At 38.7% G+C, this 48970-nt stretch carries 61 protein-coding genes, 3 pseudogenes and 2 riboswitches; of the genes and pseudogenes, 3 read left to right on the top strand and 61 right to left on the bottom strand.

Annotated features, from left to right (window positions below; genetic code table 11):
• Positions 1-215: 215 nt before the first annotated feature.
• The 3 genes from BMY57_RS09460 to radC all read right to left on the bottom strand — a co-directional run bounded on the left by BMY57_RS09460 (position 216) and on the right by radC (position 2587).
• Entirely contained in the window at positions 216-1130 is a 915-nt protein-coding gene (locus BMY57_RS09460) for a class I SAM-dependent methyltransferase (RefSeq protein ID WP_091773776.1), read from the bottom strand.
• A gap of 193 nt (positions 1131-1323) precedes the next feature.
• On the bottom strand, positions 1324-1995 hold the full coding sequence (locus tag BMY57_RS09455; RefSeq protein ID WP_091773775.1) for an N-6 DNA methylase: 672 nt from the start codon (positions 1993-1995) through the stop codon (positions 1324-1326).
• Between the two features lie 148 nt (positions 1996-2143).
• On the bottom strand, positions 2144-2587 hold the full coding sequence (gene radC / locus BMY57_RS09450; protein WP_143063815.1) for a RadC family protein: 444 nt from the start codon (positions 2585-2587) through the stop codon (positions 2144-2146).
• A gap of 1367 nt (positions 2588-3954) precedes the next feature.
• Between radC and BMY57_RS09435 the strand changes: the two genes are divergently transcribed.
• Positions 3955-4572: a recombinase family protein gene (locus tag BMY57_RS09435; protein WP_091773772.1), complete on the top strand. Its 618-nt coding sequence runs from the start codon at positions 3955-3957 to the stop codon at positions 4570-4572.
• Between the two features lie 116 nt (positions 4573-4688).
• Here the strand turns inward: BMY57_RS09435 and BMY57_RS09430 are convergent.
• The 8 genes and pseudogenes from BMY57_RS09430 to opp4C all read right to left on the bottom strand — a co-directional run bounded on the left by BMY57_RS09430 (position 4689) and on the right by opp4C (position 14075).
• Positions 4689-5788: pseudogene (locus tag BMY57_RS09430) on the bottom strand (M24 family metallopeptidase).
• Positions 5789-5814: 26 nt separating this feature from the next.
• On the bottom strand, positions 5815-7158 hold the full coding sequence (locus BMY57_RS09425) for a purine-cytosine permease family protein (protein WP_091773771.1): 1344 nt from the start codon (positions 7156-7158) through the stop codon (positions 5815-5817).
• A 91-nt stretch (positions 7159-7249) separates the two neighbouring features.
• Positions 7250-7567 carry a cupin domain-containing protein gene (locus tag BMY57_RS09420; RefSeq protein ID WP_091773770.1) on the bottom strand — a complete coding sequence of 106 codons (318 nt, stop codon included), beginning with the start codon at positions 7565-7567 and terminating at the stop codon, positions 7250-7252.
• An 11-nt stretch (positions 7568-7578) separates the two neighbouring features.
• Positions 7579-9315, bottom strand: a complete 1737-nt coding sequence (locus BMY57_RS09415; RefSeq protein WP_091773769.1) for a hydantoinase B/oxoprolinase family protein — start codon at positions 9313-9315, stop codon at positions 7579-7581.
• Positions 9316-11361 (bottom strand): hydantoinase/oxoprolinase family protein, encoded by a 2046-nt coding sequence (locus tag BMY57_RS09410; RefSeq protein WP_091773768.1) that lies wholly within the window; start codon positions 11359-11361, stop codon positions 9316-9318.
• Between the two features lie 51 nt (positions 11362-11412).
• The gene (locus BMY57_RS09405) at positions 11413-11955 is read right to left on the bottom strand and encodes a helix-turn-helix domain-containing protein (RefSeq protein ID WP_091773767.1); all 543 of its coding nucleotides are present in this window, start codon (positions 11953-11955) and stop codon (positions 11413-11415) included.
• A 490-nt stretch (positions 11956-12445) separates the two neighbouring features.
• Positions 12446-12916, bottom strand: coding sequence for a peptide-methionine (S)-S-oxide reductase (locus BMY57_RS09400; protein ID WP_091773766.1), 471 nt, complete (start codon positions 12914-12916; stop codon positions 12446-12448).
• Positions 12917-13170: 254 nt separating this feature from the next.
• Positions 13171-14075, bottom strand: a pseudogene (gene opp4C, locus BMY57_RS09395) (oligopeptide ABC transporter permease).
• Positions 14076-14504: 429 nt separating this feature from the next.
• Between opp4C and BMY57_RS16100 the strand changes: the two are divergent.
• A complete protein-coding gene (locus tag BMY57_RS16100; RefSeq protein ID WP_218143544.1) occupies positions 14505-14753 on the top strand; it encodes a tyrosine-type recombinase/integrase in 249 nt (82 codons plus the stop codon).
• 108 nt (positions 14754-14861) lie between these two features.
• Here the strand turns inward: BMY57_RS16100 and rpsI are convergent, their stop codons facing one another.
• From rpsI to rpsJ, 50 genes are all read right to left on the bottom strand, one after another.
• Entirely contained in the window at positions 14862-15254 is a 393-nt protein-coding gene (gene rpsI, locus BMY57_RS09385; RefSeq protein WP_091773764.1) for a 30S ribosomal protein S9, read from the bottom strand.
• 20 nt (positions 15255-15274) lie between these two features.
• Entirely contained in the window at positions 15275-15712 is a 438-nt protein-coding gene (gene rplM, locus BMY57_RS09380) for a 50S ribosomal protein L13 (protein WP_091773763.1), read from the bottom strand.
• A gap of 300 nt (positions 15713-16012) precedes the next feature.
• On the bottom strand, positions 16013-16858 hold the full coding sequence (locus tag BMY57_RS09375) for a bifunctional 5,10-methylenetetrahydrofolate dehydrogenase/5,10-methenyltetrahydrofolate cyclohydrolase (RefSeq protein WP_091773762.1): 846 nt from the start codon (positions 16856-16858) through the stop codon (positions 16013-16015).
• A gap of 31 nt (positions 16859-16889) precedes the next feature.
• A riboswitch (ZMP/ZTP riboswitch) is annotated at positions 16890-16972 on the bottom strand.
• Between the two features lies 1 nt (position 16973).
• Positions 16974-18242: a phosphoribosylamine--glycine ligase gene (purD, locus tag BMY57_RS09370; RefSeq protein ID WP_091773761.1), complete on the bottom strand. Its 1269-nt coding sequence runs from the start codon at positions 18240-18242 to the stop codon at positions 16974-16976.
• A gap of 18 nt (positions 18243-18260) precedes the next feature.
• Positions 18261-19790 (bottom strand): bifunctional phosphoribosylaminoimidazolecarboxamide formyltransferase/IMP cyclohydrolase, encoded by a 1530-nt coding sequence (gene purH, locus BMY57_RS09365; protein ID WP_091773760.1) that lies wholly within the window; start codon positions 19788-19790, stop codon positions 18261-18263.
• A complete protein-coding gene (gene purN, locus BMY57_RS09360) occupies positions 19783-20361 on the bottom strand; it encodes a phosphoribosylglycinamide formyltransferase (protein WP_091773759.1) in 579 nt (192 codons plus the stop codon). Before purN ends, purH begins: the two co-directional genes overlap by 8 nt.
• 3 nt (positions 20362-20364) lie before the next feature.
• Complete coding sequence (purM, locus tag BMY57_RS09355; protein WP_091773758.1) at positions 20365-21384, bottom strand: phosphoribosylformylglycinamidine cyclo-ligase; 1020 nt, start codon at positions 21382-21384, stop codon at positions 20365-20367.
• Positions 21384-22817, bottom strand: a complete 1434-nt coding sequence (gene purF, locus BMY57_RS09350) for an amidophosphoribosyltransferase (RefSeq protein ID WP_091773757.1) — start codon at positions 22815-22817, stop codon at positions 21384-21386. The genes purM and purF overlap by 1 nt, the downstream gene beginning before the upstream one ends.
• Entirely contained in the window at positions 22793-25003 is a 2211-nt protein-coding gene (gene purL / locus BMY57_RS09345; RefSeq protein WP_091773756.1) for a phosphoribosylformylglycinamidine synthase subunit PurL, read from the bottom strand. Before purL ends, purF begins: the two co-directional genes overlap by 25 nt.
• Entirely contained in the window at positions 24987-25670 is a 684-nt protein-coding gene (gene purQ, locus BMY57_RS09340) for a phosphoribosylformylglycinamidine synthase subunit PurQ (protein ID WP_091773755.1), read from the bottom strand. The genes purL and purQ overlap by 17 nt, the downstream gene beginning before the upstream one ends.
• On the bottom strand, positions 25667-25918 hold the full coding sequence (purS, locus tag BMY57_RS09335; RefSeq protein WP_091773754.1) for a phosphoribosylformylglycinamidine synthase subunit PurS: 252 nt from the start codon (positions 25916-25918) through the stop codon (positions 25667-25669). The genes purQ and purS overlap by 4 nt, the downstream gene beginning before the upstream one ends.
• Positions 25911-26633, bottom strand: coding sequence for a phosphoribosylaminoimidazolesuccinocarboxamide synthase (purC, locus tag BMY57_RS09330; protein ID WP_091773753.1), 723 nt, complete (start codon positions 26631-26633; stop codon positions 25911-25913). The genes purS and purC overlap by 8 nt, the downstream gene beginning before the upstream one ends.
• 13 nt (positions 26634-26646) lie before the next feature.
• Positions 26647-27942 (bottom strand): adenylosuccinate lyase, encoded by a 1296-nt coding sequence (gene purB / locus BMY57_RS09325; protein ID WP_091773752.1) that lies wholly within the window; start codon positions 27940-27942, stop codon positions 26647-26649.
• Between the two features lie 3 nt (positions 27943-27945).
• On the bottom strand, positions 27946-29070 hold the full coding sequence (gene purK / locus BMY57_RS09320; protein WP_091773751.1) for a 5-(carboxyamino)imidazole ribonucleotide synthase: 1125 nt from the start codon (positions 29068-29070) through the stop codon (positions 27946-27948).
• Positions 29064-29558 (bottom strand): 5-(carboxyamino)imidazole ribonucleotide mutase, encoded by a 495-nt coding sequence (gene purE / locus BMY57_RS09315; RefSeq protein WP_091773750.1) that lies wholly within the window; start codon positions 29556-29558, stop codon positions 29064-29066. Before purE ends, purK begins: the two co-directional genes overlap by 7 nt.
• 88 nt (positions 29559-29646) lie before the next feature.
• A riboswitch (purine riboswitch) is annotated at positions 29647-29748 on the bottom strand.
• Positions 29749-29847: 99 nt separating this feature from the next.
• A complete protein-coding gene (gene truA / locus BMY57_RS09310) occupies positions 29848-30588 on the bottom strand; it encodes a tRNA pseudouridine(38-40) synthase TruA (protein ID WP_091773749.1) in 741 nt (246 codons plus the stop codon).
• Positions 30589-30600: 12 nt separating this feature from the next.
• Positions 30601-31395: an energy-coupling factor transporter transmembrane component T family protein gene (locus BMY57_RS09305; protein WP_091773748.1), complete on the bottom strand. Its 795-nt coding sequence runs from the start codon at positions 31393-31395 to the stop codon at positions 30601-30603.
• The gene (locus BMY57_RS09300) at positions 31392-32252 is read right to left on the bottom strand and encodes an energy-coupling factor transporter ATPase (protein ID WP_091773747.1); all 861 of its coding nucleotides are present in this window, start codon (positions 32250-32252) and stop codon (positions 31392-31394) included. The genes BMY57_RS09305 and BMY57_RS09300 overlap by 4 nt, the downstream gene beginning before the upstream one ends.
• A complete protein-coding gene (locus tag BMY57_RS09295; RefSeq protein WP_091773746.1) occupies positions 32228-33055 on the bottom strand; it encodes an energy-coupling factor transporter ATPase in 828 nt (275 codons plus the stop codon). The genes BMY57_RS09300 and BMY57_RS09295 overlap by 25 nt, the downstream gene beginning before the upstream one ends.
• A gap of 267 nt (positions 33056-33322) precedes the next feature.
• Positions 33323-33685 carry a 50S ribosomal protein L17 gene (gene rplQ, locus BMY57_RS09290; RefSeq protein ID WP_091773745.1) on the bottom strand — a complete coding sequence of 121 codons (363 nt, stop codon included), beginning with the start codon at positions 33683-33685 and terminating at the stop codon, positions 33323-33325.
• A gap of 44 nt (positions 33686-33729) precedes the next feature.
• Positions 33730-34674, bottom strand: a complete 945-nt coding sequence (locus BMY57_RS09285) for a DNA-directed RNA polymerase subunit alpha (protein ID WP_091773744.1) — start codon at positions 34672-34674, stop codon at positions 33730-33732.
• Positions 34675-34850: 176 nt separating this feature from the next.
• The gene (rpsK, locus tag BMY57_RS09280; RefSeq protein ID WP_091773743.1) at positions 34851-35252 is read right to left on the bottom strand and encodes a 30S ribosomal protein S11; all 402 of its coding nucleotides are present in this window, start codon (positions 35250-35252) and stop codon (positions 34851-34853) included.
• A gap of 24 nt (positions 35253-35276) precedes the next feature.
• Positions 35277-35642 (bottom strand): 30S ribosomal protein S13, encoded by a 366-nt coding sequence (gene rpsM / locus BMY57_RS09275; RefSeq protein WP_091773742.1) that lies wholly within the window; start codon positions 35640-35642, stop codon positions 35277-35279.
• Positions 35643-35665: 23 nt separating this feature from the next.
• Positions 35666-35779 carry a 50S ribosomal protein L36 gene (rpmJ, locus tag BMY57_RS09270; protein ID WP_039312872.1) on the bottom strand — a complete coding sequence of 38 codons (114 nt, stop codon included), beginning with the start codon at positions 35777-35779 and terminating at the stop codon, positions 35666-35668.
• A gap of 28 nt (positions 35780-35807) precedes the next feature.
• Complete coding sequence (gene infA / locus BMY57_RS09265; RefSeq protein WP_017185218.1) at positions 35808-36026, bottom strand: translation initiation factor IF-1; 219 nt, start codon at positions 36024-36026, stop codon at positions 35808-35810.
• On the bottom strand, positions 36013-36342 hold the full coding sequence (locus BMY57_RS09260; RefSeq protein WP_091773741.1) for a KOW domain-containing RNA-binding protein: 330 nt from the start codon (positions 36340-36342) through the stop codon (positions 36013-36015). Before BMY57_RS09260 ends, infA begins: the two co-directional genes overlap by 14 nt.
• Positions 36343-36358: 16 nt before the next feature.
• Positions 36359-37105, bottom strand: a complete 747-nt coding sequence (gene map / locus BMY57_RS09255) for a type I methionyl aminopeptidase (protein ID WP_091773740.1) — start codon at positions 37103-37105, stop codon at positions 36359-36361.
• Positions 37105-37755 carry an adenylate kinase gene (locus BMY57_RS09250; protein WP_091773739.1) on the bottom strand — a complete coding sequence of 217 codons (651 nt, stop codon included), beginning with the start codon at positions 37753-37755 and terminating at the stop codon, positions 37105-37107. The genes map and BMY57_RS09250 overlap by 1 nt, the downstream gene beginning before the upstream one ends.
• Positions 37756-37794: 39 nt before the next feature.
• Positions 37795-39087: a preprotein translocase subunit SecY gene (secY, locus tag BMY57_RS09245; protein WP_091773738.1), complete on the bottom strand. Its 1293-nt coding sequence runs from the start codon at positions 39085-39087 to the stop codon at positions 37795-37797.
• Positions 39087-39518 (bottom strand): 50S ribosomal protein L15, encoded by a 432-nt coding sequence (gene rplO, locus BMY57_RS09240; protein ID WP_091773737.1) that lies wholly within the window; start codon positions 39516-39518, stop codon positions 39087-39089. The genes secY and rplO overlap by 1 nt, the downstream gene beginning before the upstream one ends.
• Before the next feature lie 31 nt (positions 39519-39549).
• On the bottom strand, positions 39550-39732 hold the full coding sequence (gene rpmD, locus BMY57_RS09235) for a 50S ribosomal protein L30 (protein WP_091773736.1): 183 nt from the start codon (positions 39730-39732) through the stop codon (positions 39550-39552).
• Positions 39733-39745: 13 nt separating this feature from the next.
• A complete protein-coding gene (gene rpsE / locus BMY57_RS09230; RefSeq protein ID WP_091773735.1) occupies positions 39746-40249 on the bottom strand; it encodes a 30S ribosomal protein S5 in 504 nt (167 codons plus the stop codon).
• A gap of 24 nt (positions 40250-40273) precedes the next feature.
• Positions 40274-40636: a 50S ribosomal protein L18 gene (gene rplR, locus BMY57_RS09225; RefSeq protein WP_091773734.1), complete on the bottom strand. Its 363-nt coding sequence runs from the start codon at positions 40634-40636 to the stop codon at positions 40274-40276.
• A gap of 32 nt (positions 40637-40668) precedes the next feature.
• Complete coding sequence (rplF, locus tag BMY57_RS09220) at positions 40669-41205, bottom strand: 50S ribosomal protein L6 (RefSeq protein WP_091773733.1); 537 nt, start codon at positions 41203-41205, stop codon at positions 40669-40671.
• Positions 41206-41231: 26 nt separating this feature from the next.
• Entirely contained in the window at positions 41232-41627 is a 396-nt protein-coding gene (rpsH, locus tag BMY57_RS09215) for a 30S ribosomal protein S8 (RefSeq protein ID WP_091773732.1), read from the bottom strand.
• A gap of 31 nt (positions 41628-41658) precedes the next feature.
• Positions 41659-41844 carry a type Z 30S ribosomal protein S14 gene (locus BMY57_RS09210; RefSeq protein WP_091773731.1) on the bottom strand — a complete coding sequence of 62 codons (186 nt, stop codon included), beginning with the start codon at positions 41842-41844 and terminating at the stop codon, positions 41659-41661.
• A 25-nt stretch (positions 41845-41869) separates the two neighbouring features.
• On the bottom strand, positions 41870-42409 hold the full coding sequence (rplE, locus tag BMY57_RS09205; protein WP_091773730.1) for a 50S ribosomal protein L5: 540 nt from the start codon (positions 42407-42409) through the stop codon (positions 41870-41872).
• Between the two features lie 26 nt (positions 42410-42435).
• Complete coding sequence (gene rplX, locus BMY57_RS09200; RefSeq protein WP_091773729.1) at positions 42436-42747, bottom strand: 50S ribosomal protein L24; 312 nt, start codon at positions 42745-42747, stop codon at positions 42436-42438.
• An 88-nt stretch (positions 42748-42835) separates the two neighbouring features.
• Positions 42836-43204 carry a 50S ribosomal protein L14 gene (rplN, locus tag BMY57_RS09195; RefSeq protein ID WP_091773728.1) on the bottom strand — a complete coding sequence of 123 codons (369 nt, stop codon included), beginning with the start codon at positions 43202-43204 and terminating at the stop codon, positions 42836-42838.
• Positions 43205-43242: 38 nt separating this feature from the next.
• Positions 43243-43506, bottom strand: a complete 264-nt coding sequence (rpsQ, locus tag BMY57_RS09190) for a 30S ribosomal protein S17 (RefSeq protein WP_091773727.1) — start codon at positions 43504-43506, stop codon at positions 43243-43245.
• A 20-nt stretch (positions 43507-43526) separates the two neighbouring features.
• Entirely contained in the window at positions 43527-43730 is a 204-nt protein-coding gene (gene rpmC, locus BMY57_RS09185) for a 50S ribosomal protein L29 (protein WP_091773726.1), read from the bottom strand.
• A complete protein-coding gene (gene rplP, locus BMY57_RS09180) occupies positions 43720-44154 on the bottom strand; it encodes a 50S ribosomal protein L16 (protein WP_091773725.1) in 435 nt (144 codons plus the stop codon). Before rplP ends, rpmC begins: the two co-directional genes overlap by 11 nt.
• Before the next feature lie 18 nt (positions 44155-44172).
• Positions 44173-44817, bottom strand: a complete 645-nt coding sequence (rpsC, locus tag BMY57_RS09175) for a 30S ribosomal protein S3 (RefSeq protein ID WP_091773724.1) — start codon at positions 44815-44817, stop codon at positions 44173-44175.
• A 3-nt stretch (positions 44818-44820) separates the two neighbouring features.
• Positions 44821-45165 carry a 50S ribosomal protein L22 gene (gene rplV / locus BMY57_RS09170; protein WP_091773723.1) on the bottom strand — a complete coding sequence of 115 codons (345 nt, stop codon included), beginning with the start codon at positions 45163-45165 and terminating at the stop codon, positions 44821-44823.
• Between the two features lie 19 nt (positions 45166-45184).
• Positions 45185-45463, bottom strand: a complete 279-nt coding sequence (gene rpsS / locus BMY57_RS09165; protein ID WP_091773722.1) for a 30S ribosomal protein S19 — start codon at positions 45461-45463, stop codon at positions 45185-45187.
• A 57-nt stretch (positions 45464-45520) separates the two neighbouring features.
• Positions 45521-46354, bottom strand: coding sequence for a 50S ribosomal protein L2 (rplB, locus tag BMY57_RS09160; RefSeq protein WP_091773721.1), 834 nt, complete (start codon positions 46352-46354; stop codon positions 45521-45523).
• Positions 46355-46394: 40 nt separating this feature from the next.
• The gene (rplW, locus tag BMY57_RS09155; protein ID WP_091773720.1) at positions 46395-46685 is read right to left on the bottom strand and encodes a 50S ribosomal protein L23; all 291 of its coding nucleotides are present in this window, start codon (positions 46683-46685) and stop codon (positions 46395-46397) included.
• Complete coding sequence (rplD, locus tag BMY57_RS09150) at positions 46685-47308, bottom strand: 50S ribosomal protein L4 (protein ID WP_091773719.1); 624 nt, start codon at positions 47306-47308, stop codon at positions 46685-46687. Before rplD ends, rplW begins: the two co-directional genes overlap by 1 nt.
• A 25-nt stretch (positions 47309-47333) precedes the next feature.
• Positions 47334-47963, bottom strand: coding sequence for a 50S ribosomal protein L3 (gene rplC, locus BMY57_RS09145; protein WP_091773718.1), 630 nt, complete (start codon positions 47961-47963; stop codon positions 47334-47336).
• A gap of 25 nt (positions 47964-47988) precedes the next feature.
• The gene (gene rpsJ, locus BMY57_RS09140) at positions 47989-48297 is read right to left on the bottom strand and encodes a 30S ribosomal protein S10 (protein ID WP_054753888.1); all 309 of its coding nucleotides are present in this window, start codon (positions 48295-48297) and stop codon (positions 47989-47991) included.
• A 512-nt stretch (positions 48298-48809) separates the two neighbouring features.
• Between rpsJ and BMY57_RS15880 the strand changes: the two are divergent.
• A pseudogene (locus BMY57_RS15880) lies at positions 48810-48970 on the top strand (IS5/IS1182 family transposase); the annotation flags it as partial.

Here is a 48970-nt window from a genome sequence, read left to right as displayed (position 1 = left end):
TTCTGTGAATTTTGTCGGCTAACTTAATTCTACAAAAAGGGTCTTCCTTTTTCTATGTTCTAAAAATCATTTACACAAAATATTTTATACTCTCACCAAAACAATAGTTATTAGTAGAAACAATTATTCTTTTGTTTCAACTTCACCTTATCCGTAATAACATATTAATTAGAGGTGCTAATAAAAATGTTTTAGCACCTCTTCTTTTATTGAAATTATTTTTTAACAGCGTGTATAAAATGAATTGTCTCGAAGGCTGATAAATAATCGTTCCTATTTCTAAAAAAAATCTCATTTATCGAATTTGGTGGTAAATGTTCATAAATTAGCAAACCTGATCTTTCTAACATACTTTCTATTTCATTATAAGTAAAACTTGATTTCATTGGTTCCCCACTTGCTAAAGCCATTTTTACCATATTTTCAACTCTATTAGACATTCCATTTTCTTCAAAGAGTTTTTCGTCAGCAAAATCAAAAACAATAGAACTACCTGAAGGAATGCTAGTAAATAAATCTTTAATCAAGCTTTCGTTTTCCTCTTTAGTTAAATAATATGAAACACCTAAAAGGCTAAAGAAAGTTTTTTTGTTATTGAACCCTTTATCTATTAAGTCTTGCTTAGAAAACTTATTAGTAAAATCCATAGAAACAAAACGAAGATTTTTCGGGATATTTAGTTTAGCATCCTTTAACTTTTTCTTTTTTAATTCTTGTGTAGCTGGATGATCAATTTCAAATATCTTTAATCTGTTGTTCAACTCTGGATATCGGAAGCCAAAAGTATCTAGTCCAGCTCCGAGTATGACATATTGTTCAACTCCCAAATTAACTTCATTTAGTAATACTTTTTCACAGTAGGCAGAGCGTGCTAATGGTGTTGGGGAAAGTTGAACTTGTGTAATCCATTTTAAAATTTCTTTAGGGTTATCTTTAAACTTATGCCCAATATCTTTGTTAAAAAACTGTATTCCATCAATCATATTCTTGCTGATAGCTGAAAATTCTTCTTCAGAAATTAAATCCTTTGCAATAAAATCATCAAAAATTTTGGGTGTGTCATATTTACTGTGAAATGCTCGACCAAAAGCGGATACTAAGGAAGTTAAGCTGGACTCATTTTGTTTCATACCAATTTCCTCCCATTTAAAAATAAGATTCTCCTGGCCAGGAGAACCTTATTATACACAACAAAAATTTAAATGTAAATTATAGCACAAAATATATTTTTTGTCAAATATTTTGTTCACATTATTAAAAACACACCTAAACGCAATATCACCGATTTTAGAAAGCTTCGTAATTACGTTTTACGTTATAAATTTAACTTGCATTTATGTTTTCAGATTCATCTTCCAAAAAGTCAAACAAATCTAGTTGTACTGGTTCCTTTATGAAATTATTAATTGCTCGACCATTTTCTTTTTTTACACTTCCATATATTTCATCCAACGTATACTCTGTTCTTTGTATTTTAATATTCGATGTTTTCCTCATATTAATAGGTTGCCATTCACTAAACACTAAAGGGCTTCCATCTACCGATTTTCTCGTTAAAAAATTACCATTACAAATATTTAGTGAAATAATTTTCTTTGCACTATCTAATACCTTTTGCTTTAATTCACCGTTATGATGTTCAACTTGTTCTTTGTATTTATCATAATATTGTTGAAACATGTTCATTCCACATGTTTGAGCATTATCTTCTAATAAATCAATTCCGTAAAGTGTTGTTAGAGCGAGCAAAGAATAATTTTCATATTGTGTTAAATCTTTATTATACTTCTCAGATACCATGTTTAACTTTCGCTCAAGTATTGCAACTAAAAAAGCACCTTCCCCTGCAGCCGGCTCTAAAAAAGTTGCTGTTAAATTTTCACAAGCATCTTTTACCTCTGGAATATCTAGCATTTTATTAACTATTCTTTTAGGGGTAAATACTTCTCCATGTTTTTGAGCACGAAGCTTAGACTTAATAATTTCCTCTTTCAAATATAGTACCCTCCTTTGGTGTCAGTACTTTCGGTTATCTATTTCATTTCTATCTAGTTCTATTCTATCATAAAGTACTTTACTAAATTCATTTGATGCAATTGTACTTAATAAACCTTGAAGAAAAAAAGGGAGTTGTTTCTCCCTTTTAAATATAGCCTCTTTCTTTCAGGCTAGTAAAGCTGTTATCACTGTTTACTACTAAGTGATCTAGCACTTCGATGCCTAATAGCTTTCCAGCTTCGACTAATCTCTTTGTAACGTTAATGTCTTCCATCGATGGTGTTATATCACCACTTGGATGTTGATGCGCAACAATGACACTTGCTGCGTTATTAAGTATTGCTGATTTAAACACCTCGCGTGGATGTACGAGTGAGGCATTCAATGAACCAACATGACAACGATGAACTGCGACAACATTGTTTTTCGTATTTAAACACATAACAAAAAACACTTCTCGATCATCACGACCAATAAAGCGAGATGCTATTTTTGCTCCATCTTCTGGACTGCGAATTATGTAATTAACACCTTCTTCTGCCTCTCGAATTACTTGTTCAATGCGTACAATCTCTAAAATGGTTTCCATCTAGATCAACCTCTCTATTATTTTTTGACCTTTTTGGTCACCACAGAGAGAATCTTCGCATCGATAAATGTCAAGTGGCGTAAGTAGCAGAGCTATCAAGTGATTCGTATATGTTTTGAGGAAGCCCAATGAATTAGGGTGCGTTAAAAGCGTTGATTGCTTTGTTACGCACCCTTATCCTACTTGGCTGACTCATAACATCCGAAGAACGCAGACCCTTTACATAATCGATAATTCGTCTCTGCTTTACAGACGAATTAGGAGATTATAATTAGGAGAGGTGAAAAGGAAAAGACACTCTTAGTACACTAGAACCTAACCATTGATATTTAATTACTCTTTTTTTAATATTAAACCTGTCTTTTCACTATTTTATTAAAAAAAAAATTCTGTTTTTTCCCTTTGATCTTTGTGATGTATAGCTACAATATTTCCAACACTATCATACTCGGGAATGCCATAAAAATTATCTTCCATTTTAAAAGCTTCTTCTTCAACCTTTTGATATCAATAAAATCTTTTATTATTTCATTTTTGTTTAAATAGTTCTTTCCATTTATTGGATTGCCATCAAATGATAAAGTAAAATGATCCTCTATGATTTCATCTATCAATTGATCCATTCTACTTTTAATTGCTTGAATAAACCCATCGTTGTTTCTTTCGTCCATTTTTTCTTTATACTTCTTCGATACCCTTCTACTAGGTAATCCATCTATTCCATTTCCACCATATAAATCTATAGTCTCTTTTAAATAGGCATTCTTTAGTTTTTTGTACTATTGGAGTTTTAATCAGTTTTTCAATATCACTTCTAAACCATACTTTTTTGTATTGATCAACTTTCTGACTTTTTATTGGTCTTGTATGTGTTTTATTGTATATGCCAACCCAGTTATGAAATACATGTCGTGTAATAACATCATCTCTATCTTTAGTAATTTTACCAGTATTATCCAACCCACATAATAACCGACCGCTTCATTAAACATATCAAGTATTTAATTCCATGACTGCTTGTGCCGTTGTTCCTGAGCCTGAGAAAACTTAAATTTCCAATATGAAATCAGTAGCATTTAAACCGAATTATTAGAAATTGCCTGCCAATTAAAAGACGATAAAATATATACAAAAGAACAAGCATTGATAGATATTAATAAAGTGATAAAAAAAGTAAGTGAACTAAATTACTAAAACTATTAGTGGAAAAAATTAAATACAAAGACAAACTGTCTAAAAGTTTCAACTTTTGGACAGGGAATTTTTTTAATAAATTAAAGGAAATTCACCACTTTATTTTGTCTATAAGTTAGTCTATAATAATCTGTACAAAACATTGCAATATTTTAGATAAAGTAGGTGGTAATTTGAAAATCGGTTATGCACGTGTTTCGACAATAAACCAAGAACTAGAAACACAAAAAGAATTATTACACCAAGAAGGTTGCGACAAAATATATATTGAAAAAGTGACAGGGACGAGTACTAAACCACGCGAAGAACTAAAATCTATGATGGACCATGTTCGAAAGGGTGATGAAGTTATTGTCACCAAAATTGATCGTTTAGCCAGATCTATCATTGATTTAAATAAAATCGTTCAAGAATTAAATAGTAAAGGAGTTAGTGTTTGTTTTATTAAAGACAATATGGAGTTTAGATCAGATGAAGAACAGAACAGTATGCAGACCTTATTATTTAATGTTTTGGGGAGCTTTGCACAGTTTGAAGCTGACTTGATAAGAGAGCGTACGACGGAAGGACGAGAACGCGCCAAAAAACAAGGTAAGCATCTTGGAAGAAAAGGAAAAGACCCAAAGGATATCCAAAAAGCTATTAAATTATATGGTGAACGAAACCAGAATAAATTGAGCGTATCAGATATCTCTAAAATGACTGGTGTTCCGCGTTCTACTATTTATCACGAATTGAAAAAGCAAAAAAATTTAAAATTAATACGGGCTAATTTAGGTAAAAAACATTAAGGCACAGTTAAAATAACACTAGAAACCAAAACTTAGGCAAAATTCGATTGAACTTTACCCTTATAAAGTTCTGAGTACTAGGTTTGATTTGTTTACGGTGTTGCTCGTACCACTCATCACTTTATTATCTGTAATTCTTTTGGATAACTTGTTAATACCTCCACACCATCTTGAGTAATTACGATATCATCCTCAATACGTACACCACCAATATCAGGGATATAGATTCCCGGTTCAATTGTAAAGGCCATGCCTTCAACCAGTATTTGATCATTAGTGTGGTTCAACGAAGGATATTCATGAACATCTATACCAAGACCGTGACCTAATCGGTGGATAAAATATGGACCGTATCCTTTATCTGCAATGAGGTTACGGGAAATAGTATCAAGTTCCCCAACCTTGTTGCCCACCTCACAGTGATTTATCGCAGCTAACTCTGCATTCAAAACGGTTTGATAAATCTCTTCCTGCTCCTGTGTTGCTTCCCCATATATGAATGTTCTAGTAATATCTGAGCAGTAGCCATGATAATGTGCACCAATATCAAACGGGATAAAATCGCCTTTATTTAGTTTATGATTTCCAGGTACTCCATGCGGATCAGCAGACTTTCGACCAAAAAGTACAATCGGATCGAATGAAAATTTACGAACTCCATTTTTCTTCATTTCAGATTCAATACTAGAGAGCACCTCAAGTTCTGTGACACCCTCATCCAGAGCTTTTACGCCAGCTTCAATACCGAGATCAGCTAGTCTAGCCGCTTCTCTCATAATTTTTAATTCAGACTCATCTTTACTCAGCCTCATTTGTTGTAGTTCAGGTTCAATATTTTCAAATTGTTCACCTTGGAATAATCCTTCCAAACGATAATAACGAGAAAGAATCAAATGATTCTCCTCAACAGCTATTTTATTGAAAGTAATATTTAATGAATCTAACTTATTTTGTATTATGTCCCAAGTATTATCTGTATCGAAATAATCAATAATTTCATATTTCCAACCTGAATTTATTGCAGTATTGTTTCCATCTTTGGACAGACAAGAATTGGATCATTATTTGGGAATACTAGAAGGCCCAATAATCGCTCATGTGGTTCACAATAAAAGCCAGTCAAATAGAATACATTTGATGTGGATGTCACAAGTGCCAATGAAATTTTATGTTCTTGTAAGTAATGAGACAAACGATCAATACGTTTATTTTTCAACACTATTCACCTCTATGAAAAGTTTACTAAGCAATGGTAGAAGGTATTTCAACATTTACCTCTTCCTCATCAACATTTGTAAATTGGTCTGGTGCTACACTTGCCTTTATTTTCATAGCTAGAACATATACAACACCAGATACTATTAAGGATTGCACTGCAGGTAAACCAAATGTTGTAACATATTGAGTTAAGTAACCAAGTAGCGTACCTGCAACAAGAGCAATTGTTGCCATCCAGTTCCAGCCTTGATTATCTTTCCAGGTCCGTTTCCGGATAAAGAAAAAGTCAGCCATCATAACACCAGCAATTGCCGGATAAACAAGCGCTGTCATATATAAGAAATCTGTAAAGTAATCCAGAATACCTGCTAATGAAATAATAATGGCTAAAATTGTTCCACCAAGTGTTAAAAGTGCTCTTCCTTTATCTGAGTTTACATTTAGCATGTTGGCTAGTGCCAGACCCATACTATAGTTATTTACTAATTGGCTTGTCCAGGTTGCAAACCATAGAATCAAAAAGCCCCACACAGGAAATCCAAGGTTCAGCATGACATTTACAATATCCGCATCTCCAACACCAACTGACATGATGGCACCAACTAAAAATAAAGGAAATCCAATAACTGCAATCCCTGCAGGAATCAAAGCATTATCTTTAATTCTTGGTTTCGCATATCGAGTATAATCAGCAGCGATTACCCATTGAGATACGTTAACACCGATAACCAAACTAATGGCAGCTAATATTCCCATAGTCGGTTCAGGACTCCAACTAGATATCGTCTCCCACCCTGTATTTCTGAAAGCTAAATAAATTGCAAGAACAACTAACAATAGACCGGCGGGTACGGCAATATAGTCCGTCCATTTCATCGAACCATAACCAATAATAGATGGTAAAGCAAAGAGAAGACCAGCAATAACGGTGATAATTGCCCATAAACCCCACTGGGAAATGTAGTCAATCCCAAACATCGCAGAAATCGAGTTACCAGCAACAGATGTTTGGAGTGCCCACCATCCGAGTGATACGACGAATATAGTTAATCCTACTATAAATCTAGCTTGTGCCGCTCCAAAACTAGTTCTTGCAATCACAGAAGAAGAACGACCTGTTTTTGCACCGATAAAACCCATTACTGCATTCCCAATCCATTGGAATCCAAATAACGCAATGATTAACACCCAAAAAATTGTACCAAGTCCAAAACTACCTGCTAAGGTAGCACCTACCATAAGCACTGGAATAGTAAATTCTAATCCTCCAAAAATCATTGCTGGTGTCATCCAGTGTTGACGTTTACTCTCTGGAATTGCCGCCAGTGCCTCGTCTTTTCCGACAGATTTAACTTTTTTATCTCCCATTTTTCACACTCCTTTTTTTTAAATATTTAAAATATTAAATTGAAAAAATTTAGTAGTAGAAAAGAAGGGTCTTTTCTACTACATTAAACATTTACTTTTCCTTCACTAGTGCCCAAACAATTTTACAAGGTTCATCACTAGTATTTTCAGCCCAGTGTTCCTCACCTGCGGGAATAAATGTGGCTTCAGATTCATTCACCTTATATTCTTTGCCTCCACTTTCCCCTTGTAACTGTCCTTTAATGATAAAAGAATACTCATTTTCCTCATGTAGAGAAAGCCCTTCTTCTGGCACACGTCCCCCTGGTGGAATTGTTACGGTACCAAACTTCACTTCTGATTTATCTGTTTGATCCTCAAATAAAGTCAGTAACCCATTTTTGTTAAATCCTTGTCTATTAAATTCCATATTTTTCTCCTTTATGCATTTAATCTTACATCAAGCTCTTTATAGTCAAATGTGTCTGGATTTACTTCTACACCAAATAGTTTTTTAGCTTCTTCAACTGTGTAGTACTCGTTTTTGACATCCTTTGCTACTTGTTCAGCTGGACGTTTATATGGATTTCCATACCCTCCACCAGTTGCCGTTCTCAGTTTAATCACGTCATTCTTTTGTAGTTGATAACGTGGATAAACCCCATATGGACCATCAATTTCTCCGTTTGATTTTTCAACATAGAATTCATTTGGTGAACCTTCATACCCACCTTTTGTTCCCCAAGGATAGAACTTGTGTCTACCAAATGTTACGGTGGCAGCTTGTCCATCGGTTAGTGCACGATATGATCGGATAACACCTTTACCACCGATGTACTCACCGGCACCAGCTCCATCAATTCGCAAACTATATTCATCAACTAATACTCCATATCGTGTTTCTGCTACTTCAACTGGAACGTTGTACGTCTCACCATCGGCTACACAGAATTGTCCACTGGCACCATCTTGACCGTCGGCACCACCCCATCCACCTACAGATGGTTCAACAATTAAAAATGGTTCATCGGTATCTTGGTGTTGTCCTGACAGTGTTATTGAACTAATAGATAATAGATGACCGGCTGATAGTCTTTCTGGTAGGTAAGGTGCTAAGGCTTTCCAAACTAAATCTAAACTCCCTACTAGTGTTTCGAAGTAATTAGATACTGGTGCTGGTCGTTCTGCTGACATAATCGACTTTGGATCAACAATAACTTTTAACGGTCGAAAAACCCCATCGTTCACGTCTTGAGTTGGGTTCGTTACTGCCAAGAAAATCGTTCTAACGGCCGATACAAGACCTGTATAAGAACAGTTTACCGGTCCTGGCACTTGTGGGCTACTACCACGGAAGTCACAGATAAATTCGTCTTCCGTTATGGTTACTTCACATTGGATTGGAAAAGGACCATTCCCTATTCCATCCGTATCTACGAAATCCTCTGCCTTAAACGTTCCTTTTGGTAGTTTTGCAATCTCTTGTCTAGAGATTCTTTCACCATGCTCTAAATGATAATTAATTGAGGATTGAATTGTATCTCGTCCGTATTTTTCACAAAGTTCCTTGACACGTTTTTCTCCGGTCTTTAGTGCAGCAACTTGTGCCCACATATCCCCAAGAGATAAATCTGGAAAACGCACGTTGGATCGAATAATTTCAACAAGTCCTTCATTCAAATCACCTTGATCGAATAACTTTATGCACGGAAATTGTAATCCTTCTTGGAAAATGTCCGTAGAATCATTCGTAAAAGAACCAGGATCCTTACCACCCACTTCTGTCCAATGCGCTTTATTGGCAGAAAAAGCAATTAGTTCCCCTTCATGGAAGATCGGCATTACTAAACCAACGTCTGACAGGTGTGAACCTCCCCCGCCATATGGATCATTGATAATAATTATATCCCCTGGATGAAGGTCACCTTGATTCCCGTATTTTTCAAGAGTTTCCTTTACCATAAAGGAAAGCATACCGATAAAACCTGTTACACCGTTCCCTTGAGTGAGTAATTGGCCTTTGGCATCTGTTAACCCACTAGCATAATCGAGCACTTCATAAATAATTGGGCTCATCGACGTTTTTGCAAGCGCAATAAACATTTCATCCCCAGTTGCTAGAAGGGAATCTTTAACGATTTCTAATGTAAATGGATCCATTTTTGTTGCTTGTACCATTTATTTCGCCCCCGTTTCGATAATTAGGTTTCCATACTCGTCTACGTGAAGAGATTGGCCTTTGTAAATCACAGTAACTGCTGCTTTCTCCTCAATGATTGCTGGCCCATCTACAAGTTGTCCTGTAGGCAACAGTTCACGTTGATAGACATCTGTAGTAACCCAACCATTTGGATTTTCAAAATACACACTTCTTGTTTCTATTTTTGCATCTTCAAGTGTACCTTCTCTATGAATTTTATTAACCACAGGTTTTGGAACTTTACCAAAAGCCGTAACATGCAAGTTAACAATTTCGATTTGTGTATCTTCTAATTTAAAGGTATAGTTTTGTTCGTGTAAATCATGGAATTTTTCAACAATTTCATTTATTTCAACCGCTGTCCATGCACCGTTCGGAACTGGCACCTTAACCGTATGCTCTTGCCCTACATAACGCATATCCGCAAATCGATTGAAAGCTACATCCTCTTTGTCTACTCCTTCATTTTCAAACTGATGAATTGCTCCATTTTCAATTTCATTCCAGTAGTTGTTTATTTCATTTAAGTCTAAATCTTCCACACGCCTAATAAAGGTATTAATATAGTCATGACGAAGATCACTCATTAACATTCCCCATGCAGAAAATACAGGAGAGGCCAAAGGAATCACTACTTTTTTCACACCCATTTCTCGTGCCAGAGCTGGTGCGTGCATGGATCCTCCACCGCCAAAGGCAACTAAAGTAAATTCTTGTGGATTGTGGCCCTTGCGAATTGAAATCAATTTAAGTGCATTTAACATATTTGAATTAGCAATACGTATAATACCAAGGGCTGCTTCCTCAGTGCTCATATCAAATTGCTTTGCTATTTTCGTTTCGATTGCATCTTTAACTCGGTTCAGATTAACATCATAATCAAAATTCTTTGCTGAAAGACGTCCGGTTAATAGGTTCGCATCGGTGGTAGTTGGTTCAGTTCCACCTTGTCCATATGCAACAGGACCAGGCATAGCACCAGCTGACTGTGGTCCAACCTTTAAGGAACCAGCGTCATCAATCCAAGCAATCGAACCACCACCGTTACCGATTTCTACAATATCAACTACTGGTGTCTTTATTGGGTAACCAGCATTTCTATCTGTACGCTCAATATAGTAGTCCGTTGATACTTTTACTTCCCCTTTTTCGATTAGGGAGCATTTAGCTGTCGTACCGCCAATATCAAATGCAATAATATTTTCTTCACCAATCATTTTTCCAAGAACTGCGGACCCATAAATCCCTGCAACAGGCCCCGATTCTACCATATTAATTGGGGTTTCTTTCGCATTACCGAATGTAGTCGTACCACCATTTGATTGCATAATAAAGTTCTTACTAGTTGTGTTTTGTTCAGCAAGCTTATTGTAAAGTTTGTTTACATAAGTAGCTGCTGCTGGCTGTACGTACGCATTTAAAGCTGCCGTATTGGTACGCTCATATTCACGCCATTCTTTCGTTACCTCGTAAGAAGCTGTTACGGCAACTTCTGGCCAAAGTTCTTTAATAAGCTTGATTGTTTCCTTTTCGTGTTCGGGATTCACATAAGAATGAAGATAAGCCACAGCAATAGCTTCAACCTTTTCTTTTTTAAAATATTCTATAATCTCTTTCACTTGTTCCTTATTAAGAGGGGTAAGTACTTCACCTTTATAATTCAATCGTTCATTTACTTCTTTTCTTAGAAAGCGATCAATAAATGGTGAGGGCTTCTTATAACGAATGTTAAAGAGATCAGGTCGGTTACCACGAGCAATTTCTAATATATCTCTAAATCCTTTTGTCGTAATTAAACCTGTTTTTGCTCCCTTCCTTTCTGTTAATGCGTTAATAATGACGGTAGTTCCGTGAATAAATGTGGAAATGGCCGTTTGGTCTATACCGCTTTTTTCTAAAACGTCAATTACACCTTGTTCAAAGTTTGGCGGTGTTGTATGACTCTTGGCAACTTCAATCCCACCATTCTCATCAACGTAGACTAGGTCTGTAAATGTTCCTCCAATGTCTGTCGCTACTCTCATTTAATTTACACCTTCCCCTTTATCAGAATTTAATTTATATATTTCACCCATTTAAAAAATTACGGGTGTTAAAACACATAATAATGTTGTCTCTTGCGAAGTGGGATTTTCCCATTGATGAACTTTTTCAGATGGGAAATGTATAGAATCTCCCTCGTTCAACACATATTCTTTGTCTTCAATTCTGAAAATTACTGTGCCCTTCAACACATAATACAGTTCCTCACCTGGATGACTAAATTGTTGTTCATCTTTTTGTTTAGGAACTAAAGTAACTTTTATTGGCTCCAATCGACGCTCAGGAAATTTTCCCGCCAAGCGTATATGTGTAGTTTCAGCTCCTTCAACTTTAAATGGCTTTTGATCTTCCTTTTTTACTGCATAATTGTAGTTTTCTGTGTCTTCAAAGAAGTATGTCATGGATACATTAAAAGCATCTGCTATCTTTTTAAAGGATGTAATGGCAAGAGAAGAAGATCCCCTTTCCACTTGTGATAAAAAACTTACAGATAAATCCGTTTTTTCACTTAAATCTTTTAAAGTCATACCTTTTTCTAATCTTATATTTTTGATCTTCTTATAAATATGATCCAAATTTTTCATTCCCTTACGTTATTTATAAAATCAATTGTAGTATTTTCATATTTTTTACACATATACTGTATTTATTTTGATGATAGCATAATATTTTTCGAATTGAAAGAAAATTTTTAATAGATGTACTTATTAAAGTTTAATTACTTCAATAATTTTGAAATTTTATATGCAACTTTATAAAAACAAGTGAATCAAATATTATGATTTGCCTTCGTGTCCTTCGTGTCCGTTCCAAACTCCTACTATTCATACAATAATCAGTCTAGTTGGATATTAGTTTTAGAACCCTTTTGGTAGACATCCTTCCATTCGCCGCCTATTGTGTAATTTACAATATGAAAAACAAAAAAAGGCCTGCCCTCCACCGGAGGAACAGCCCCACTGACTTGTATAATTCCCAGAATTTATCCATATTAAAGAAAAAAGTGGTGATTACATGTCTTCTGATAGTAACCACTAAACCTATATGTTACCGAAAATGTACTCCCTACTTATATCGATTTAAAATTTCTTCTGGAATATGACAATAATCATCCGGACATTTATCCAGCCTATCTTGATGCTCCTCTGCACTTCTCACATAGTTTGTAAGAGGTAAAACCTCAACAACAATCTGGTCAAAATCCTTTCTCTCCCTAAGAAAAGCCCTTGCCTCTTTTAAGTGTTCAGGGTTTTCACTATATACGCCTGTTCTGTACTTCTCACCAACATCCTGTCCTTGTTGATTCAAACTGTATGGATTAATGATCTCAAAAAAATATCCCATTAATTCCTTGATTGTGACAACCGTCGGATCAAACCCTGTTTTTACACATTCGGCGTAGCCATCATAATCACCCTCAAGTGTATGACTGGTTCCATTAGCTCTCCCAGCTTCCGTAAACGTAACGCCGGGTAACGTTTTGATAAAAGCTTGTACTCCCCATAAACAGCCGCCTGCAAAATATACAACTTCCATAGTGACTCACCTCTTCACTTTGTGCCAATATAAAAAACGGTCTTGGTAAATTACGCCAAAAAATATCAGTTATATTATCTCATTAATTGTGGCATCGGGACAACCATGGTGTAGATACCACTAACCACGGCTCCTCAACTGATCAAATTACTAGGTTCAATCTCTCCGTGGCAACTAACCCAACGCTTCACATCAAATTAAAAAGACAGACCACCTCCCCCACTGGCAGTGAGAAAGTGTCTGTCATCAAGTCTTTATTCCTTAATCTTAGGGTCAAATGCATCTCGTAGCCCATCACCAACAAAATTAAAAGCTAAAACCGTCAGTAAAATCATGATTCCCGGAAATAAAGGGTACCACCAGGAAGTAACCATAATAGTAATGTTTTGTGCATCCTGAAGCATATTGCCCCAACTTGATGTAGGTGGCTGAACGCCAAGACCTAGATAGCTTAATGCTGACTCGGCCAAAATCACATACCCAATCATCAGGGTTGCTGATACGATAATCGGACCTAATGCATTTGGTAATATGTGCGAAAAGATAATCTTACTAATCGTTTTTGCTGCTAAAACAAATTCCCTAGTTCTTAACGATAAAAATTCTCCTCGGACTAGTCGTGCTGTTCCAGTCCAACCAAACAAAGCAAAGGCAATAATTAATTTATCCAAACTTGGTTCAAAGATAGTAACGAGCGTTATTAGGAGGAAAATTTGTGGAAATGAAATCACGACATCCACAAAGCGCATAATAATCGAATCGAGAAGTCCTCCATAATATCCTGCTAAGCACCCAACACAACCCCAATGAGTAGGGAACCTGCAACTGAGGCAAAACCAACGAGCAAGGATACCCTTGCCCCATGAAGTAAACGACTAAAGGTATCCCGCCCAAGTGTATCTGTACCAAGCCAATGTTCTGCACTTGGGGGCTGGAGTTTGTTTACTGGATCTGTTTCCGTTACACTGTGTGGAGATATCCACGGAGCAAAAAGGGCTAAGCTAATAATGATCAAAAGCAAGACCATTCCGAATACGGCTAACTTATTTTTTATGAACTTACGAAAAATGATTTTTCTAAATGAATCTGGTTTCTGTTCTTTCCTCGGATAGTGTTCTACTGGAACGTATGAATTCGTTTGGGATTGGGCTTGCCCCATGTCTATTCCCCCCTCCTTAATATTCAAGAAGGGAATTAAATAAATTTCTTAAGATTATAAAGGATCAACCTTTAAACTATACATTTTTTTCGCTTAATTGCTTACACCGGTGCTCGCAAAGGTGAGATTTTAGCACTTAATTGGTCAGATATTGATTTTGCACAGAAATTTATTTGTTTTAATAAGACACTTTATTTTGGAAACAATGAATTTCTTTTAACAACCGGGAAATCGAAAAAATCGAATAGAATTATTAGTATAATCGAATAGAATTATTAGTATAGATGAGGAAACACTGGCCATCCTAAGCGCTTGGCGAAAACACCAAATTCAGCAATATTTAAAAATCCACAACCCTTCTTAAAAGATGAAGAGCAGCCTATTTTCACTAAGTTTCATCCACTCGAGAAAAAGATGACTTATATTCGTATGTCATATTTTAATGATCAATTGAATTTAATTTTTAGAGACTATCCTAACTTGAAGAAAATTAATGTTCACGGCTTCCGCCACACTCATGCAAGTTTATTATTTGAGTCTGGAGCTGAACCACATGAGGTTCAAGATCGACTTGGCCATGAAGATATACAAACTAATTACAACATCTATACTCATGTAACAAATAAATCCAGAGAAAAAACAGCTGAACAATTCCTAAATTATATGACAAACGAATAAATGTGAACCATTTGTGAGTCATTTGTGAGTCAAAAACGAATAATATAAAAAAACCTCTCTTTTCCAACAAAGGATAGAGAGGGTTTGAAACCTTGTGTGACAAGGGTTTTAACGTTTTGAGAACTGTGGTGCACGACGAGCGCCTTTAAGACCGTATTTCTTACGTTCTTTCTCACGTGCGTCACGAGTTAGGAATCCTGCGCGCTTTAATGTTGGGCGATAATCAGGATCTGCTTCTAATAGTGCACGAGCAACGCCTAGACGAATTGCTCCTGCTTGACCAGTATATCCACCACCGCTAACGTTTACTAGTACATCATAGTTACCAACGTTTTCAGTTGCTTCTAAAGGTTGGTTGATGACTAAGCGTAACGTTTCGTGTGGGAAGTAATCTTGTGCATCTACTTTATTAACAATAACTTTTCCGCTTCCAGGAACTAGACGTACACGAGCTACAGAGCTTTTACGACGACCTGTTCCATAGTATTGTACTTGTGCCAAAGTGTTTTACCTCCTTTTACTTACCCGCGAAGTTCGTAAACTTCTGGATTTTGTGCTTGATGTTTGTGCTCAGGTCCACGGTAAACGTGTAGCTTTTTAGCCATTTTACGACCAAGTTTGTTCTTTGGTAGCATACCTTTAACAGCAATTTCAAGCATTTGTTCAGGATATTTCGTACGCATTTCGTTTGCTGTACGTTGTTTTAAACCACCAGGGTAGTTTGAATGGCGGTAGTAAATTTTATCGTTTAATTTTTTACCAGTTAAATGAACTTTATCTGCATTCACGATAATAACGTGATCACCAGTATCAACGTGTGGTGTGTAAGTTGGCTTGTTTTTACCGCGTAGGATTGACGCTACTTCTGTCGCTAAACGACCTAACGTTTGTCCTTCCGCATCAACTACATACCATTTACGCTCAACGTTGTTTTCATTAGCCATGAAAGTTGTGCGCATTGTTTTCCCTCCTAATTCAATCGAATTACTCGAACATTTTTTTATCTTCAACACGAATAGTTCCGGGGCTAGTCGTGGTTATGATAAAATGCCATAGAATATATTATAATATCTATGGCATGAATGTCAAGTCATAATCGTATTTAGTTCACATTTTATGCTTGTAAATTTATAGAATATATGGTCCTTGCTATTTTTGGGACATTTTTTCAAGTTTATGAGACATGAATTTTGTCGAATCAGTGCATTCGTCGGCATTATTGGGACATTAAAGCCCTTTTATGAGACATTAGATTTTATTTATGAGACCTTGCATTGTTTCTGAGCGGCTTCAACCGTATGTTTGAGAAGCATTGAAATGGTCACCGGGCCAATTCCTCCTGGAACAGGTGTAATGGCTGAAGACTTAGCATAACATGTATCATAATCAGCATCCCCAATATTGCCTGGGTTATAACCTGCATCTAGTACAATGGCACCTTCTTTTAACCAATCACCTTTTACAAATTTAGGACGACCGACAGCTGCGACTACAATATCTGCTTGTTTTACGACTTCGGGTAAGTTTTCCGTTTTTGAATGACAAATTGTCACCGTCGCATTCCGGTTTAACAACATCATCGACACCGGTTTTCCTAGTATTGGGCTGCGTCCTATCACAACGGCGTGCTTTCCTTCTACGTCAAGGCCATAATAATCAATCACTTGTAAAATGGCTGCCGGTGTACAACAAGGATAGGCTCCTAGTTGAAAGGTTGTGGCGCCAAAACCATGTGACGTCACGCCATCGACATCTTTATCTAAGGAGATCGCATCAAAAGCTTGGCGTTCATCTATGTGACTTGGAACGGGATGTTGTAACAAAATACCGTGTACTTCAGGATCTTCATTTAAGCGTTGAATCACATCTAATAATTCTTCAGTCGTCGTCTCCTCTGGTAAAAAGACACGTTCTGAAGCCATACATAACTTATGACACGTATTAGCTTTCATTTGCACATATGTCTTAGAAGCTTCATCGTCTCCAACTAGCACTGTCGCTAGTTTAGGTGTGATACCTTTACTTTGCAACTCATCAATTTGTCCTTTTAACTCATCCTTAACCGTTTGAGCAACTTTTCTACCGTCTAGTATCAATGGATTCAATTTTTACCCTCCTGTTGATTAAGAGAGACGAACTCCCCGCCCAGACGACCGGCTTGATAACACGCAGCTCCATCATGGTTCATTCCATTTTTGTCGTCAGTCACTGCATGCTAAATTATTTTCCTATAGTCAACGCTTTCTTCGCAATATCTGTTCTGTAAAAAGTGTGATCAGATTTTAACTTTTTCATATCTTTATAAACTAATTCAGATGCACCTTCAATACTTGGGTGTTCAGCCGCGACTAATAATAAACGCCCGCCATTGGTCAACCATTTGTCTTCAGAGAATTTCGTTCCGGCATGAAAAACAAGGCTACTAGGGTCGATTTGATCAAGATTTGGAATGACATGCCCTTTTTCATAAGCACCAGGATACCCTTCAGAAGCTAATACCACTCCCACGACAGCTTTGTTGTTCCACTTTAACTCTATTGATTCTTTGGTCATGACGGCTTCTAGAACGTGCATCAAGTCGTTCTCCAGTCTCGGTAACACGACTTGAACTTCTGGATCCCCAAATCTTGCGTTAAATTCAATCACTTTTGGACCTTCAGGTGTTTGGATCAGACCAGCATAAAGGATGCCTTGAAAGGGTCTCCCTTCTTTGACCATTGCTTCAGCAGTTGGCTTAAGAATGCTTTCAATCGCCTGTTCTTTTACCTCATCACTGATTTGTGGAACCGGAGAATAAGCTCCCATCCCTCCTGTATTAGGTCCTTGATCATGGTTAAAAGCACGTTTATGATCTTGAGATATTGCCATTGGATAGACATGTGTCCCATTCACAAATGCCATCAATGAAAACTCTTCGCCGACTAAAAATTCTTCGATAACAATTGTTCGTCCAGCTTCACCAAATTTGTGTTCTTGCAGGCGCTCGGTAATGGCTTGATCTGCTTCTTCTAGTGTTTGCGCAATCATTACACCTTTTCCAGCCGCTAACCCATCTGCTTTAATGACAATGGGCACTCCGACCTGACGCACATAAGCCTTCGCGTCTTCTTCATTAGAGAAAGAGGCGTAGTCAGCAGTTGGAATATTATATGTTTTCATAAGCTGTTTGGCGAATTGTTTACTTCCTTCAATGAGTGCTGCTTGTTGATTTGGGCCAAAAATAGCTAAGCCTTCAGCTTGAAATCGATCAACCATTCCTTCCATTAACGGCGCTTCTGGTCCAACGACGGTTAAGTCAACCTCGTGCTGTTTGGCAAAATCAATCAACTGATCCACTTTTCCCTCGTTGATTTCAACACATGTTGCCACATCCGTCATGCCATCATTACCAGGCGCAACAAATACTTCGTCTACTAAAACACTTTGCTTAATCTTCCATGCCAATACGTGCTCTCGTCCTCCACGACCAACAATGAGTACCTTCTTCATAAAGGACCTCCTTCATCTCTAGTGCTTAAAGTGGCGTACACCGGTAAAGACCATTGCCATACCATATTCATTACATTTATCGATGGAATCTTGATCTCGTTTAGAGCCACCTGGCTGAATGATGGCTGTAATCCCTGCCTGGTGAGCCGCTTCAACTGTGTCGTCCATCGGGAAAAAGGCATCTGATGCCATTACTGAGTGTTGTGCTTTCTCGCCAGCTTGCTCAATAGCAATCTTCGCCGCACCAACTCGGTTCATTTGTCCGGCACCAACCCCAATGGTTTGCGAATCTTTAGCTAATATGATTGCGTTTGATTTAACGTGTTTGATCACCTTCCATGCAAACTTCAAATCCTTCCACTCGGCTTCAGTAGGTTGTTGTTCAGTTACAACCTTTAACTCAGGTTCGCTTAATTGATGATGATCTTCATCTTGAATTAACACACCACCTGTAACAGATTTAAGTTGCTCATTCGGTTTATTTGAATCAGTCGAAACTTCAATCAAGCGAATATTCTTCTTCTTAGTTAAAATTGCTAATGCTTCTTCTGTAAACTCAGGTGCTAAAATAATTTCTAAGAAAATTTCACTCATCTTCTCAGCGACACTAGCATCGACCGGGCGATTTAAAGCAACAATTCCACCAAAAATTGAAATAGGATCCGCTTCAAAGGCATGCTCATAAGCTTCTAAAATGGATTCACCGATCCCTACCCCACACGGATTCATATGTTTGACCGCTACTGCTGCTGGTTCATTAAACTCTTTTACGATTTGTAAGGCGGAATCTGCATCTTGAATGTTATTGTAAGATAATTCTTTACCATGTAACTGCTTGGCTTTAACTAAAGAAGATGCTGCTGCAAAAGGCTCTGCATAAAAAGCGGCTTGTTGATGTGGGTTTTCACCATATCGAAGTGTTTGTTGTTTTTCATAAGTGATGGTCTTTGTTTCCGGGAATGATTCTCCGGTTTGTTTTGTTAAATATCCCGCAATTAAAGCATCATAGTGTGCTGTATGTCTAAAGACTTTTGCGGCTAAATTACGTTTTAATTCAAGTGTTACATCCCCGCTTCTTAACTCTTCAATGACTCGTTCGTAATCTTGCGGATCAACCACCACAGTTACATCTTCATGATTTTTGGCTGCTGAGCGTAACATCGTCGGCCCACCAATATCAATATTTTCAATCGCTTGATCAAACGTCACACCCTCCTTAGAGATAGTCTCTTTAAATGGGTATAAGTTTACAATGACAAAATCAATCGGCTGAATACTTTGCTCTTCTAATTGATCAATATGACTTTTCTCTGAGCGTTTAGCTAATAAACCTGCGTGAACATTTGGATGTAACGTTTTAACACGTCCATCTAAAATTTCTGGAAAGCCAGTTACATCCGAGATACCTGTTACCGTAACACCCGCTTCTTCTAAAGCCTTTTTCGTCCCACCCGTTGAAATAATTTCTACACCTTGATCCACTAATTGTTTAGCGAAATCCACAATTCCACTTTTATCAGATACACTCACTAATGCGCGCTTAGACAATGACCTCATCCTTCCGTAACAGTTGTTGTAATGTCTCTGGGTATAGGCGATGCTCTACTTGTTGTATTTTTCGTTGTAATGTTTCCTGCGTATCATCTTTTTCAATCCATACTTTTTCTTGACGAATAATGGGACCTGTATCCATTCCTTCATCGACAAAGTGAATTGTGACACCTGTTTCAGTAACACCCGCTTCAAGCGCCTGCCCAATCGCATTTAACCCTGGAAACTGTGGCAATAATGAAGGGTGGATGTTCACGATTTGACCACTATAATGGTTTAATAGGGTCGACCCAATTAATCGCATGTAACCTGCGAGTACGATAAAATCAATTCTTTTTCGAATTAATAATGCTAATACATCAGCTTCATACGCTAATTTGTCTGGATAATCTTTAAGTGAAAAAGATTCTGCCTCAACCCCTAATGTTTCAGCTCTCTTTAATGCATAAGCATTTGGTTGATCTGAAAATAATAAAACGACTTCATAACTTTCATCGTTTTTAGACGCTTGAACAATCGATTCAAAATTCGAGCCACTCCCCGAAGCAAAAACAGCTACTCGTTTCATTCGTTATACCTCCTCTACAAGCTCAACACCTTTTTGATTCTGAACGCGACCAATTATATAAGCACTATCTAGAAGATCAAGAACACGTTGAACATGTTCAGAATCAATAGCTAATACCATTCCAATTCCCATATTAAACACATGATACATCTCATCCTGTTTGAGTTGACCATGCTTTTGTAAAAATGGAAAGATGTCAGGTATTGGATAAGAGGTCACATCTATTTTTGCTCCTAAGTCATCTGGGAGCATCCGTGGTATATTTTCATGAAATCCGCCGCCTGTAATATGAGCTGCTGACTTTAATAGGCCTGATTGTTTAACTTTTAATACATCTTGCACATATATATTCGTCGGTGTTAAAAGGACGTCTCCTAATCTTTGATTAAATGGAGCGTATTCTTTATGAAGATCTAATCCTGAATCTGAAACGATTTTTCTAACGAGTGAAAAGCCGTTACTATGAATCCCTGATGACGGTAAACCAATTAACACGTCTCCAGCTTTAACCGTCTCTCCTGTTATGACATCACGTTTTTCACATGCTCCAACAGCAAAACCTGCAACATCATATTCGTCTTCATCATAGACTCCAGGCATTTCAGCGGTCTCACCGCCAATTAACGCACAACCTGCTTCTTCACATCCATCGGCAATCCCTTTAACAATTTGTTCAATCGTGAAAGGGTCTGCCTTCCCTAAACCGATGTAATCTAGAAAATAAAGTGGTTCTGCCCCTTGTACGACAATATCATTGACACACATGGCAACAGCATCGACCCCTATCGTGTCATGACGATCTAATTCATAAGCGAGCTTAAGCTTAGTCCCAACACCATCTGTACCTGAAATTAAGACCGGCTCGACGTAGTTTAATTGTGATAAATCAAACATACCGCCAAAACTACCAAGTGCACCAATCACTCCTAAACGACTCGTTCTATCCACGTGCTGCTTCATGCGATTAACGGCTTTATAACCTGCTTCAATATTGACTCCGGCTTGTTTGTACGCCTCTGACATTAGGATTTCGCTCCAATCAACTGTTCTTTTTCATGAGGGGGTAATGAATCTTCATATAAATCAGTTGGATATTTTCCGGTAAAACAAGCTAAGCAATGACCGCAGTTAGGACTTGTATCGTTACGATCAACAGCTTCCACCATAGCATCGACTGGTAAATAAGTTAACGTATCAGCACCGATCATCTCACGAATTTCCTCTATACTATGATTCGCGGCAATTAACTCACCTGAGTTGGACGTATCAATGCCGTAAAAGCATGGATGCGTGATTGGAGGGGAACTAATTCGAACATGCACTTCTTTGGCTCCGGCCTCTTTTAACATGTTCACGATTCGTCTAGAAGTCGTACCACGAACAATCGAGTCATCTACCATCACGACTCGTTTCCCTTCCACAATCTTTTTAACCGCCGATAGCTTCATTTGAACGCCACGCTCACGTAAAGCTTGTGAGGGTTGGATAAACGTTCTTCCTACATAACGATTTTTAATTAAGCCTAATTCATATGGAATTCCCGATTGTTCCGCAAATCCAATGGCTGCTGAAATGCTTGAATCCGGAACACCTGTTACGACATCTGCTTCAACTGGAGAAACTTCCGCAAGCTTTTTGCCTAATCGTTTACGTACACTATGAATATTATTGTGATCTACATTACTATCTGGTCTAGCAAAATAAACGTACTCCATTGTACAAATCGAACGGTCTTTTGGTTGTGAAAACGAATCAACTTGAATCCCTTGGTCATCAATGACTAAAAGCTCACCAGGGTGAATTTCTCGTATATATTCAGCTCCAACGACATCAAAGGCACAAGTCTCTGATGCGATGGCGTAGCCACTTCCAACCTTCGAAAGAGATAAAGGCCTCATTCCACGAGGATCTAATGCGGCAATTAACCTTTTTTCATCAAGCATGACAATGGCGTAAGCCCCTTCCAACTCATTTAAAGCTTGCTTGATTCGGTCAATTATGGGTGTTCTTCCTGCACGTTTAATAAGGTGGGCAATCACCTCTGTATCAGATGTTGTTTGAAATATACTCCCTGTTTCTTCAAGCTCTTGACGCAACTTAGTGGCATTCACTAAGTTTCCGTTATGCGCTAATGCTAATGAACCTGTACTCGAACGGAAAAACAATGGTTGAATATTTTCAAATGTCTTTCCGCCTGCCGTTGAATAACGGACATGACCAATCGCTGCATGACCAGAAAGAGTCATTAATTCCTCTTCATCTAAGACCTCTGTCACTAAACCTTGGCCTTTAGATTGTTTTAAATCATATCCATCTGATACCACAACTCCAGCACCTTCCTGACCTCTATGTTGTAAGGCATGTAACCCATAATAAGTCATATGTGCTGCTTGAGGGTGGCCATAGACACCAAAGATTCCGCATTCTTCGTTTAAGCCTTTGATTTCACCAAGCATGGTAAAGCCCCTTTCCAAAGGTTAGTTAAGTGATCTACCGATTGATGAATCACCTTCTCACCGTTAAAAGCTACCGATAATTGACTATCGTTCGTGACTGATCCAATTCGTTTAGCATCCACCGATTTTTCAAAAGCTTCTGACTGTTCTGGTTGTACGGTGACGACAAATCTAGATTGAGTCTCACTGAAAAGCTCAATAAGATCCTGTCCGTTTAACTCGACATTCAATCCGAATTGAGTCGTCATAACCTTTTCAGCTAAAGCAACGGCTAAGCCTCCTTCTGACACATCGTGAGCAGAAGAAACAAGGCCATTTTGTATAGATCCAAGAAGTGATTGGAGTCTCGTTCGTTCAACGTTTAAATCTAATTCTGGCGCATCTCCTTCATATCGGCCAATAAGGAGTTTTTGTAGTTCACTACCGCCAATTTCACTTGTTGAATCTCCAATTAAATAAACATAATCTCCAACCTGTTGTGCGTGTTGAGTTGTAATATGCTTAACATCATGAACGAGTCCTACCATTCCAATAACCGGAGTTGGATAGACACTCGTACCGTTTGTTTCGTTATAAAGTGAGACATTTCCACTAATCACTGGGGTGTTTAAAAGCTCGCAGGCTTCTGCCATTCCATCTGTTGCCTGTTCCATCATCCAGAACACTTCTGGTTTATCTGGGTTACCAAAGTTTAAACAGTCTGTAATTGCAACAGGTTCAGCACCTGAGCAAACAATGTTTCGTGCCGCTTCTGCAATCGCAATTTGACCGCCACGATTAGGATTTAGGTGTAAATAACGAGAATTACAATCCGTCGTCATCGCAATCGCTTTATTTGTTCCACGAACTCTTAAAACAGCTGCATCTGACCCTGGTTGCACGACTGTATTCGTTTGAACTTGGTGGTCATATTGTTGATAAACCCACTCTTTACTTGCAATCGTAGGCTGTTGTAATAACTGTTCTAAAACTTTTTCAGCATTCTCTATTTCAATGGTTGATTGGGTTTGGGATATCTTTTTAGGTGTTTTGGATGGCATCTGGTAAACAGGTGCATCCTCCGCTAAAGCATCAACTGGAACATCCGTGACGATTTCTCCTTGAAACTTTAAGCGAAACTGTTGTTCTTCAATGACATGCCCTACTTCAACCGCTTCAAGGTCATATTTTGAAACTATTTCTTTAATCTCATGTTCGCGACCCTTTTCAACGACCACGAGCATGCGTTCTTGTGATTCTGATAGCATCATTTCATATGGTGTCATCCCTTGTTCACGTTGCGGGACTCGATCAAGGTTTAACTCAATACCTGTTCCAGCCTTACTAGCCATTTCGCTCGCAGATGACGTTAGACCTGCAGCGCCCATATCTTGAATCCCAACTAAGGCGTCACATTTCACCATTTCAAGACAAGCTTCAATCAATAATTTCTCCATAAATGGATCGCCAACTTGAACCGCTGGACGATCCTCTGCAGAATCATCTGTCAATTCTTCAGACGCAAATGTAGCACCATGAATTCCGTCACGCCCTGTTGCTGATCCGATGTACATAACCGTATTGCCGATTCCCTTTGCCTGACCGACTTGGATGTCTTCGTGTCGAATGAGTCCAACACACATGGCGTTCACAAGTGGATTCCCTTTATAACAATCATCAAACTGAATCTCACCGCCAACTGTCGGGATTCCTACACAGTTCCCATAACCAGCAATCCCATTAACGACTTCTTCAAATAAATACCTCGTTCTTGGATGATCCAACTCACCGAATCTTAACGAATTTAATAACGCGATTGGACGTGCCCCCATGGAGAATACATCACGAATGATACCTCCAACACCTGTCGCTGCCCCTTGGTAAGGCTCAATTGCGGATGGGTGGTTATGACTTTCAATTTTAAAAGCAACCGCTAAGTCATTACCGATATCGATAATCCCTGCCCCTTCACCTGGGCCTTGTAACACTCGTTCACCTTCAGTTGGAAACTTACTTAATAGAGGCTTAGATTTTTTATAACTACAATGCTCACTCCACATTACAGAGAAAATACCTGTTTCCGTATAGTTTGGAGTTCGACCTAATAAACGTTCAATCTTCTGAAACTCATCATCAGTGAGCCCCATTTCAGCATAGAGCTTTTTTTCTTTTATTTCGTTAGAATTAGGCTCAAGAAGTAACGGCATGGTGTTCCCTCCAATTTACTAGAATCGATTGAAATAGTCTCAAACCATCTGCGCTGCCTAATAATGAATCGACGGCACGTTCTGGATGAGGCATCATTCCTAATACATTGCCTTTTTCATTACAAATTCCGGCAATATCCCCTTTAGAACCATTCGGGTTATCTGCATATCTGAAGACGATCTGATTATGTTGCTCAAGCTTTTCTAATGTTGCATCATCACATTCATAATTTCCTTCTGCATGTGCAATCGGAAGTTGAATTCTTTCATCCTGTTGATATTCACTTGTAAATTGCGTTTCATTATTTGCGACAATCACAGGTGTTGTTTGACAAATAAACTTCAAGTTTTCATTCCGCTTCATCGCACCAGGTAACAATCCTGATTCTAGTAAAACTTGAAACCCATTGCAGACACCTAGAATCGGTTTATCTGCTTGAGCAAACGCTTTTACCGACTCCATAATCGGTGAAAAACTAGCAATCGAACCCGATCTTAAATAATCTCCATATGAGAACCCGCCTGGTAATAAAACCGCATCAAATCTAGATAAATCTTGGTCTCGGTGAGAAATATATTCCACGTCTTCACCGAGCGCATCTTGTATCGCAAATAACATATCCATATCACAGTTAGAACCTGGGAACACCACGACCGCGAACCTCACGACGATACAACCTCCTCAGTTTCATAACGATAGTCTTCGATAACTGGATTGGCGAGTAACTGTTCACACATTTCCTCTATCTGATTCTCAGTCGCCATATTGGCATCAAGATTAAATTCCATATACTTACCGACTCGCATGTCACTAACTCCGTTAAATCCTTTAGCGTCAAGCGCTTGTTCTACCGCTTTTCCCTGAGGATCTAATACCCCTTCTTTTAACGTGACATACACCTTTACTTTAACCATTGGACACACCCCCCTTTAAGCGTTCTAAAACCGTGCTATAAGACTTTTCTACGCTGCCTATTCCTTTACGAAATACATCTTTATCGAGCTTTTCATTCGTCTCGATATCCCATAAGCGACAGGTATCCGGTGATATTTCATCAGATAACATCAATTCACCTGATCGGTCATAACCAAACTCCAACTTAAAATCTATTAACTTTAAATCACATTGCTTAAAACAGTCTAATAAACAATCATTGACGACAAGAGCCATGTCTTTCATTCTAGCTAAATCATCTGAATCAACTAGATTCAATAGCTTAATATGATCTTCATTAATTAATGGGTCGCCTAACTCATCATCTTTGTAGTAATACTCCACAACCGTTTGACCTAATTGATGTCCTTCTGTTAATCCTAATCGTTTAGCTAAGCTTCCAGCCGCTACATTACGAACCACGACTTCAATCGGAATAATCTTAGTATGCTTAACCAATTGCTCATCCTCAGAGATCTGTTTCACCCAATGGTTAGCCACCCCGGCTTGATGCAGTGTTTCAAACAAAATCGAGGAAATTTTATTATTTAATGCGCCTTTGCCTTGCTCTTCAGCTTTCTTCTGACCATTAAAAGCTGTCAAAGCATTCTTATACTCGACCACTAAAACATCTGGGTATTCTGTTTCATACAAACGCTTCGCCTTGCCTTCGTATACCAACTGACCTTTTTGCAAAAAGTAAGCCCCCTTAGTTTAATCCGACGCGTTCAAAAATCACATCGACATTTTTCAAGTGATACGTTGGGTCAAAACAATCATCCAATTCTGCTTCTGTTAATTCCTCTGTGATCTCAGAGTGATTCCTGACTAATTCCGGGAACGATGTTTGCTCTTCCCACGCTTGCATGGCAAGTGGTTGAACTAAATCATATGCTTTCTCACGTGATAACCCTTTATCAATTAACGATAGTAATACGCGCTGGGAGAAAATTAACCCAAATGTACGGTCCATATTTCGCTTCATATTCTCTTCATAAACCGTTAACTTTTCAACAATGTTTCCAAATCGATTTAACATATAATTTAATGCGATTGTTGCATCTGGTAAGATGACACGTTCTGCAGATGAATGCGAAATATCACGCTCGTGCCATAGTGGAACATTTTCATAAGCCGTCATCATGTAACCACGGATGACGCGAGCCATTCCAGCCATGTTTTCTGAACCAATTGGGTTTCGTTTATGAGGCATCGCCGAAGATCCTTTTTGACCTTTTGCAAAAAACTCCTCTACTTCACGCGTTTCACTCTTTTGTAATCCGCGAATTTCAACAGCCATCTTCTCGATTGATGTAGCAATTAATGCTAATGTTGATAAATAGTGAGCATGGCGGTCACGTTGCAACGTTTGAGTAGAAATCGGTGCTGGTTTAAGGCCGAGATTTTCACACACATACTTCTCAACGAATGGATCGATATTCGCATATGTTCCAACGGCACCTGACATTTTCCCGTATCCGATGGTGTCTGCCGCCGCATCAAAGCGCTCTAAATTTCGTTTCATTTCTTCATACCATAGAGCTAGCTTCAAACCGAATGTTGTTGGCTCAGCATGAACCCCATGCGTACGCCCCATCATAACTGTGTATTTATGTTCTTGTGCCTTCTCTTTCAAAATATCGATAAAACGTACAAGGTCTTTTCTAATAATGTCGTTTGCTTGCTTAATTAAATAACCTAGAGCTGTATCGACCACATCTGTTGAGGTCAGTCCGTAGTGAACCCATTTCTTCTCTTCCCCTAACGTTTCAGATACAGCTCTCGTGAAAGCCACTACATCATGACGTGTTTCAGCTTCAATTTCTTTAATACGATTCATATCAAATGAAGCGTTAGCTCTTAGGGCTTTAACATCTTCTTTTGGAATCACGCCAAGTTCACCCCATGCTTCACATGCTAATATTTCAACTTCTAACCAAGCCTTAAATTTATTTTCTTCCGTCCATATTTGGCCCATTTCTTCTCTTGTGTAACGTTCAATCATGTCTTATTGCCTCCAAATTTCTAAATCTCTTATTTGTTGTAAAATTCCTTTTGTATGTTCTCCAATGAAGTTCACGTGCCCCATTTTACGCTTAGGTTTAGCGTCTGCTTTTCCGTATAAATGTAGTTTAGCATTTGATACCTTAGGGATCCGTTCTAACACCATTGGAAGGTGCTCACCTAACACATTCATCATAACGACCGGTTGATTTAATTTAGGATCACCAAGCGCCATGCCAGTAATGGCTCTTATATGTTGTTCAAACTGAGATGTTGCGCAAGCATCCAATGTGTAATGCCCTGAATTATGGGGTCTCGGAGCGACTTCATTGATGTAAATTTCACCATCATGTGTTAAAAACATCTCTACCCCTAATGTCCCTATCATATCCATAGACTCAGCAAGCTTTTCAGCAGCTTGCTTTGCTTTCTCAGCTAGATCTGGAACGATTCTTGCTGGGACAATTGACTGAAGAAGGATATGTTCCACATGAATGTTTTCTGAAACCGGAAAAGATTTAACTTCTCCCGTTACACTGCGAATAACCATCACGGATATTTCTTTTTCAAACTTTAAAAATTGCTCCAAGATACATGGTCCTTTATCTAATAAATGAACCGCGTCCGTAATGTCTTCATCATGCTTTAGTATGTGCTGACCTTTGCCATCATAACCTCCACGTCTTGTTTTCAATACGCAAGGAAAGCCTAGTTTCGAAACGGCTTTTTTTAATTCATCTTTGCTGCTAATGAGCTCGTACGGTACCACTTTAGCGCCACTTTTAGTGATGGCTTCTTTTTCAAAAGCTCGGTCTTGCGAAATTTTAATCAGTTCGCTCCCCTGAGGAACATAACCATTTTCAACGAGATATTCGCATACACCCAAATCAATACTCTCAAACTCATAAGTGATGACGTCTGATTCGTCTAGTAATGTTTGTGCTGCTTGATTATCATCGTATGGTGCTGTTATTTCAATATCTGCTAGTTGTCCGGTTGGTGAATGCGGTGTTGGATCCATAACCGCTACTTTGTAACCCATTTGTTTTGCTGCGATGGCCATCATTCGACCTAATTGACCGCCACCTATAATTCCAATTGTCTGACCTGGCTCGATTCGTTTCACCATGTTTGCAGCTCCTCGTTGGATTGTTCGACTTTTTCTCTTAGATTCTCTCTTCTTTTATGTAATCGTTCGGATAACTTTTCATCAAATACAGCTAAGTGTTGTGCTGCTAATAACCCAGCATTGGTCGCTCCTGCTTTACCAATCGCGACGGTCGCCACTGGAACGCCACCCGGCATTTGAACGATCGATAGCAATGAATCTAATCCGTTCAGTGACTTGGATTGGACTGGAACTCCGATCACAGGTATGAGTGTCTTTGAAGCCACCATTCCTGGTAAGTGAGCAGCTCCTCCTGCACCAGCAATAATGACTTTTATACCACGCTCTTTTGCAGTTTCAGCATATTGAAACATCTTCTCAGGTGTACGATGAGCTGAAACGACTTCTTTTTCATAAGGAATTTCTAATTCCTCTAATATTTCACAAGTGTATTTCATAGGATCCCAATCAGATGTACTTCCCATAATGACTCCAACTTGAGCTTGCATCCCCATCCTCCTTCAACGAAAATAAAATAGACTGCCTCCCCTAATTATGAGGAAAGCAGTCTGGACATACGTCACCCTATACTAATTGCGTACAGATTACTTCCCTCATAGTCCAGTCGTTTACGGCAACCGGGTAGAGACTTTTGGGCCATATTCCCAATATTATATGAGGGTTCATTATTTAACTGTTCGTAATTACACAACCATTATAACATCCTTATTTGCATATTCAACCACAATTTATAAAAATCCGTAAAATAAATTCGTTTTTTTGATTAATGTTCGGATTTTACTTATATTGAACTTGTTTCAAGTATAGTCCATGTCCTGGTGCCGTTATTCCTAACACTCGTCGATTGAGAGTTTCATAAGCTTCTGGAATACAAGAAACTTCTTTTTTCCCTAGTCCGATTTCAATTAAGGTCCCGACGATAATACGAACCATATGGGTTAAGAACCCATCCCCTGTAATATCAAAATAAATCCGATCATGTTCTTTAAATACATCAAATCGATAGATCGTTCTAGTTTTATCACCTTTAACATTCGTTTTTGAGGCTGCAAAAGCTGTAAAATCATGCCTGCCTAAAATGTGCGGAACCGCTTCATGTATACGTTCCATTGATACTTGCTGAGGAACATGCCATTCGAAATGTCTTCTAAATAAATCATGTTCTTTTCGATTTAATACGATATATCGATACGTCTTTTGCGTCGCATTTTTCCTCGCGTGAAAATTGGATTCTACTTTATGTGCCGACTTCACTTTAATATCATTTGGCAATAAAGTCGTCAGGGCGTGTTTCCATGTCGCTTCGTCTAAACTTAAAGTCGTATCAAAATGAATGACTTGATCCAATGCATGAACTCCTGAGTCTGTACGCCCGGATGAATAGATCCGAACGTGCTGATGATGCATTTTCTCAAGTGCTTTTTCAATCTCTAGTTGTACTGTTCGTTTCTCTAATTGTACTTGATAACCTACAAAATGCGTTCCATCATACTCGATTCTGAGCATTATCCGTTCCATATGACATACCCCTTAAAATTCTATTAGATAAAATAGAATGATTGTAATGATCAAAAACATAAAGACAAGATAATCTTTCGTTTGATACGTTAATTCCCGAAATTTACTTCTACCTTCTCCACCTTGATAACCACGAGCTTCCATTGCAATGGCTAAATCCTCAGCTCGTCTAAATGCATTAATGAATAAAGGGATCAGTAAAGGCAAGATAGCTTTCATACGGTCTTTTAGTTTACCTGTCCGAAAATCTAATCCACGTGATGCCTGTGCTTTTGATATTTTATCCATCTCCTGCATTAACGTCGGGATAAACCTTAATGAGATTGACATCATTAACGCTAACTCATGAACTGGGAGCTTTAGCTTTTTAAATGGCTTCAACAATGATTCAACCGCATCGGTAATCGCAATTGGCGGTGTTGTTAACGTTAAAATGGTCGTCATTAAGATTAGTAAAAAGAATCTCATGGATATTTCCACTGCTTGAATTAAAGCTCCCTCATGAATAGGCCAACCTATAACCGTGAATAAAACATCCCCTTCTCTTGTGAGGATCAAATGAAGAATAAACGTGATCCCGATAATCCACCAAACCGGCTTTAATCCTTTGGTGATGTATTTTATAGGAATAAGTGACAATGCTGTACTTAAACACGCAAAACATGCTAAAACAGCATATCCTAGAAAACTATGAGCTGTAAATATTATGATGACATATAAAAATACCACCATCATTTTAGTTCTTGGGTCTAAGCGGTGAATCAAGGATTCTTTTGGAATATACTGCCCTACAATAAAAGAACTCACTGACCTCCACCCGCTTTCGCCCAATTAGAAAGTTGAACAGCTATGTCTTCTATCGAATGACGATCATAAGAGATATTAAGACCTGTTAGCCTTTTAACTTCATTTATTAATTTAATCGCTTCAGGAAGCCCTAGACCTATTGTTTCCAAGTAGTCTCCGTTTGAAAATAAGTTTGTCGGATTACCTTCTAACATTAAACGACCTTGTTCAAAAACTAACATATGATTCGCATAATTTAATGCGTGTTCCATATCGTGAGTTATCATCATGATGGTCATGTCTTTTTCTCTATGCAATCGTTGAAACAACTTCATTATTTGCTGCTCACCCGTAGGATCTAACCCTGCAGTTGGTTCATCTAAAATTAACACTTTAGGTTCTAAAACTAGGACACTCGCAATGGCTACTCGACGCTTTTGACCACCACTTATTTCAAATGGTGATTTCTCTAAAATTGACGGTTCTAGCCCAACATGTTCAATGACTTGATGAAGCTGTTCATCCGAAACCGTCACCCCAAAGTTACGAGGCCCAAACAATATATCCTCTTTAACCGTTTCTTCGAAAAGTTGGTGCTCAGGATATTGAAATACGATTCCTACATTTTTTCTTAAATCCCTTACAGAATGATTCTTATTGCTAGTTAGGCTGAAATCACCAACCTTTACCTTGCCTTCAGTTGGGCGTAACAGTCCATTGATTAGTTGCACTAAGGTTGATTTACCTGAACCTGTATGACCGGCTATACAAACAAAAGAACCACTTTGAATGGTAAAGGATACTTCTCTTAATGCTTGATGTTCTAATGGCGTATTGGGCTGATATGTATAACTTACGTTGTCGAACGATATATCCATAATTGCTTCACCAATTCCTCTATGTTTAAAGGTTCTTCTTTAAAAGTTATTCCTCGTTTTTTTAGTGCATTAGTTAGTTTAACGACAAATGGCGGCAAAAGACCTACCTCTTCTATTCGGAGATCTTTTTGTAGTAACTCTACAGGCTTCCCATCAAACCATACACTCCCTTCTTTCAAAACAATGACACGGTCAGCCATTAATACCTCTTTCATATCATGAGTTATGGAAATCATCGTTAATTGCTGTTCTTTATGGAGTCGGTTCATCGTATTGACTAACTCTTCACCGCCTTTAGAATCTAACATTGTCGTTGCTTCATCTAACACCATTATGTTCGGCAGCATAGCTAATACACTTGCAATGGCAAGTCTTTGCTTTTGACCTCCTGACAAATTAAATGGTTCACGGTACTTATAACGAGATAATCCAACTAGTTCTAAACTTTCGTCTACTCTATATTGCATGTCTTTACGTGATAGTCCCATGTTTTCAAGACCAAACACAACATCATCGATCACGGTCGTGCCTACAAACTGGTTTTCAGGATTTTGAAACACCATTCCTACATTTCTTCTAATATCCCACAAGTTTTCATCAGTTAGCTCAACACCACCCACCATAACTTCACCTTCTGATGGCCTTAACAACCCATTGATTAACTTAGCTAATGTAGATTTCCCAGATCCATTATGACCTATTAGGGACACCCATTCACCTTGATTTATGGTTAAATCTATATTTTTAAGAACCCAGTCTGATTGATTGGGATACTGATAGGAAACTTGACTAAACTGAATCATGATTTGTGTCTCCTTTTATATTTCCGAGGAAATAGAATTATTAATTATTTTATCATAATTTGTCTGAATTGTTATACCTGTGTCGAATGAAAGTTGACAATTAAAACCGATAAAAATCACCTATTCCCCAACACATATTTTACAACCTAAAAAAACTGCCCCATAGAGTCATTATTCATGACTTATAGGACAGCTTCTCCATAAAAAAGGGAACAGTTTCCAACGATTGGAATCTGAACCCCCTTCCTTTTTGAATGAGTCATTCAATTAGTCAACTAATTCAATAATCACCGTTTTTGCTCCATCACCTTTACGTTCACCCACTTTTAAGATGCGAGTGTATCCGCCTTGGCGTTCTTCAAAACGTGGAGCAATATCAGAGAATAATTTTTGAAGTGCATCTTGACCTTCTTCGTTCGCTTCAACTTTTCTTAAGTAAGAAGCAGCTTGACGACGAGAATGAAGATCACCGCGTTTACCTAACGTGATTAGTTTCTCTACAACCGGACGTAAGTTTTTAGCTTTTGCTTCAGTTGTTTCGATCCGTTCATGAACAATTAAGTCCGTTGTAAGATTACGTAGTAACGCTTTACGCTGTTCCGATGTACGGCCTAACTTTGTCTTTGGCATTCCCAAAACCTCCTTTGTAGGAAAATTCTATCGATGTAAGATGATTAGTCGTCCTTACGAAGCCCTAAGTTCAAATCGTTCAACTTATTCTTAACTTCGTCTAGTGATTTACGACCTAAGTTACGAACTTTCATCATGTCTTCTTCTGATTTTTGTGTTAGTTCATGCACGGTATTAATACCTGCACGTTTTAGACAGTTGTAAGAACGGACTGAAAGATCTAATTCTTCAATTGTCATTTCTAACACTTTTTCTTTCTGGTCTTCTTCTTTTTCAACCATAATCTCCGCTTGTTGCGCTTCATCCGTTAGACTAACGAATACATTTAAATGTTCCGTGAAGATTTTAGCACCCAATGAGATGGCTTCTTCAGGGCGAATGCTTCCGTCTGTCCACACATCTAAAGTCAACTTATCAAAATTTGTAACTTGACCAATACGTGTGTTTTCAACTTGATAAGTTACACGTTTTACTGGTGTGAAGATTGAATCTATAGGGATTACACCTATTGGCTGATCATCTTGTTTGTTTGCTTCAGCTGGACGGTAACCGCGCCCTCTTTCAGCAAAGATTTTCATATTTAATTTACCGTTACCTGAGATTGTGGCAATCTTCAGGTCAGGATTTAAGATCTCAACATCACTATCGTGCTGAATATCTCTTGCAAAAACTTCTCCTTCTCCTTGAGCGTTAACTTCAAGCGTTTTTTGCTCATCTGAGTAAATCTTAAGTGCTAGTTGTTTCAAGTTTAGAACAATCGTTGTGACGTCCTCAACGACATAGTCTAACGTTGAAAACTCATGTAAAGCACCTTCAATTTGTACAGACGTAACTGCTGCTCCAGGAAGTGAGGATAATAAGATACGACGTATGGAGTTACCTACTGTAGTACCATAACCGCGTTCTAACGGTTCGATCACAAACTTTCCGAACGTAGTATCTTCATTAATTTCAACTGTTTCCACTTTCGGTTTTTCAATTTCAATCATTCACAAAACCCTCCTTCAAAACGTCGAAACATCGACGATACTAGCCGTATCCCCGAAAATTCCTCAAGGCAGGAACCCATGCAGGACATGGGATAGAAATCCTGCGTTATAACCGTGTAAACCTTATTTTCCTATCATATCCCATTATAGACAGGGTTACAAATTATATACCTATATTAAACACGACGACGTTTTGGTGGGCGGCAACCATTGTGTGGTACAGGTGTTACATCAATAATTGAAGTAATTTCTAGACCTGCAGCTTGTAATGAACGAATGGCTGCTTCACGACCAGCTCCAGGACCTTTAACAGCCACTTCAATTGTTTGCATGCCGCTTTCTTGTGCTGATTTCGCCGCAACTTCTGCTGCCATCTGCGCAGCGAAAGGTGTTGATTTACGTGATCCTTTGAAACCAAGTGAACCAGCGCTGCTCCATGCAACAGCATTTCCGTTAGTGTCTGTAATGGTCACTATTGTGTTGTTAAATGTAGAACGGATGTGTGCCACACCGGATTCTATATTCTTTTTCACACGACGCTTTCTACGTGTTGTCGTTTGTTTACCTTTACGAGCCATGATTTAGCTTACCTCCTTTAATGCTTATTTTTTCTTGTTCGCTACTGTACGGCGTGGGCCTTTACGTGTACGAGAGTTGTTTTTCGTTTTCTGTCCACGTGTAGGTAAGCCACGACGGTGACGAATGCCTCTGTAACTACCGATTTCAATTAGACGTTTAATGTTTAGAGAAGTTTCACGACGAAGGTCACCTTCAACTGTGTAATCCTCTACTGCTTTACGGATACTTGCTAATTCATCTTCAGTTAGATCACGAACTCGTGTATCTTCTGAGACACCCGCATTTTTTAAGATCTCTTGTGCTGTTGATTTTCCAATTCCGTAGATATACGTTAACGAAATAACGATGCGTTTATCACGAGGAATATCAATACCTGCAATACGTGCCATGTGTGCACTGCACCTCCTTTAGATTATCCTTGTTTCTGCTTGTGTTTAGGATTCTCGCAAATTACCATTACACGGCCTTTACGACGAATTACTTTACATTTTTCACAAATCGGTTTTACTGAAGGTCTTACTTTCATTGTTCTTACCTCCTTTTAGATCGGAGTTTTATTTATAACGATACGTGATACGACCTCTTGATAAATCATATGGTGACATCTCGACGGTTACTTTGTCACCAGGCAGAATACGGATGAAGTGCATACGTATTTTACCAGACACATGAGCTAAGATCTCATGGCCATTTTCTAACTCTACTTTGAACATAGCGTTCGGTAAAGTCTCAAGGACCGTACCTTCCATTTCAATTACATCATCTTTCGCCATAGAGAGAATCTCCCTTCTTCCAATCTGTTAACTCTTCGTTAACAAACTTTGATATTGCGAAGCGAAGTTTACCGTTGGTTACACGACCAGTTTCTAACATAGACCTCTCCACTTCAGGAGAGATGTAATCTAATAAATCAACATGATGAATGTTTTTGCGTTTTGGTCGATCAAATTTACGTTTATCACCGTCAGCTAACAAAACGAACGTTTCATCCAGCACGTCGATAATGATCGCATATTGATCGGCCTCACGACCACGATTGATTCTCACTAATTGACCAATTCTGGGAGATCCAGATTCACCATCGACCAATCATCATCACCTTCACTTAAGCTTTTGTTAAGATTTCATATCCATCATCTGTTACAACAACGGTATGCTCATAGTGTGCACAATTGCTACCGTCTTCTGTCACAACAGTCCAATTGTCACTTAATGTCCGAACATAACGCTCCCCTATATTAACCATAGGCTCAATAGCTAAAACCATCCCTTTTTTCAATCTCGGACCTTTATTAGGAGGGCCAAAGTTTGAAATATGAGGGTCCTCATGAAGGTCTTGCCCTATTCCGTGTCCACCATATTCTCTTACAATTGTAAATCCATATGGTTCTACATACTTTTGTATAGCATGAGAAATATCAGACAAACGGTTTCCTGGTTTAACTTGTTTCAATCCTTCAAACAGCGAAGCCTCTGTCACTTCTAGTAGTTGTTGGGTCTTTTCATCGATATCACCAACTGCATACGTCCAAGCTGAATCACCATGATATCCTTGGTAATTCGCACCGATATCGATGCTAATGATATCTCCATCTTTTAATGCGCGATTACTTGGAATTCCATGTACAAGCTCTTCATTAACTGATACACAAACACTTCCACTAAAACCGTTGTAACCTTTAAATGATGGCGTAGCATCATGACTACGAATGAACTTTTCTGCAATATCATCTAGTTCTTTCGTTGTCACACCAGGACGAATGTGCTTTTGCAATTCCTGGTGTGTTAAAGCAACGATTTTACCTGCCTGTCGCATTAATTCAATTTCCCGTGGAGTTTTGTTAATAATCATTAAGCAAGGCCTCCGATTTTATCATCGATTTGTTGGAAAACAACATCGATATCTTGATCACCATTAACTTCTACTAGATACCCTTTATCATCATAGAAGTCTAATAAAGGTTTCATTTGTTCAGAGTTTACGTTTAGACGGTTTTTCACTGTTTCAGGCTGATCATCTTCGCGTTGTATTAGTTTTGCCCCATCATGGTCACAGATACCCTCTTCTTTTGGTGGATTAAATTCAACATGATAAGTCGCGCCACATTCTGGGCAGATACGACGTCCTGTTAAACGTTCCACTAATTTCTCTTCAGGTACATTCACATGAAGGACATAGTTTAATTTTGTATTTAAATCCTCTAACAATGATTCGAGAGCTTCTGCTTGTGCGACTGTACGAGGGAATCCATCGAGTAAGAATCCTTTTTCGCAGTCAGGCTTACTTAGTCGTTCTTTTACAATTCCAATTGTAACCTCATCAGGCACAAGAGCTCCATCATCCATATAGGACTTTGCTTTTTTTCCTAGTTCTGTTCCTTCTTTAATCGCAGAACGGAACATATCTCCTGTTGAGATATGAGGGATTTCATATTTTTCTACGATTTTTTCTGCTTGGGTTCCTTTACCAGCGCCTGGTAACCCCATTAAAATCAGATTCATAATTTCCCCTCGCTCTCATATGACTCGTCAATTGAAGTCTTACTTAATAAAACCTCTGTAATGGCGTTTTACTAATTGACTTTCAAGCTGTTTCATTGTATTTAAAGCAACACCAACAACAATTAGTAGACTCGTTCCACCAATTTGTACGGCTGTTGGTAAACTTGCAATACTACCTAAAATAATAGGGAAAATAGAAACAACTGCTAAGAACAATGCACCAACGAAAGTTAAACGGTAGATCACACGAGTTAAATAAGTCTCCGTGTTTTTACCAGGGCGAATTCCAGGTACATATCCACCTTGTTTTTGCAAGTTCTCAGCCATTTGTTCAGGATTAACTTGAACAAATGTGTAGAAATACGTAAATGCAATAATCAGCGCTACGTATAAAGCCATACCGATAGGCTGAGTATAATCAAATACATAGGCAATAGTCGATGCAATTTGATTACCTTCGAAAAAGTTTGCGATAGTCTGAGGTGCGATAATAAATGAAATAGCAAAGATAATTGGAATAACCCCTGCTGCATTTACCTTCAGTGGTAAATGAGTGGATTGACCTCCAACTGGTGAACGATTGACCGTTCTTTTTGCATACTGGATTGGAATCTTACGAATTGCCTGCTGGATGAAAATAACACCCACGATAACAGCAATTACGACCAGTACAATAATACCTAAGATCACTAAGTTTAAGAATAATTGATCTCCAGCCCCAGCAATATAAGTTTCATAAAGCTGGTTTACTCCATTCGGAATTGCTGCTACAATACCTGCGAAAATTAGGATGGAAATTCCGTTTCCAACCCCGTATTCTGTAATCTGCTCACCAAGCCACATTAAGAATGTCGTACCACCAGTTAATACAATTGCAATAACTAGGAACTTAAAGACATTTGGGTCTTGAATTAGAGCACCATTTGTCATGTAGTTAAAACCAATTGACATACCGATTGCTTGGATGAAAGCTAAGACTACCGTTCCGTAACGAGTGATTTGTGCTAACTTACGACGACCTACTTCCCCTTGTTTTCTCCATTCCGTAAATTTAGGTACAACATCCATCTGCAATAACTGCATGATGATGGAAGCTGTAATGTATGGGAAAATACCCATAGCGAAGACGGAATATTGACTTAACGCGCCTCCGCCAAATGTGTCAATGAACCCAAAAGCGTTCATTTCGTTCATGACTTCAATCGCATTACCATCAGTAAATGGCACTGGAATGAATGAACCAATACGGAATACTACAAGAATTGCAAGGGTAAATAGAATTTTTCGTCTAATGTCAGCAACACGGAACATGTTTGCAAAAGTACTAAACATTAGATCACCTCAGTTTGACCGCCCGCCGCTTCAATTGCTTCTTTAGCTGAAGCAGAGAACTTCTGCGCTTTTACTGTCAACTTTTTCTCTAAATTGCCGTTTCCAAGTACTTTAACGCCTGCTTTTACTTTGCTGATTACACCTGTCTCAAGTAGTAATTCAGGAGTCACTTCTGTACCATCTTCGAAACGATTTAAAGTTTCCAGATTAACAATAGTATACTCTTTTCGGTTGATGTTTGTAAATCCACGTTTCGGTAAACGTTGGAATAATGGCATTTGACCACCTTCAAAACCTGGGCGTACACCACCGCCAGAACGCGCTTTCTGACCTTTATGTCCACGACCAGATGTTTTTCCGTTACCAGATGCCATTCCACGTCCTACGCGGTTACGATTTTTACGAGATCCTTTTAGTTCGTGAAGTTTCATGTGAGCACCTCCTCTTAACCATGTTATATAACTATGCTTCTTTTACTGAAACGAGGTGTGACACTTTGTTAATCATGCCTCGAACAGCTGGTGTATCTTCAAGTACCACCGTTTGGCGAATTTTATTTAAGCCTAAAGCTTTTACTGTGTCGCGTTGATCTTGCTTACGACCAATCACGCTACGTGTGAGGGTAATTTCTAATTTATTAGCCATCTGTTATCCCTCCTTATCCTAACAGTTCCTCAACAGACTTACCGCGAAGTTTTGCAACTTCTTCTGCTGTCTTAAGATTAGCTAAACCTGAGATTGTCGCACGAACCATGTTGATTGGTGTGTTTGAACCTAGTGATTTTGAAAGAATGTCACCTACACCTGCTAGTTCTAGTACCGCACGAACTGGTCCACCTGCGATAATTCCCGTACCTTCTGCAGCTGGTTTTAATAGAATGTTTCCAGCGCCAAATTCACCGTTGATTTGGTGTGGAATTGTTGTGCCAACGATTGGTACACGGATTAAGTTTTTCTTACCATCTTCAACTGCTTTACGGATTGCTTCTGGTACCTCTTGTGCTTTACCAGTACCAAAACCAACGTGTCCGTTTCTGTCACCTACAACAACTAAAGCTGTAAAACGGAAACGACGACCACCTTTTACAACCTTAGCAACACGGTTTACTGTAACCACGCGTTCTTCTATATCTAACTTACTTGGATCGATTGCTGTACGCATGAATTTCCCTCCTTTATCAGTCAATTAAAATTCTAATCCTGCTTCACGTGCAGCTTCCGCTAAAGCTTTCACGCGACCATGGTAAAGGTAACCTCCACGATCGAAGATTACTGATTTATATCCTTTATCAACCGCACGCTTAGCGATTAATTCGCCGACTTGTTTTGCAGCTTCTACATTACCAGTAGAGTCACCGTTAAACTCAGAATCTACTGTTGAAGCACTTGCGATTGTTTGAGCGTTTGTATCATCTATTAATTGTGCATAAATGTGTTTGTTTGAGCGATATACGTTTAATCGAGGACGTTCTGCTGTACCAGCTAACGTACGACGCATACGTGAATGGCGCTTTTTACGAACCGCATTTTTGTCTGGTTTCGTAATCATTCAAGTCACTCCTTTCTGTCTCTTAACGGATATTATTTAGCAGTCTTACCTTCCTTATGGCGTACATACTCGCCTTCGTAACGAATACCTTTACCTTTGTAAGGTTCTGGTGGACGAATAGCGCGGATGTTCGCTGCAACTGCTCCTACTTTTTCTTTATCGATACCTTTAACAACAACTTTTGTGTTAGAAGGAGTCTCAATATCAATACCTTCAATTGGTTCAATTTCTACTGGGTGTGAGTAACCAGCGTTAACAACCAATTTCTTACCTTGCATTTGAGCACGGTAACCAACACCTTGAATTTCAAGTGCTTTTTCGAAACCTTTTGTAACACCTTCAACCATGTTACCAATTAAGCTTCTTGTCGTACCGTGTAACGCACGGTGTTCTTTATTATCACTTGGGCGTTCAACTGTTAGTACGTTATCTTCCACTTTAATGTTAATATCTTCGTGGAATGTACGAGTTAATTCCCCTTTAGGACCTTTTACAGTCACTGTATTGCCATCAAATTTAAGTTCAACATCATTTGGAATTTCTAGAGTTTTAAAACCTACACGTGACATACCTTACACCTCCTGACTTTCAAGTATTACCAAACGTAAGCTACAACTTCGCCGCCTACAGCTTGTTGACGAGCTTCTTTATCCGTTAAAACACCTTTAGAAGTGGATACAACAGCGATTCCTAATCCGTTTAGTACTTTAGGAATCTCGTCTGATTTTGCATACACACGACGTCCAGGCTTACTAATACGTTTAATTCCTGTAATGACACGCTCGTTATTTGAACCATATTTAAGGAAAAGACGTAAAACACCTTGTTTGTTGTCTTCAATATATTCGTAATCGCGGATGTAACCTTCGCGCTTTAAAATATCCACGATATCTCTTTTTAGTTTAGAAGCTGGAACTTCTAATTGATCATGACGAACCATGTTCGCATTGCGAATTCTTGTTAGCATATCTGCAATTGGATCTGACATCATTTGTACATTACCTCCTTCCCATTTATCGGGTTTACCAGCTTGCTTTTTTAACGCCTGGAATTTGTCCTTCGTAAGCTAATTCACGGAAACAAATACGGCATAATTTAAATTTGCGAATTACGGAATGCGGACGACCGCAACGTTCACAACGAGTGTATTCACGCACTTTAAATTTTTGTTTGCGTTTTTGCTTTGCGATCATTGATTTTTTAGCCACAAATTTTCCCTCCTTATTCAGTAAGTTACTGCTTGAAAGGCATACCTAAATGACCTAATAATTCACGAGCCTCTTCATCAGTATCTGCAGTTGTTACAATAACAATATCCATACCGCGTACTTTACTTACTTTATCGTAATCAATTTCCGGGAAAATCAATTGTTCTTTAACACCTAAAGTGTAGTTACCGCGACCGTCGAATGCTTTAGATGAAATACCACGGAAGTCACGTACACGAGGTAGTGATACAGCGATTAACTTCTGTAGGAAATCGTACATGCGCTCACCACGAAGTGTCACTTTCGCACCGATAGGCATTCCTTCACGTAGACGGAAACCAGCGATTGATTTTTTAGCTTTTGTAACAGTTGGTTTTTGACCGGAAATTAAAGTTAATTCTTCAACAGCGTTCTCAAGCGCTTTTGCGTTTTGTACAGCGTCACCAACACCCATGTTGATTACGATTTTCTCAACTTTTGGCGCTTGCATTACAGAACTATAGTTAAATTTCTCAACTAAATTTGGAACAATTTCTTCTTTGTACTTTCTCTTTAGTTCGTTCATCTTGTAGACCTCCTTTCACGCAACTACTATTTATCTAAAGGTTCACCTGATTTTTTAGCGATGCGGACTTTCTTGCCGTCACGCACTTCATAACCGACTCGAGTAGGCTCACCTGTTTTAGGATCGATAGGCATAACATTAGAGACATGGATTGGCGCTTCTTGGTTCAAGATTCCACCCTGTGGGTTTTCTTGAGAAGGCTTAGCGTGTTTCTTAACGTAGTTAACACCTTCAACCAAAACGCGTTCTTTCTTTGGAAAAGCTTCTAAAATAGTGCCTTCTTTTCCTTTGTCTTTACCAGTAATAACTTTTACTTTATCGCCTTTCTTTACATGCATGAATCGTGCACCTCCTTGCAAGGCTTTGTTTACTTGGCACTTTATTAAAGTGTCTATATTCGACTTTTGTTAACTTATAAACTCAACATTATAAAACTTCTGGAGCTAGAGAAACGATCTTCATAAACTGTCTTTCGCGTAATTCACGAGCTACAGGGCCGAAGATACGTGTTCCACGCGGGCTTTTGTCATCACGAATGATAACTGCTGCGTTTTCGTCAAAACGGATATATGAACCGTCTTTACGGCGTACACCGCTCTTAGAACGAACGATAACAGCCTTAACTACTTCACCTTTTTTGACAACGCCACCTGGTGTTGCTTGTTTAACCGAGCAAACAATTACATCACCAATGTTAGCTGTCTTACGTCCGGAACCGCCTAAGACTTTAATCGTTGAAACTTCACGAGCACCTGAGTTATCAGCAACTTTTAGACGAGATTCTTGTTGGATCATAGGATTTGTTACCTCCCTTCGGATTCAATACCGAGCGATTATATAATAACTGCTTCTTCAACAATTTCTACTAAACGAAAACGCTTCGTAGCTGATAATGGACGAGTTTCCATAATGCTTACGATATCGCCAGTTTTAGCTTGATTGTTTTCGTCATGTGCTTTGAATTTTTTAGAGTATTTAACACGCTTACCATAAAGCGGGTGGAATTTATAAGTTTCTACTAAAACGGTAATGGTTTTATCCATTTTGTCAGAGATGACGCGTCCAGTATAAACTTTGCGATCTTTACGTTCACTCATTGAGGTAGACCTCCTCTCAATTATCGATTATTAATGCCGACTTCTCTTTCACGAATAACTGTTTTCATACGAGCAATTGATTTTCTAACTTCACGGATACGTACCGTGTTTTCAAGTTGACCAGTTGCTAGTTGAAAGCGTAAGTTAAACAGTTCTTCTTTTAAAGACTTAATTTTTTGTTCGATTTCGGCAGTGGTAAGTTCTCTGATTTCGTTAGCTTTCATTGCTATCACCACCAATTTCTTCGCGTTTTACGAACTTCGTTTTAACTGGAAGTTTGTGAGATGCTAAACGTAATGCTTCACGAGCCACCTCTTCGTTTACTCCAGCGATTTCGAATAAGATTTTCCCTGGTTTTACAACTGCTACCCAACCTTCTGGAGAACCTTTACCGGAACCCATACGTACTTCTAGAGGTTTTGCAGTTTTAGGTTTATCAGGGAAGATTTTAATCCATACTTTACCGCCACGTTTCATGTAACGAGTCATCGCGATACGAGCTGCCTCGATCTGACGGCTTGTAATCCATTCACCTTCAAGAGCTTGAAGACCGAATTCACCATGTGATACTTGCGTTCCACCTTTAGCACGACCTTTAAGGCTGCCACGGTGTTGTCTACGATATTTTACACGTTTAGGCATTAACATACTGCGAATCCCCCTTCCTTATTGGTTATCATTTTTAGTTGGAAGGACCTCTCCACGATAAATCCACACTTTAACACCTAGTTTACCGTACGTTGTATCGGCTTCAGCCGTACCGTAGTCGATATCTGCACGTAGTGTGTGTAGTGGTACAGTTCCTTCGTTATATTGTTCCGCACGAGCAATATCCGCACCGCCTAGACGACCAGATACTTGCGTTTTAATACCTTTTGCACCTGCGCGCATAGCACGTTGAATCGCTTGTTTCTGTACACGACGGAATGAAACACGATTTTCAAGTTGACGCGCAATGTTTTCTGCAACTAATGTTGCGTCTAATTCTGGTTTTTTCACCTCAACGATGTTGATGTGAACACGTTTACCAGTTAAATTACTTAGTTTTGTACGTAGAGCTTCTACTTCAGATCCACCTTTACCAATAACCATTCCTGGTTTTGCTGTGTGGATTGAGATGTTAATACGGTTTGCAGCACGTTCAATTTCAACTGAAGATACTGCAGAATCTTTTAAACGTTCTTCAATATATTCACGAACCTCAATGTCTTCGTGTAATAAGTCAGCATATTCTTTTTCTGCATACCATTTAGATTCCCAGTCACGAATTACGCCAATACGAAGACCTTTCGGGTTAATTTTTTGACCCACTGATTATCCCTCCTTCTTTTCTGATACCACAACTGTAATGTGGCTTGTGCGTTTGTTAATTGCACTTGCACGACCTTGTGCACGTGGGCGGAAACGTTTAAGTGTAACGCCTTCATTTACAAATGCTTCACTGATATATAAATTTTCCGCATCTAGTTCATAATTGTGTTCAGCATTCGCAACGGCTGATTTTAAAACTTTCTCAACGATTGGTGATGCTGCACGGTTAGTGTGTGCTAAGATTGCGAGCGCTTCGCCAACTTCTTTTCCTCGAATTAAATCAATGACTAAACGAGCTTTACGAGGAGCAATACGAACCGTTTTAGCTACTGCTTTAGCTTGTTGCATCATGCTAACCTCCTCTCAATTAGCGTTTTGTTTTCTTATCGTCACCGGAATGACCTTTGAACGTACGTGTTGGAGCAAACTCACCTAGTTTATGTCCAACCATGTCTTCCGTGATATAAACGGGTACATGTTTACGGCCGTCATATACTGCAATAGTGTTTCCAACAAAGTTAGGGAAAATAGTTGAACGACGTGACCATGTTTTAATGACGGACTTTTTATTTTCCTCGTTCATTTTTTCAACTTTTTTCATTAAATGATCATCCACGAAAGGTCCCTTTTTTAAACTACGACCCATGAATAAACCTCCTTCCGTCTTTAAGCCAATCGTCTAATCGATTGTACTTTTTCAGGATTATTTCTTCTTACGACGACGTACAATAAACTTATCTGACTGTTTATTACGCTTACGAGTTTTAAGTCCAAGCGTAGGTTTACCCCATGGTGACATTGGAGATGGAAGACCGATTGGTGCACGACCTTCACCACCACCGTGTGGGTGATCGCTTGGGTTCATAACAGAACCACGAACAGTTGGGCGAATACCTTTCCAACGAGAACGTCCTGCTTTACCTACTCTTACAAGTTCATGTTCAATATTACCGACTTGACCGATTGTCGCACGGCAAGTGCCAAGAATCATACGAGTTTCGCCTGATGCTAGACGTACTAATACGTATTTTTCTTCTTTACCTAAGATTTGAGCTTGTGCTCCTGCAGAGCGTACTAACTGTCCTCCACGACCTGGTTTTAACTCAATGTTATGAACAGTAGTACCTACTGGCATTTTGTTAAGTGGAAGTGCGTTACCTGTTTTGATATCAGCACCTTCACCTGAAATAATTTCTTGACCTACTTTTAGGCCTTTAGGTGCAAGGATGTAACGCTTCTCACCGTCTGCATAGTTGATTAACGCGATGTTAGCTGAACGGTTCGGATCGTATTCGATCGAAGCAACGCGTCCTGGTATACCATCTTTATCACGTTTGAAATCAATGATACGGTATTGACGTTTGTGTCCTCCACCTTGATGACGAACTGTTAATTTCCCTTGGTTATTACGTCCTGCACGCTTCTTAAGTGGTGCAAGTAGGGATTTTTCCGGGGTTTTAGTCGTAATTTCTTCATTAGTTAATATAGACATGTTACGACGCCCGTTACTAGTTGGTCTATACTTTTTGATCGCCATCTGTTTTCCCTCCTTTAATGAATTGTTTTATTTATCCGACTTACACACCTTCAAAGAAATCTAATTCTTTGCTATCAGGTGATAATGTAACAATAGCTTTTTTACGATCTGGGCGGAAACCTTCGTAACGACCCATTCTTCTTTTCTTACCTTTTAGGTTGATCGTGTTTACTTGATCAACTTTGACTCCGAAAATAGTTTCAACAGCGTTTTTAATTTCCGTTTTGTTAGCTTTGTTAGCAACTTCAAACGTATATTTATTTTCAGCCATTAAATCTGCAGAGTGTTCAGTAATAATAGGGCGCTTAATGATATCTCTTGGTTCTGTCATTATGCAAGCACCTCCCCTGCTTTTTCAGCTGCTTCCTTAGTGATAAACAGCTTGTCATACTTTAGTAAATCTAATACATTAACTTGTTCTACTGATAGAACATGCACGCCTTGTAGATTGTTAGCAGAACGTTCGATGTTTTCATCTTTTTCTGCTGTAACAATTAAAGCTTTTTCGTTTACATCAAAACTGCTTAGTAATTGAACAACTTCTTTCGTTTTAGGAGCTTCAATGCTTAAACCTTCTAATACAAAGATCTCTTCGTTTTGTACTTTAGAAGATAAAGCAGAACGAAGCGCTAAACGACGTACTTTCTTAGGTAATTTGTAGCTGTAGCTACGTGGTGTTGGACCGAATACAGTTCCACCACCTACCCATTGTGGAGAACGGATTGACCCTTGACGAGCGCGACCCGTACCTTTTTGGCGCCATGGTTTACGACCACCACCAGATACTTCAGAGCGATTTTTCACTTTGTGAGTACCTTGACGTAGAGATGCTTGTTGCATCACAACAGCGTCTTTTAATACCGTTTCGTTTGGTTCAATACCAAAAACTCCGTCTGTAAGCTCGATATCGCCTACTTGAGAGCCAGTTTGATTGTATAGTGCTACTTTAGGCATGACATATCCTCCCTTCGTTTAATATTTAGTTAGCCTTAACCGCACTTGTAATTTCTACAAATGATTTCTTCGCTCCAGGTACATTACCTTTAACGAGAATCAAGTTGTTTTCAGTATCTACTTTAACAACTTCTAAGTTTTGTATTGTTACTGTTTGACCGCCCATTTGTCCAGGTAGTTTTTTACCTTTAAATACGCGCATAGGATCGATAACACCCATCGCACCTGGAGAACGGTGATAATGCGAACCGTGAGTCATTGGACCACGTTGTTGATTATGACGTTTAATCGCACCTTGGAACCCTTTACCTTTAGAAGTTCCGGTTACGTCGATTTTTTCACCTGCTTCAAATACATCCACACTTAATTCTTGACCTACTTCATATTCGTCAAGATTTACGTTACGGATTTCGCGAATGAAGCGCTTAGGCTTAGTGTCTGCTTTTTCAGCATGGCCTTTAGCCGGTTTGTTCGCATTCGATTCTTTTTGATCCGCAAAACCTACTTGAATAGCTTCATAACCATCGTTTTCAATAGTTTTCTTCTGAAGAACAACGTTGCCTTCTGCTTGAATTACTGTTACAGGCACTAATTCGCCGCTTTCAGAGAATAGTTGAGTCATTCCGATTTTGCGTCCTAAGATTCCTTTCGCCATCCGTTACACCTCCTAAAAAATTGATTTATAGTTTAATTTCAATATCAACGCCGGATGGTAAGTCGAGTCTCATTAATGAGTCAACTGTTTGAGGCGTTGGGCTCAGAATGTCAATCAAACGCTTGTGTGTGCGCATTTCGAATTGTTCACGAGCATCTTTGTACTTGTGAACCGCACGTAAGATTGTGTATACAGAGCGCTCAGTTGGCAATGGGATCGGACCAGACACTTCTGCTCCAGAACGTTTTGCCGTTTCTACGATTTTCTCCGCTGATTGATCAAGCACACGGTGATCATAAGCTTTTAAGCGGATACGAATTTTCTCTTTTGCCATTACTTTCCCTCCTTTTCGTCTATCTTTCCAACAGACATACTCCGTGAAAATTTCCTCCACACTCGCCATGGCAAAGGGGCCGGGTGTGTCAGCAACCTTCCACTTCATCGCCTATAATATGACTGCAACATTAAATATTATACAGAATATACCCGCACTTCGCAAGGAAATTCAGTAAGTTTCTGCGCAATCACCTTTGTTATTATACTAAGGTTTAAGACTGCTTTCAACCGATAGGGTAAAATTCAGAAAAATTGTTATAAAAGCCTAGTCAAATATTATAATATAGAAAGATTAAACCTATAGGTCGCCTTATAATGAATAGGTATTTTAGCAACCTCTTTAACAAAAAGAGGCTGGGACAAAACCCAGTAAAATAAAAAATCGTGGAAGACATCAAAATTGATGTTCTCCACGATTTTTTTATACTCTTTTTTAATTTTAGATAAACAAAAAGGATCCCCTTTGATAGAATTAAAGTAACTACACCATAACCCCAAAGGAGGATCCTTATGTTTAAACATTATAACATGAATCAAGTGGTTTTGCCTTTAGATTTAGAAATAAAATTAGACAAAGATGATATGGCTTTTGTTGTGAATGATTTAGTCGAACAAATTCCGGAAGAAGCTTTCGCAAGCTTTTCACGCGACACCGGCTGCCCTGCTTATCA

The organism is Piscibacillus halophilus, from assembly GCF_900110685.1.
Lineage (GTDB): Bacteria > Bacillota > Bacilli > Bacillales > Alkalibacillaceae > Piscibacillus > Piscibacillus halophilus.
The sequence above is the reverse complement of the archived record's forward strand: the minus strand, read 5'-3'. Positions and strand labels throughout refer to the sequence as shown.

Coding starts and splice junctions, on each gene's coding strand:
- BMY57_RS09460 (WP_091773776.1), bottom strand. CDS start 1,130: ATGAAACAAAATGAGTCCAGCTTAACTTCCTTAGTATCCGCTTTTGGT.
- radC (WP_143063815.1), bottom strand. CDS start 2,587: ATGGAAACCATTTTAGAGATTGTACGCATTGAACAAGTAATTCGAGAG.
- BMY57_RS09425 (WP_091773771.1), bottom strand. CDS start 7,158: ATGGGAGATAAAAAAGTTAAATCTGTCGGAAAAGACGAGGCACTGGCG.
- BMY57_RS09420 (WP_091773770.1), bottom strand. CDS start 7,567: ATGGAATTTAATAGACAAGGATTTAACAAAAATGGGTTACTGACTTTA.
- BMY57_RS09415 (WP_091773769.1), bottom strand. CDS start 9,315: ATGGTACAAGCAACAAAAATGGATCCATTTACATTAGAAATCGTTAAA.
- BMY57_RS09410 (WP_091773768.1), bottom strand. CDS start 11,361: ATGAGAGTAGCGACAGACATTGGAGGAACATTTACAGACCTAGTCTAC.
- BMY57_RS09400 (WP_091773766.1), bottom strand. CDS start 12,916: ATGGAAGTTGTATATTTTGCAGGCGGCTGTTTATGGGGAGTACAAGCT.
- BMY57_RS16100 (WP_218143544.1), top strand. CDS start 14,505: ATGTCATATTTTAATGATCAATTGAATTTAATTTTTAGAGACTATCCT.
- rplM (WP_091773763.1), bottom strand. CDS start 15,712: ATGCGCACAACTTTCATGGCTAATGAAAACAACGTTGAGCGTAAATGG.
- purD (WP_091773761.1), bottom strand. CDS start 18,242: ATGAAGAAGGTACTCATTGTTGGTCGTGGAGGACGAGAGCACGTATTG.
- purN (WP_091773759.1), bottom strand. CDS start 20,361: ATGAAACGAGTAGCTGTTTTTGCTTCGGGGAGTGGCTCGAATTTTGAA.
- purM (WP_091773758.1), bottom strand. CDS start 21,384: ATGTCAGAGGCGTACAAACAAGCCGGAGTCAATATTGAAGCAGGTTAT.
- purF (WP_091773757.1), bottom strand. CDS start 22,817: ATGCTTGGTGAAATCAAAGGCTTAAACGAAGAATGCGGAATCTTTGGT.
- purL (WP_091773756.1), bottom strand. CDS start 25,003: ATGCCGTTACTTCTTGAGCCTAATTCTAACGAAATAAAAGAAAAAAAG.
- purS (WP_091773754.1), bottom strand. CDS start 25,918: ATGGTTAAAGTAAAGGTGTATGTCACGTTAAAAGAAGGGGTATTAGAT.
- purB (WP_091773752.1), bottom strand. CDS start 27,942: ATGATTGAACGTTACACAAGAGAAGAAATGGGCCAAATATGGACGGAA.
- purK (WP_091773751.1), bottom strand. CDS start 29,070: ATGGTGAAACGAATCGAGCCAGGTCAGACAATTGGAATTATAGGTGGC.
- purE (WP_091773750.1), bottom strand. CDS start 29,558: ATGCAAGCTCAAGTTGGAGTCATTATGGGAAGTACATCTGATTGGGAT.
- truA (WP_091773749.1), bottom strand. CDS start 30,588: ATGGAACGGATAATGCTCAGAATCGAGTATGATGGAACGCATTTTGTA.
- BMY57_RS09300 (WP_091773747.1), bottom strand. CDS start 32,252: ATGGATATATCGTTCGACAACGTAAGTTATACATATCAGCCCAATACG.
- BMY57_RS09295 (WP_091773746.1), bottom strand. CDS start 33,055: ATGATTCAGTTTAGTCAAGTTTCCTATCAGTATCCCAATCAATCAGAC.
- rplQ (WP_091773745.1), bottom strand. CDS start 33,685: ATGCCAAAGACAAAGTTAGGCCGTACATCGGAACAGCGTAAAGCGTTA.
- BMY57_RS09285 (WP_091773744.1), bottom strand. CDS start 34,674: ATGATTGAAATTGAAAAACCGAAAGTGGAAACAGTTGAAATTAATGAA.
- rpsK (WP_091773743.1), bottom strand. CDS start 35,252: ATGGCTCGTAAAGGTAAACAAACGACAACACGTAGAAAGCGTCGTGTG.
- rpsM (WP_091773742.1), bottom strand. CDS start 35,642: ATGGCACGTATTGCAGGTATTGATATTCCTCGTGATAAACGCATCGTT.
- rpmJ (WP_039312872.1), bottom strand. CDS start 35,779: ATGAAAGTAAGACCTTCAGTAAAACCGATTTGTGAAAAATGTAAAGTA.
- infA (WP_017185218.1), bottom strand. CDS start 36,026: ATGGCGAAAGATGATGTAATTGAAATGGAAGGTACGGTCCTTGAGACT.
- map (WP_091773740.1), bottom strand. CDS start 37,105: ATGATTATTAACAAAACTCCACGGGAAATTGAATTAATGCGACAGGCA.
- BMY57_RS09250 (WP_091773739.1), bottom strand. CDS start 37,755: ATGAATCTGATTTTAATGGGGTTACCAGGCGCTGGTAAAGGAACCCAA.
- secY (WP_091773738.1), bottom strand. CDS start 39,087: ATGTTTAGTACTTTTGCAAACATGTTCCGTGTTGCTGACATTAGACGA.
- rplO (WP_091773737.1), bottom strand. CDS start 39,518: ATGAAACTTCACGAACTAAAAGGATCTCGTAAAAATCGTAACCGCGTA.
- rpmD (WP_091773736.1), bottom strand. CDS start 39,732: ATGGCTAATAAATTAGAAATTACCCTCACACGTAGCGTGATTGGTCGT.
- rpsE (WP_091773735.1), bottom strand. CDS start 40,249: ATGCGTACAGCAATCGATCCAAGTAAGTTAGATATAGAAGAACGCGTG.
- rplR (WP_091773734.1), bottom strand. CDS start 40,636: ATGATTACGAAACCAGACAAAAATGCGGTTCGTAAAAAGCGCCATTCA.
- rplF (WP_091773733.1), bottom strand. CDS start 41,205: ATGTCACGTGTAGGTTTTAAAACTCTAGAAATTCCAAATGATGTTGAA.
- rpsH (WP_091773732.1), bottom strand. CDS start 41,627: ATGATGTCAGATCCAATTGCAGATATGCTAACAAGAATTCGCAATGCG.
- rplE (WP_091773730.1), bottom strand. CDS start 42,409: ATGAACGAACTAAAGAGAAAGTACAAAGAAGAAATTGTTCCAAATTTA.
- rplX (WP_091773729.1), bottom strand. CDS start 42,747: ATGCATGTAAAGAAAGGCGATAAAGTAAAAGTTATTACTGGTAAAGAC.
- rplN (WP_091773728.1), bottom strand. CDS start 43,204: ATGATCCAACAAGAATCTCGTCTAAAAGTTGCTGATAACTCAGGTGCT.
- rpsQ (WP_091773727.1), bottom strand. CDS start 43,506: ATGAGTGAACGTAAAGATCGCAAAGTTTATACTGGACGCGTCATCTCT.
- rpmC (WP_091773726.1), bottom strand. CDS start 43,730: ATGAAAGCTAACGAAATCAGAGAACTTACCACTGCCGAAATCGAACAA.
- rplP (WP_091773725.1), bottom strand. CDS start 44,154: ATGTTAATGCCTAAACGTGTAAAATATCGTAGACAACACCGTGGCAGC.
- rplV (WP_091773723.1), bottom strand. CDS start 45,165: ATGCAACAAGCTAAAGCAGTAGCTAAAACGGTTCGTATTGCTCCTCGT.
- rpsS (WP_091773722.1), bottom strand. CDS start 45,463: ATGGGTCGTAGTTTAAAAAAGGGACCTTTCGTGGATGATCATTTAATG.
- rplB (WP_091773721.1), bottom strand. CDS start 46,354: ATGGCGATCAAAAAGTATAGACCAACTAGTAACGGGCGTCGTAACATG.
- rplW (WP_091773720.1), bottom strand. CDS start 46,685: ATGACAGAACCAAGAGATATCATTAAGCGCCCTATTATTACTGAACAC.
- rplD (WP_091773719.1), bottom strand. CDS start 47,308: ATGCCTAAAGTAGCACTATACAATCAAACTGGCTCTCAAGTAGGCGAT.
- rplC (WP_091773718.1), bottom strand. CDS start 47,963: ATGGCGAAAGGAATCTTAGGACGCAAAATCGGAATGACTCAACTATTC.
- rpsJ (WP_054753888.1), bottom strand. CDS start 48,297: ATGGCAAAAGAGAAAATTCGTATCCGCTTAAAAGCTTATGATCACCGT.